This is a genomic window from Pseudodesulfovibrio hydrargyri, from assembly GCF_001874525.1.
In the GTDB taxonomy this organism is placed as follows: domain Bacteria; phylum Desulfobacterota; class Desulfovibrionia; order Desulfovibrionales; family Desulfovibrionaceae; genus Pseudodesulfovibrio; species Pseudodesulfovibrio hydrargyri.
This window is the reverse complement of the sequence record NZ_LKAQ01000004.1, coordinates 2,446,730-2,500,399: the sequence shown is the minus strand read 5'-3', so window position 1 is coordinate 2,500,399 and position 53,670 is coordinate 2,446,730. Positions and strand designations below refer to the sequence as shown.

Annotated in this window: 66 protein-coding genes and 5 tRNA genes (1 of these 71 running past the window's edge); 19 read left to right on the top strand and 52 right to left on the bottom strand. The window is 61.8% G+C overall.

All coding sequences use genetic code 11. From position 1 onward, the window contains the following. The 6 genes from BerOc1_RS15965 to BerOc1_RS15940 form a co-directional block, all read left to right on the top strand. Positions 1–72, top strand: the 3' portion of a protein-coding gene (locus tag BerOc1_RS15965; protein WP_071546671.1) for an ABC transporter ATP-binding protein. Its footprint begins 729 nt before the window's first position; the window shows 72 of its 801 coding nt (coding positions 730–801); its start codon lies beyond the left edge, outside the window; it ends in the stop codon at positions 70–72. A gap of 3 nt (positions 73–75) precedes the next feature. After that, positions 76–1,227: an MlaD family protein gene (locus BerOc1_RS15960; protein ID WP_071546669.1), complete on the top strand. Its 1,152-nt coding sequence runs from the start codon at positions 76–78 to the stop codon at positions 1,225–1,227. A gap of 12 nt (positions 1,228–1,239) precedes the next feature. Next, a complete protein-coding gene (locus BerOc1_RS15955; RefSeq protein WP_071547155.1) occupies positions 1,240–1,857 on the top strand; it encodes an ABC-type transport auxiliary lipoprotein family protein in 618 nt (205 codons plus the stop codon). After that, on the top strand, positions 1,857–2,381 hold the full coding sequence (yjgA, locus tag BerOc1_RS15950) for a ribosome biogenesis factor YjgA (RefSeq protein WP_071546667.1): 525 nt from the start codon (positions 1,857–1,859) through the stop codon (positions 2,379–2,381). Before BerOc1_RS15955 ends, yjgA begins: the two co-directional genes overlap by 1 nt. A gap of 186 nt (positions 2,382–2,567) precedes the next feature. Then, positions 2,568–2,837, top strand: coding sequence for a hypothetical protein (locus BerOc1_RS15945; RefSeq protein WP_071546665.1), 270 nt, complete (start codon positions 2,568–2,570; stop codon positions 2,835–2,837). A 172-nt stretch (positions 2,838–3,009) separates the two neighbouring features. After that, positions 3,010–3,915, top strand: a complete 906-nt coding sequence (locus BerOc1_RS15940; protein WP_071546663.1) for a DMT family transporter — start codon at positions 3,010–3,012, stop codon at positions 3,913–3,915. Here the strand turns inward: BerOc1_RS15940 and BerOc1_RS15935 are convergent. Beyond that, positions 3,912–4,739, bottom strand: coding sequence for a 1,4-dihydroxy-6-naphtoate synthase (locus BerOc1_RS15935; protein WP_071546661.1), 828 nt, complete (start codon positions 4,737–4,739; stop codon positions 3,912–3,914). The genes BerOc1_RS15940 and BerOc1_RS15935 overlap by 4 nt on opposite strands. 129 nt (positions 4,740–4,868) lie before the next feature. On the opposite strand from BerOc1_RS15935, the gene BerOc1_RS15930 reads away from it, so the two are divergent. From BerOc1_RS15930 to BerOc1_RS15915, 4 genes are all read left to right on the top strand, one after another. Next, the gene (locus BerOc1_RS15930; protein ID WP_071546660.1) at positions 4,869–5,507 is read left to right on the top strand and encodes a TetR/AcrR family transcriptional regulator; all 639 of its coding nucleotides are present in this window, start codon (positions 4,869–4,871) and stop codon (positions 5,505–5,507) included. A 3-nt stretch (positions 5,508–5,510) separates the two neighbouring features. Next, positions 5,511–6,605 carry an aminofutalosine synthase MqnE gene (gene mqnE, locus BerOc1_RS15925; protein WP_071546658.1) on the top strand — a complete coding sequence of 365 codons (1,095 nt, stop codon included), beginning with the start codon at positions 5,511–5,513 and terminating at the stop codon, positions 6,603–6,605. Between the two features lie 158 nt (positions 6,606–6,763). Continuing rightward, entirely contained in the window at positions 6,764–7,834 is a 1,071-nt protein-coding gene (mqnC, locus tag BerOc1_RS15920; RefSeq protein WP_071546656.1) for a cyclic dehypoxanthinyl futalosine synthase, read from the top strand. Continuing rightward, complete coding sequence (locus BerOc1_RS15915; RefSeq protein ID WP_071546654.1) at positions 7,834–8,658, top strand: menaquinone biosynthetic enzyme MqnA/MqnD family protein; 825 nt, start codon at positions 7,834–7,836, stop codon at positions 8,656–8,658. The genes mqnC and BerOc1_RS15915 overlap by 1 nt, the downstream gene beginning before the upstream one ends. A 3-nt stretch (positions 8,659–8,661) precedes the next feature. On the opposite strand, the gene BerOc1_RS15910 is transcribed toward BerOc1_RS15915, so the two are convergent. The 48 genes from BerOc1_RS15910 to BerOc1_RS15675 all read right to left on the bottom strand — a co-directional run bounded on the left by BerOc1_RS15910 (position 8,662) and on the right by BerOc1_RS15675 (position 41,048). Then, a complete protein-coding gene (locus BerOc1_RS15910; protein ID WP_071546652.1) occupies positions 8,662–9,546 on the bottom strand; it encodes a selenium metabolism-associated LysR family transcriptional regulator in 885 nt (294 codons plus the stop codon). A gap of 77 nt (positions 9,547–9,623) precedes the next feature. Beyond that, positions 9,624–10,136, bottom strand: a complete 513-nt coding sequence (gene rplQ, locus BerOc1_RS15905; protein ID WP_071546650.1) for a 50S ribosomal protein L17 — start codon at positions 10,134–10,136, stop codon at positions 9,624–9,626. Next, positions 10,126–11,166, bottom strand: a complete 1,041-nt coding sequence (locus tag BerOc1_RS15900; RefSeq protein ID WP_071546648.1) for a DNA-directed RNA polymerase subunit alpha — start codon at positions 11,164–11,166, stop codon at positions 10,126–10,128. Before BerOc1_RS15900 ends, rplQ begins: the two co-directional genes overlap by 11 nt. A gap of 12 nt (positions 11,167–11,178) precedes the next feature. Next, positions 11,179–11,805: a 30S ribosomal protein S4 gene (gene rpsD, locus BerOc1_RS15895; RefSeq protein ID WP_071546646.1), complete on the bottom strand. Its 627-nt coding sequence runs from the start codon at positions 11,803–11,805 to the stop codon at positions 11,179–11,181. A 15-nt stretch (positions 11,806–11,820) separates the two neighbouring features. Then, the gene (gene rpsK / locus BerOc1_RS15890) at positions 11,821–12,207 is read right to left on the bottom strand and encodes a 30S ribosomal protein S11 (protein WP_014324051.1); all 387 of its coding nucleotides are present in this window, start codon (positions 12,205–12,207) and stop codon (positions 11,821–11,823) included. 79 nt (positions 12,208–12,286) lie between these two features. Next, positions 12,287–12,658 carry a 30S ribosomal protein S13 gene (gene rpsM, locus BerOc1_RS15885; RefSeq protein ID WP_071546644.1) on the bottom strand — a complete coding sequence of 124 codons (372 nt, stop codon included), beginning with the start codon at positions 12,656–12,658 and terminating at the stop codon, positions 12,287–12,289. Between the two features lie 12 nt (positions 12,659–12,670). Next, a complete protein-coding gene (rpmJ, locus tag BerOc1_RS15880) occupies positions 12,671–12,784 on the bottom strand; it encodes a 50S ribosomal protein L36 (RefSeq protein WP_014324049.1) in 114 nt (37 codons plus the stop codon). 130 nt (positions 12,785–12,914) lie between these two features. Further along, positions 12,915–13,685 (bottom strand): type I methionyl aminopeptidase, encoded by a 771-nt coding sequence (map, locus tag BerOc1_RS15875; protein WP_071546642.1) that lies wholly within the window; start codon positions 13,683–13,685, stop codon positions 12,915–12,917. Between the two features lie 2 nt (positions 13,686–13,687). Then, on the bottom strand, positions 13,688–14,998 hold the full coding sequence (secY, locus tag BerOc1_RS15870; protein ID WP_071546640.1) for a preprotein translocase subunit SecY: 1,311 nt from the start codon (positions 14,996–14,998) through the stop codon (positions 13,688–13,690). 32 nt (positions 14,999–15,030) lie between these two features. After that, positions 15,031–15,477: a 50S ribosomal protein L15 gene (rplO, locus tag BerOc1_RS15865; RefSeq protein ID WP_071546638.1), complete on the bottom strand. Its 447-nt coding sequence runs from the start codon at positions 15,475–15,477 to the stop codon at positions 15,031–15,033. After that, entirely contained in the window at positions 15,474–15,647 is a 174-nt protein-coding gene (rpmD, locus tag BerOc1_RS15860) for a 50S ribosomal protein L30 (protein ID WP_207503315.1), read from the bottom strand. The genes rplO and rpmD overlap by 4 nt, the downstream gene beginning before the upstream one ends. A gap of 12 nt (positions 15,648–15,659) precedes the next feature. After that, positions 15,660–16,151, bottom strand: coding sequence for a 30S ribosomal protein S5 (gene rpsE / locus BerOc1_RS15855; protein WP_071546635.1), 492 nt, complete (start codon positions 16,149–16,151; stop codon positions 15,660–15,662). Between the two features lie 16 nt (positions 16,152–16,167). Next, on the bottom strand, positions 16,168–16,527 hold the full coding sequence (gene rplR / locus BerOc1_RS15850; protein ID WP_071546633.1) for a 50S ribosomal protein L18: 360 nt from the start codon (positions 16,525–16,527) through the stop codon (positions 16,168–16,170). 11 nt (positions 16,528–16,538) lie between these two features. Beyond that, positions 16,539–17,075 (bottom strand): 50S ribosomal protein L6, encoded by a 537-nt coding sequence (gene rplF, locus BerOc1_RS15845; protein ID WP_071546631.1) that lies wholly within the window; start codon positions 17,073–17,075, stop codon positions 16,539–16,541. A 12-nt stretch (positions 17,076–17,087) separates the two neighbouring features. Then, positions 17,088–17,471 carry a 30S ribosomal protein S8 gene (gene rpsH, locus BerOc1_RS15840; protein WP_071546629.1) on the bottom strand — a complete coding sequence of 128 codons (384 nt, stop codon included), beginning with the start codon at positions 17,469–17,471 and terminating at the stop codon, positions 17,088–17,090. Between the two features lie 15 nt (positions 17,472–17,486). After that, a complete protein-coding gene (locus tag BerOc1_RS15835) occupies positions 17,487–17,672 on the bottom strand; it encodes a type Z 30S ribosomal protein S14 (protein WP_014324040.1) in 186 nt (61 codons plus the stop codon). Between the two features lie 11 nt (positions 17,673–17,683). Next, a complete protein-coding gene (gene rplE, locus BerOc1_RS15830) occupies positions 17,684–18,223 on the bottom strand; it encodes a 50S ribosomal protein L5 (RefSeq protein ID WP_071546627.1) in 540 nt (179 codons plus the stop codon). An 8-nt stretch (positions 18,224–18,231) separates the two neighbouring features. Next, positions 18,232–18,552 carry a 50S ribosomal protein L24 gene (gene rplX, locus BerOc1_RS15825; RefSeq protein ID WP_071546625.1) on the bottom strand — a complete coding sequence of 107 codons (321 nt, stop codon included), beginning with the start codon at positions 18,550–18,552 and terminating at the stop codon, positions 18,232–18,234. Between the two features lie 10 nt (positions 18,553–18,562). After that, complete coding sequence (rplN, locus tag BerOc1_RS15820) at positions 18,563–18,931, bottom strand: 50S ribosomal protein L14 (RefSeq protein ID WP_014324037.1); 369 nt, start codon at positions 18,929–18,931, stop codon at positions 18,563–18,565. Positions 18,932–18,949: 18 nt separating this feature from the next. After that, a complete protein-coding gene (gene rpsQ / locus BerOc1_RS15815; RefSeq protein WP_071546624.1) occupies positions 18,950–19,216 on the bottom strand; it encodes a 30S ribosomal protein S17 in 267 nt (88 codons plus the stop codon). A 3-nt stretch (positions 19,217–19,219) separates the two neighbouring features. Beyond that, positions 19,220–19,411 (bottom strand): 50S ribosomal protein L29, encoded by a 192-nt coding sequence (gene rpmC, locus BerOc1_RS15810; RefSeq protein WP_071546623.1) that lies wholly within the window; start codon positions 19,409–19,411, stop codon positions 19,220–19,222. Position 19,412: 1 nt separating this feature from the next. After that, positions 19,413–19,826, bottom strand: coding sequence for a 50S ribosomal protein L16 (rplP, locus tag BerOc1_RS15805; RefSeq protein ID WP_071546621.1), 414 nt, complete (start codon positions 19,824–19,826; stop codon positions 19,413–19,415). Beyond that, positions 19,826–20,467, bottom strand: a complete 642-nt coding sequence (gene rpsC, locus BerOc1_RS15800) for a 30S ribosomal protein S3 (RefSeq protein WP_071546619.1) — start codon at positions 20,465–20,467, stop codon at positions 19,826–19,828. The genes rplP and rpsC overlap by 1 nt, the downstream gene beginning before the upstream one ends. A gap of 1 nt (position 20,468) precedes the next feature. Continuing rightward, complete coding sequence (gene rplV, locus BerOc1_RS15795; protein ID WP_071546617.1) at positions 20,469–20,801, bottom strand: 50S ribosomal protein L22; 333 nt, start codon at positions 20,799–20,801, stop codon at positions 20,469–20,471. A gap of 12 nt (positions 20,802–20,813) precedes the next feature. Continuing rightward, positions 20,814–21,083, bottom strand: coding sequence for a 30S ribosomal protein S19 (gene rpsS, locus BerOc1_RS15790; RefSeq protein ID WP_014324031.1), 270 nt, complete (start codon positions 21,081–21,083; stop codon positions 20,814–20,816). Between the two features lie 11 nt (positions 21,084–21,094). Further along, complete coding sequence (rplB, locus tag BerOc1_RS15785) at positions 21,095–21,925, bottom strand: 50S ribosomal protein L2 (RefSeq protein WP_071546615.1); 831 nt, start codon at positions 21,923–21,925, stop codon at positions 21,095–21,097. A 2-nt stretch (positions 21,926–21,927) separates the two neighbouring features. Further along, entirely contained in the window at positions 21,928–22,221 is a 294-nt protein-coding gene (gene rplW / locus BerOc1_RS15780; protein WP_014324029.1) for a 50S ribosomal protein L23, read from the bottom strand. Beyond that, positions 22,221–22,841, bottom strand: coding sequence for a 50S ribosomal protein L4 (rplD, locus tag BerOc1_RS15775; protein ID WP_071546613.1), 621 nt, complete (start codon positions 22,839–22,841; stop codon positions 22,221–22,223). Before rplD ends, rplW begins: the two co-directional genes overlap by 1 nt. Before the next feature lie 12 nt (positions 22,842–22,853). Continuing rightward, positions 22,854–23,486: a 50S ribosomal protein L3 gene (rplC, locus tag BerOc1_RS15770; protein ID WP_071546611.1), complete on the bottom strand. Its 633-nt coding sequence runs from the start codon at positions 23,484–23,486 to the stop codon at positions 22,854–22,856. Between the two features lie 10 nt (positions 23,487–23,496). After that, entirely contained in the window at positions 23,497–23,817 is a 321-nt protein-coding gene (gene rpsJ, locus BerOc1_RS15765) for a 30S ribosomal protein S10 (protein ID WP_014324026.1), read from the bottom strand. Positions 23,818–23,948: 131 nt separating this feature from the next. Continuing rightward, complete coding sequence (gene fusA / locus BerOc1_RS15760) at positions 23,949–26,021, bottom strand: elongation factor G (protein WP_071546609.1); 2,073 nt, start codon at positions 26,019–26,021, stop codon at positions 23,949–23,951. Positions 26,022–26,036: 15 nt separating this feature from the next. Next, complete coding sequence (gene rpsG / locus BerOc1_RS15755; RefSeq protein ID WP_071546607.1) at positions 26,037–26,507, bottom strand: 30S ribosomal protein S7; 471 nt, start codon at positions 26,505–26,507, stop codon at positions 26,037–26,039. A gap of 98 nt (positions 26,508–26,605) precedes the next feature. Next, positions 26,606–26,977, bottom strand: a complete 372-nt coding sequence (gene rpsL / locus BerOc1_RS15750) for a 30S ribosomal protein S12 (protein WP_014324023.1) — start codon at positions 26,975–26,977, stop codon at positions 26,606–26,608. 216 nt (positions 26,978–27,193) lie between these two features. After that, positions 27,194–31,348, bottom strand: coding sequence for a DNA-directed RNA polymerase subunit beta' (gene rpoC / locus BerOc1_RS15745; protein ID WP_071546604.1), 4,155 nt, complete (start codon positions 31,346–31,348; stop codon positions 27,194–27,196). A gap of 84 nt (positions 31,349–31,432) precedes the next feature. Further along, a complete protein-coding gene (rpoB, locus tag BerOc1_RS15740) occupies positions 31,433–35,566 on the bottom strand; it encodes a DNA-directed RNA polymerase subunit beta (RefSeq protein WP_071546602.1) in 4,134 nt (1,377 codons plus the stop codon). A 287-nt stretch (positions 35,567–35,853) separates the two neighbouring features. Further along, entirely contained in the window at positions 35,854–36,240 is a 387-nt protein-coding gene (rplL, locus tag BerOc1_RS15735) for a 50S ribosomal protein L7/L12 (protein ID WP_071546600.1), read from the bottom strand. A gap of 40 nt (positions 36,241–36,280) precedes the next feature. Further along, positions 36,281–36,802 (bottom strand): 50S ribosomal protein L10, encoded by a 522-nt coding sequence (gene rplJ / locus BerOc1_RS15730; RefSeq protein WP_071546598.1) that lies wholly within the window; start codon positions 36,800–36,802, stop codon positions 36,281–36,283. Positions 36,803–36,958: 156 nt separating this feature from the next. Then, on the bottom strand, positions 36,959–37,666 hold the full coding sequence (gene rplA, locus BerOc1_RS15725) for a 50S ribosomal protein L1 (protein WP_071546596.1): 708 nt from the start codon (positions 37,664–37,666) through the stop codon (positions 36,959–36,961). Positions 37,667–37,680: 14 nt separating this feature from the next. Beyond that, positions 37,681–38,106: a 50S ribosomal protein L11 gene (gene rplK, locus BerOc1_RS15720; RefSeq protein WP_071546594.1), complete on the bottom strand. Its 426-nt coding sequence runs from the start codon at positions 38,104–38,106 to the stop codon at positions 37,681–37,683. Positions 38,107–38,152: 46 nt separating this feature from the next. Next, on the bottom strand, positions 38,153–38,710 hold the full coding sequence (gene nusG, locus BerOc1_RS15715) for a transcription termination/antitermination protein NusG (protein ID WP_041915844.1): 558 nt from the start codon (positions 38,708–38,710) through the stop codon (positions 38,153–38,155). Between the two features lie 33 nt (positions 38,711–38,743). Further along, positions 38,744–39,001 carry a preprotein translocase subunit SecE gene (gene secE, locus BerOc1_RS15710; protein ID WP_071546592.1) on the bottom strand — a complete coding sequence of 86 codons (258 nt, stop codon included), beginning with the start codon at positions 38,999–39,001 and terminating at the stop codon, positions 38,744–38,746. Between the two features lie 83 nt (positions 39,002–39,084). After that, positions 39,085–39,161, bottom strand: a tRNA-Trp gene (locus BerOc1_RS15705). Between the two features lie 13 nt (positions 39,162–39,174). After that, entirely contained in the window at positions 39,175–39,324 is a 150-nt protein-coding gene (gene rpmG, locus BerOc1_RS15700; RefSeq protein ID WP_071546590.1) for a 50S ribosomal protein L33, read from the bottom strand. Between the two features lie 2 nt (positions 39,325–39,326). Then, the gene (gene tuf / locus BerOc1_RS15695; RefSeq protein WP_071546588.1) at positions 39,327–40,520 is read right to left on the bottom strand and encodes an elongation factor Tu; all 1,194 of its coding nucleotides are present in this window, start codon (positions 40,518–40,520) and stop codon (positions 39,327–39,329) included. A gap of 88 nt (positions 40,521–40,608) precedes the next feature. Then, a tRNA-Thr gene (locus BerOc1_RS15690) sits at positions 40,609–40,684 on the bottom strand. A gap of 50 nt (positions 40,685–40,734) precedes the next feature. Next, a tRNA-Gly gene (locus BerOc1_RS15685) sits at positions 40,735–40,811 on the bottom strand. Positions 40,812–40,874: 63 nt separating this feature from the next. Further along, positions 40,875–40,960 (bottom strand) — tRNA-Tyr (locus BerOc1_RS15680). Positions 40,961–40,972: 12 nt separating this feature from the next. Continuing rightward, a tRNA-Thr gene (locus BerOc1_RS15675) sits at positions 40,973–41,048 on the bottom strand. A 353-nt stretch (positions 41,049–41,401) separates the two neighbouring features. On the opposite strand from BerOc1_RS15675, the gene BerOc1_RS15670 reads away from it, so the two are divergent. The 3 genes from BerOc1_RS15670 (at position 41,402) to BerOc1_RS15660 (ending at position 44,304) form a co-directional block, all read left to right on the top strand. Beyond that, positions 41,402–42,160, top strand: a complete 759-nt coding sequence (locus BerOc1_RS15670; RefSeq protein WP_165610827.1) for a substrate-binding periplasmic protein — start codon at positions 41,402–41,404, stop codon at positions 42,158–42,160. A gap of 54 nt (positions 42,161–42,214) precedes the next feature. Further along, complete coding sequence (locus BerOc1_RS15665) at positions 42,215–43,234, top strand: tRNA dihydrouridine synthase (protein WP_071547154.1); 1,020 nt, start codon at positions 42,215–42,217, stop codon at positions 43,232–43,234. A gap of 62 nt (positions 43,235–43,296) precedes the next feature. Next, the gene (locus tag BerOc1_RS15660) at positions 43,297–44,304 is read left to right on the top strand and encodes a chemotaxis protein (protein ID WP_071546585.1); all 1,008 of its coding nucleotides are present in this window, start codon (positions 43,297–43,299) and stop codon (positions 44,302–44,304) included. 440 nt (positions 44,305–44,744) lie between these two features. Here the strand turns inward: BerOc1_RS15660 and hypE are convergent, their stop codons facing one another. The 3 genes from hypE to BerOc1_RS15645 form a co-directional block, all read right to left on the bottom strand. Then, positions 44,745–45,749: a hydrogenase expression/formation protein HypE gene (gene hypE, locus BerOc1_RS15655; RefSeq protein WP_071546584.1), complete on the bottom strand. Its 1,005-nt coding sequence runs from the start codon at positions 45,747–45,749 to the stop codon at positions 44,745–44,747. 3 nt (positions 45,750–45,752) lie between these two features. Next, positions 45,753–46,847, bottom strand: a complete 1,095-nt coding sequence (hypD, locus tag BerOc1_RS15650) for a hydrogenase formation protein HypD (RefSeq protein ID WP_071546583.1) — start codon at positions 46,845–46,847, stop codon at positions 45,753–45,755. 154 nt (positions 46,848–47,001) lie between these two features. Beyond that, complete coding sequence (locus tag BerOc1_RS15645) at positions 47,002–47,670, bottom strand: hypothetical protein (RefSeq protein WP_129586556.1); 669 nt, start codon at positions 47,668–47,670, stop codon at positions 47,002–47,004. A gap of 198 nt (positions 47,671–47,868) precedes the next feature. On the opposite strand from BerOc1_RS15645, the gene BerOc1_RS15640 reads away from it, so the two are divergent. The 6 genes from BerOc1_RS15640 to BerOc1_RS15615 are packed head-to-tail and all read left to right on the top strand — an operon-like array spanning position 47,869 to position 53,383. After that, positions 47,869–48,507: an HD domain-containing protein gene (locus tag BerOc1_RS15640; protein WP_084641638.1), complete on the top strand. Its 639-nt coding sequence runs from the start codon at positions 47,869–47,871 to the stop codon at positions 48,505–48,507. Continuing rightward, the gene (locus BerOc1_RS15635; protein WP_071546581.1) at positions 48,473–49,384 is read left to right on the top strand and encodes a D-alanine--D-alanine ligase family protein; all 912 of its coding nucleotides are present in this window, start codon (positions 48,473–48,475) and stop codon (positions 49,382–49,384) included. Before BerOc1_RS15640 ends, BerOc1_RS15635 begins: the two co-directional genes overlap by 35 nt. After that, a complete protein-coding gene (locus BerOc1_RS15630; RefSeq protein ID WP_071546580.1) occupies positions 49,385–50,671 on the top strand; it encodes a 3-deoxy-D-manno-octulosonic acid transferase in 1,287 nt (428 codons plus the stop codon). A 16-nt stretch (positions 50,672–50,687) separates the two neighbouring features. Beyond that, complete coding sequence (kdsB, locus tag BerOc1_RS15625) at positions 50,688–51,428, top strand: 3-deoxy-manno-octulosonate cytidylyltransferase (RefSeq protein ID WP_071546579.1); 741 nt, start codon at positions 50,688–50,690, stop codon at positions 51,426–51,428. Then, on the top strand, positions 51,428–52,552 hold the full coding sequence (gene carA / locus BerOc1_RS15620) for a glutamine-hydrolyzing carbamoyl-phosphate synthase small subunit (RefSeq protein WP_071546578.1): 1,125 nt from the start codon (positions 51,428–51,430) through the stop codon (positions 52,550–52,552). The genes kdsB and carA overlap by 1 nt, the downstream gene beginning before the upstream one ends. 30 nt (positions 52,553–52,582) lie before the next feature. Continuing rightward, positions 52,583–53,383, top strand: a complete 801-nt coding sequence (locus BerOc1_RS15615; RefSeq protein ID WP_071546577.1) for a tetratricopeptide repeat protein — start codon at positions 52,583–52,585, stop codon at positions 53,381–53,383. The last annotated feature ends 287 nt before the right edge of the window (positions 53,384–53,670 follow it).

Sequence of the window (53,670 nt, the reverse complement as noted above, 5' to 3'; positions counted from 1 at the left end):
TTCTTTCTCCGGCAGCCCGACACGGACGCCCCCGGCCGTGAACCGGACGGACAACCGGCAGCTCAAGGATAGGCAATGGTACGCAAAAAAGACTACTTCAAGCTGGGCGTGTACATCATCCTCGGCACCGGCATGCTCCTGGCCGTGGTCATCATCCTCGGGGCCGGGCGCTTCTTCCAGACGACCTACCCCCTGGAAACCTACTTCGACGAGTCGGTCAACGGACTGTCCGTGGGCTCCCCGGTCAAGCTGCGCGGCGTCCAGGTGGGCCGGGTGGCCGAAATCAATTTCGTGTCCAACATCTATCCCGATGCCACCTCGAACGAGGCGCGCTACGTATACGTCCGCTGCGAAATCAACCCGGACCTGTTTGAGAACCTGACCGAGGAGGACTTCGTCAAATACGTGGCCCGCGACGCCGAGCGCGGCATGCGCATCCGGCCCACCTCCCTGGGGCTGACCGGCCAGCTCTTCCTGAACACGGTCTATCAGGACCCCGAGAGCAACCCGCCCCTGCCCATCGACTGGACCCCGGAGTATGCGTACATCCCGTCCGTGCCCTCCACCCTGAGCCGGGTCGAGGAGGCCGTGACCACCATCAGCAAGACCCTGAGCAGCCTGAAGCAGGAAGACCTCGAATCGATCATCAAGGACGTCAAGTCCATCGTCGGAACCATCGACCAATTCATGAAGACCGAGGGCGGCAAGGAGGCGGGCAACCGCGTGCTCGACATCCTCCAGTCCACCCGGAGCATCCTGTCCCGGACCGACAAGCTGCTCGCCGACCCGGCCGCCGGAACCATCATCCCGAAAACGGCCTCCATCCTGACCAACGTCGACCGCATCACCGGGGAATCCGCCGACAACATCATCAATGCGGCGGCAGAGGCCCGGGCGGCCATCGCCAGCTTCAAGCAGGCCTCCCAGGTCCTGAGCAAGACCCTGACCGACCCGCGCATGGACAAGGCCATGGCCGAGATCGCCCCGACCCTGGAAAACGTCTCCAAGGCCTCGGCCGACCTGGCCAACGCCGTGACCAAGGTCCATACCCTGGTCAACCGCCTCAACGGCGTGGCCGCCTCGCAGGAGGCCAACGTCCGGTCCATCATCGAGGACACCAGGGAGGTCATGGAGAACGTCAAGGAACTCACGGACGACGCCAAGCGGTACCCGTCCGGCGTGATCTTCGGCACCCCGCCGAACAAACCCCATCCCGAAGGCAATTAAGCGGTGACCGCCATGAAACGACACCTCATCCCCATCGCCCTCCTGGTCACGGCCCTGGCCGCCTCGGCCTGCGTCAAGCTGGGCGGCAAGCCCCTGGAAAAGCACTACTACCAGATATCCCCGGCGCGCACCGCCCAAAAGGCCGACGCGCCCAGGGGCATCGTCCTCATGGCCCGACGGCTGTCCGTTTCGGACCTCTACAACACCCGCGAACTGGTCTACCGGGGCGCGGAGGGAAGCGTGGAATCCGACTTCTACAACATGTTCTTCGTCAACCCCGGCAGCATGCTGACCACTGAACTGCGCCGCTGGCTGGGCGAATCCGGCCTGTTCAGCCACATCATCGAGCCGGGCAGCATGGTCGTGCCGACCCTGACCCTGGAAGGCACGGTCAACGCCCTGTACGGCGACTATTCCGGCGACCGGCCCGCCGCCGTGGTCGAGATGCAGTTCTTCGTGGTGGACGAATCCACCGCGGACAACGCCATCGTCTTCTCCGCTTCCTACGCCGAACGCGTGCCCCTGGCCGACGCCGATCCCCGGACCCTGGTCAAGGCCATGACCCAAGGCGTGGAGCGCATCTACGCCGCCCTTGAAACCGACCTGGCCGCCGCGCCGCTCAAAGACTGATGGCAAAAAAGAAACCGACCTACCTCCCTTCCGACTTCGACGAGATCGAAGACCGCCCGAGCCGCTCCCAACTCAAGCGCGACATGACCGCCCTGCAACAGCTCGGGGCCGACCTGGCCGCGCTGGGCGACAAGGTGGTCAGGGAAGCGGGCCTGCCCCCGGACGTGGAAAAGGCCCTGCTGCTCATAAAGACCATTACCAAGCACGAGGCCAGACGCCGCCACATGCAGTACGTGGGCAAGCTCATGCGCACCTTCGACACCACCCACGTCAGCGAACTGGTCGAGGCCGCCCAACGCGGCCACACGGTCAAAACCAAGGCCTTCCAACGCATCGAAGACCTGCGCGACCGCCTGGTGGACGGCGACGACGACCTGCTCCAGGAACTGTTCGACAGCCACTCCGAACAAGGCCAGCGCCTGCGCCAGCTGACCCTCGGCGCGCGCCGCGAAAAGGCCAACGACGCGCCCCCCAAAGACACCCGCGCCCTCTTCCGCCTCCTCCGCGACATCGAGGGGGAGTAGGCGCCTCCGGCGGCCGGGGGAAGGGGGAAAGGGAACCCTTTGAAAAGGGCTTCCCTTTCCCCCTTCCCCCTGGCCGCCGGAGGCAAAAAAACACCTGACCGGACTTGACGGGCGGGGTTGGGGGATTATCTTGTCTGTATTGAATCAATGACGGCCCGATCCGCCGCACATAAGGAGATGATAGAGATGGTTACTCACGAATACGCCGGCATCGTCACGGAGTTGCCCGACAGGGACTGTCCGCATTGCGGCAAAAGGCTGGACGCATGGCTGGCGCCGCCCGAGACCGGTTGGGGAGTCATCCTCATCTGCAACAACAACAATTGTCCGCACTATCTCGGCTCCGAGACCGACATCATGCACAAGCGCGACGATTCCCATCTGGGCTGCCGCTACGCCGAGAACCCGGACAACGGCTTCAAGCCGGTTAACGTCCTCGCCGTCTGCCCCCACTAGGGGATATTTCATAGAACACCGTGGAAAGGGTCCTGCGCAAGCGGGGCCCTTTTCGCGTTTCGGGCCCTTGAGAGCTTCCTATCCTCGCCATCCGAATAAGTGATGGGGAACCCCATTCCCTTCACGGGTGAACAATGGTAGACGGTTCGATCACATCCTCGGGAGGTTGCACATGGTCATCGCTGAAGGGAAATCGAGGGCGCTGCTGGCGCTCGGGGCGGCGGTCCTGCTTTGGGCCAGTTCGTTCATCGTGCTCAAGATCGCCTTTCAGCGGTTCGATCCCATGGTGGTCATCTTCGGCCGCATGTTCGTGGCCTCGGTCTGTTTCCTGCTGGTCTTCAGGAGCCTGAGGCGGATCGACTACCACCCCGGCGACTGGAAGCTGCTCGCCTTCATGGGCATCTGCGAGCCCGGCTTCTATTTCATCTTCGAGGCCATGGCCCTGACCTACACCGACGCGTCCCAGGCCGGGATGATCTGCGCCCTGCTGCCGCTCATGGTGGCCGTGGCCGCGCGCCTGACCCTGAACGAACCCCTGACCCGGCGCACGGTGACCGGGTTCGGCCTGGCCATCGCCGGGGCCGTGGTCCTGTCCAGCGTTGCCGAAGCCACGGAAACGGCGTCCAACCCGGTGTTCGGCAACTTCCTCGAATTCATGGCCATGGTCTGCGCCTGCGGGTACATGATCGCCTTCAAGAAGCTCAGCCCCCGCTACAACCCGTGGTTCTTGACCATGATCCAGGCCTTCACGGGCTCCCTGTTCTATTTCCCGCTGCTCTTTTTGCCGTCCACGCAGCTTCCCTCGTCCTTCGACCCCGTTGGGGTGACCAGCGTCCTGTACCTGGGCGTGTTCGTGACCATCGGGGCGTACGGCATGTACAACTACGGCATGTCCAAGATCCCGGCGGGCCAAGCCTCGTCGTTCATCAACCTCATCCCGGTCATCACCCTGGTCATGGGACTGGTCCTGCTGGGCGAACGGCTCAACTGGATGCAGTACGCGGCCTCTGGCCTGGTCATCGTCGGCGTATACGTCAGCCAGGACACCAAGGCCAAAAAGCCCGTCCCCGCAACCTAAAGGGTGATGAAGATATCCTTGCGGGTGCAACCCGCCTCGGCCAGCAGGCGAGAAACCGCCCGCACCCCGGCCTCGCCCGCGTCCAGGCTGTAGTCCGTGACGAACGTCTCGATGTGGGTCTGGACCACGGCTTCGCTCAGTTCCTGGGCGTGCCCGCGGATATAGTCGCGTCCGGCCTCGGGCTCGTTGCGGGCGAACAGCAGGCTCTGGCGGATAGCCTCGTTCATGCGCCGGGCCGTGTCCTCCCCCAGTGACCGCTTGATGGCGATGGCCCCCAGCGGGATGGGCAGGCCGGTATGCGCCTCCCACCACGCCCCCAGGTCCAGCACCCGGATCAGGCCGCGCTCGCCGAAGGTGAACCGCCCTTCGTGGATGACCACGCCCGCGTCCACGATCCCCGCCTCCACGGCGGGCATGACCTCGTCAAAGACCATGGGCATGCGCCTGACCGAAATCCCGGCCTCCCGGCAGCACAATCCGAAAATCAGGTTGGCCGTGGTCCGCTCGCCCGGAATGGCCACCCTGCCGCCGTCCAGGGACTGGAGCGTCCGCCCCTCCCCGGCCACCAGCACCGGCCCGGCTCCATATCCCATGGCCCCGCCAGCGCGCAGCAGCACATACTCGTCCAAGATCCCGGCGGCCGCCGCCGTGGACACCTTGACCACGTCCAGCGCGCCCCGGGCGGCCAGCCCGTTGAGCTCCTCCACGTCGGCCAGGGTCACGTCGAGCCCGCCCGCCCACGGAACCAGCCCCATGGTCAGGGCGTGAAAGATGAAGGTATCGTTGGGGCAGGGGGAATAGCCCAAAGATAGTTTATTTTTCATTACAACTCTTTGTTTTAACAAGATTTCACCACCACGCTTGACACTGCCGTCGTGCCCTTGTACTCATGGTGACCACCTGGTCACCACTAATGGAACGATCGGGAAAGCGCAAGTGCGGGAGCGGCACAATTGACGAAAAACACCTTTGAGAACCTGCCCGAGGAGAAACGGCAGCGCGTCCTGGACGAGGCCACCGTGGAGTTCGCCGAGCACGGCTACCACCAGGCGTCGGTCAACCGCATCGTGGACCGCCTGGGCATCGCCAAGGGTTCGCTGTTCAAGTATTTCGGCAACAAGCAGGGGCTGTTCGAGCATCTCTTCAGCCGCGCGGTGAGCGATTTCAAGAAGCCGCTCAAGGCCATCCGCGACACCCCCGGCCTCGGCTTCTTCGAACGCATCGAGCAGAGTTTCCTGGCCGGAGCCCGGTTCGTGGACGGACACCCGAACCTCTACCGCATCTATCTGAAGATGCTCTTCAACGAAAATTTTCCCCTGCGCGAGCGCTTTCTCGGCGAGATCCGGGGCGCGCACGCCAAATACCTCCGGCAGCTCATCGAGGGCGGCGTCCGGGACGGACAACTGCCCGCCGATCTGGACGTGGAAATGGCCGTATTCACCCTGCACGCGGTCATGGACCGCTTCCTCCAGGGCTACGCCGTGCCCACGCTGGACAACGGGCTCGCGCCCGCCGCCACCCTGCCGGACCGGGCCCGGTCCCTGGCCACCTTCCTGCGCCACGGCCTGGCCGACATTTCCACCCAGGAGTAAGCAATGACTCTGTTCAAAAGCGACTATTTCCACAACATGGACCTGGCCGACATCCGCGACAAGGTCGAGGCGGGCGAGCGCCTCTCCTTCGAGGACGGCGTGCGCCTGTTCCACTGTCCCGAGCCGCTGGCCGTAGGCGCGCTGGCCCATCGCGTGCGCACCCGCCTGCACGGCGACAGGACGTTCTACGTGGTCAACCGCCACGTCAACTACACCAACGTCTGCGTCAACGGCTGCGAGTTCTGCGCCTACCAGCGCGAGGAAGGACAGAGCGGCGGCTTCGTGCTCACCCGCGAGGATGTCCTGGCCAAGCTCGAGGCCGCGCCGCTGCCGCCGCGCGAGGTCCACATCGTGGGCGGCTGCCATCCCAAGCTCGGCCTGGACTATTTCGAGGACATCCTGTCCACCGTACACAAACACTACCCGGACGCGGTCCTGAAATGCTTCACCGCCGTGGAGATCGCCCATTTCGCCCGTCTCGAAAACATTTCCACCCATGAGGTCCTGACCCGGCTCAAGGCGGCCGGACTCGGCATGATGCCCGGCGGCGGAGCCGAGATTTTCGCCGAAAGGGTCCGCGAGCGGCTCTGTCCGCGCAAGGCCACGGCCGACGAATGGCTGGCCATCCACGAACAGGCCCACGGCCTCGGGCTCAAGACCAACGGGACCATGCTCTTCGGTCACATCGAGACCATCGAGGAGCGCGTGGACCATCTCGTCCGGCTGCGCGAATCCCAGGACCGCAGCCACGGGTACACCTGTTTCATCCCCCTGCCCTTCCTGACCGAGAACAGCAAGCTGACCATAGACAATCCCCTGACCGGGCTGGAGGAACTCAAAACCATCGCGGTCTGCCGCCTGATGCTCGACAACATCCCGCACATCAAGGCCTACTGGGTCATGCTTGGGGTCAAGCAGGCCCAGGCCGCCCTCAAGTTCGGGGCCGACGACTTCGACGGCACGGTCGTCGAGGAAAAGATCGGCCACGAGGCCGGGGCCACCTCGGAACAGGGGCTGTCCAGGTCCGAACTCGAAGACATGATCCGGGGCTGCGGCTGCACCCCGGTGGAGCGCGACGGCTTTTTCAACGCGATTTAAAGACGCCTCCGGCGACCGGGGGAAGGGGGGAAAGGGAACCCTTTGAAAAGGGCTTCCCTTTCCCCCTTCCCCCGAGCCCCCATCCCCCTTTCCCTCCTAAACTCTTTGGAGCCGCTTCGCGGGGTGGGTAGCGGGAAGATTGAGCAAGAGAGAGAGTTATGAGTGAGCTTGAGAAGATTTTTGATAAGGTGTTGGGCGGGGAGCGTATCGGGTTCGACGAGGCCGAGCTGCTCTATACCGAGGCCGATTTTTACGACCTTGGCTGGCTGGCCCACCGGGTGCGGCTGCGCAAGCACCCAGAACCGCTTGTCACCTATGTGGTGGACCGAAACATCAACTATTCCAACGTCTGCGTCTGCTGCTGCAAGTTCTGCGCGTTCTTCCGCGAGCCCGGCGCCCAGGACGCCTACGTGCTCTCCTTCGAGGAGATCGGACGCAAGATCGACGAGACCAAGGCGCTCGGCGGCACCCAGATTCTCATGCAGGGCGGGCACCATCCGGAACTGCCCCTGACCTGGTACGAGGACATGCTCCGCTGGATCAAGCAAAACCATCCGGTGCACATCCACGCCTTTTCCCCGCCCGAGGTGGTCTTCTGGAGCGAGAAGGAAGGCATCCCCGTGGCCGAAGTGGTCCGACGGCTGCGCGAAGCCGGGCTGGACTCCATCCCCGGCGGCGGGGCCGAGATCCTGGTGGACGAGGTCCGCTCCCGGGTGGCCCCGAACAAATGTCCGTCCGACCAGTGGCTCGGCGTTATGGAGGAGGCCCACAGGCAGGGGCTGCGCACCACCGCGACCATGATGTTCGGCCACCTGGAGACCCCGGCCCAGCGGCTGGAGCACCTCTTCCGCGTGCGCGAGGTCCAGGACCGCACCGGCGGGTTCACCGCCTTCATTCCCTGGACCTTCCAGCCCGACCACACGGCCCTGCCCCACTGCCGCAAGCTGACCAGCGTGGAGTACCTTCGCACCCTGGCCGTGTCCCGCATCGTCCTGGACAACGTGGACAACATCCAGGTCTCCTGGGTGACCATGGGACCCAAGATCGCCCAGCTGGCCCTCTATTTCGGCGGCAACGACTTCGGCTCGACCATGATCGAAGAGAACGTGGTCAAGGCCGCGGGCGTGGCCTTCCGCCTGTCCCGCGAGGAAATCCGGCGCCTAGTCCAAGGGGCCGGATTCACGCCCCGCCAGCGCACCATGGACTACACGCTGATGGAGGCCAAGTAATGTCCGTCCGCCTCGGAAGAATTGGTTATCTCAACGTCCTGCCCATTTACCATCCCCTGGAGACAGGCATCCTGCCCATGGACTGCGAGGTCACCTCGGGCCCGCCCGCGGAGCTCAACAAGCTCATGGACGCGGACAAGCTCGACGTGTCCTCCTGCTCCAGCGTGGAGTATGCCCGCCACGCGGACAAGTACTACCTCATCCCGGACATCGCCATCGGCAGCCGGGGGCCGGTGCAGTCGGTGCTGCTCCTCAGCCGTCGGCCAGTGGAGGAACTGGACGGCAGGACCATCCTGGTCAGCGCCCAGACCCACACCTCCGCCGCCCTGCTCCGCGTGCTCCAGGCCAAGCTGTGGAATATCAAAACCGTGTTCACCACCGGCAGCGCCACCGATGTCCTCGGAACCGGGGAGCGCCCCCAGGCCATCCTGTGCATCGGCGACGAGGCCCTGAACCTGCGCTACCACCCGGACTACCCCCACCGCATCGATCTGGGCGAGGCCTGGCGCGAATTGACCGGCCTGCCGTTCATCTTCGGCGTCTGGATCGCCAGCCGGGAAAGCTGGCGGCAAAATCGGGAAAAGGTGGAAGAGGCGGCCCGGCTGCTGCTCGCGGGTAAGAACTGGGGCACGGATAACATCGGCGACGTCTGCGTCATGGCCTCCGAGGAGAGCTGCCTGAACTATGACGAGATGTGCTCCTACTTCGACGGCCTGGTCTACGACCTCGGGCCCGAGGAGCAGGAGGGAATGCGGGCCTTCTACAAGAGCCTGGTGGAGACCGGGATCATCGACGAGGCCCCGGAGCTGGTCTTCCTGCCCTGACCGCTAGGCGTGGAACTCGACAAAGGCCTTGAGTGCCGGGAACATGTATCGTCCGCTGTGGTGGATCAGGTAGAACTCCCTGCGCCCTTCCAGAGCCGGGACCTTGATGCGCACGACCTCGCCGCTGTCCAGCAATGACTGGGCGGCCAGCCTGGAGGTGAAGCACAACCCCACCCCATGCACCGCGTGGGCCAGGCTTTCGCACGTCCCTTCGACCTTGCAGCGGATATTCAGGCCTTGCAAGGAGTAGCCCGCCTTGTTCAGGGCGTTTTCCAGGACCATCCGCGTGGCCGAGCCCTGGATGCGCATGATCCACGGCAGTTGCACCAGCTCCTCCATGGACGGCTCCCCCCCGGCGGGCAGCCAGGGCGCGTTGGGCGAGGCCACCAGGATGGTCTCGTCCCGGGCCAGCAGCTTGGCCGTCAACTCCTCTTCTTCGGGGCGCTTACCCACGATGCCCACGGGCCAGTCGCCCGAGGACACCTTCTTTATGACCTCGGACGAATCACCGGTGTGGACCACGAACGAGACCTCGGGATATTTGGCGGAAAAGGACTTGAGCAGTTCCGGCAGGATGCTGTGGGACGGAATGGTGCTGCACCCGACCTGCAGTTCGCCGACCACCCGGTCGCGCAGGACCTCGATGGCCGCCTTGGCCCGGTCCAGGTTCCGGAAAATGGTCACCATGCTCTCATAGAGCACGTCGCCGGCCTGGGTGGGCATGATCTTGCGGCCCAGGCGGTCGAACAGCTTGACGCCCAACTCGTCCTCGAGATTGGCCACATGCGAGCTGATCGTCGGCTGGGACAGGAACATGGCCTCTCCGGCTCGGGAAAAACTTTGCAATTCATAAACCTTGCAAAACGCTTCAAGCTTTCTGATGTCCATGGAACCTATCCTGAAAATTGATGGAATCTATAGTAGAAATCAAAAAAAGGGCAGGCGCAATGCCTGCCCTTTCCGATCTATTCTTCGTCGGCCTTTTCAGCGGCTTCGGGAGCTTCCTCGGCCTTGGGCTCTTCTTCTTTCTCGACGGGCTTCTCAGCGGGCTTCTCGGCTTTCTTGGCGGGAGCCTTCTTGGGCTCTTCCTTGGCCGGGGCTTCGGCGGCCGCTTCACCGGCCTTCCTGGTCAGCTCGATGATGACCATGGGGGCGCAGTCGCCCTTGCGCGGCTGGGACATCTTGACGATGCGGGTGTATCCGCCGCCGGCGCCCTCGAAACGGGGGCCGATCTCGTCGAAGAGACGCTGGACCATCTGGTGGCTGCCGAGGACCTTGTACGCCTGACGGCGGGAATGCAGGTCGTTGCGGATGGCCAGGGTGATGAGCTTGTCGGCGATGCGACGAAGTTCCTTGGCCTTGGCTTCGGTGGTGCGGATCTGCTCGTAGGTCAGGAGGGCGCGAGCCATGTTCTTGAACATGGCCGCACGGTGCGTATTGGACCGATTCAGTTTGCGGCCGGACTTTCTATGCCTCATTTTTCTCTTTCCTCTTCAACCATTCCTGGTATTTCTTGTCAAAATCCTCGACCGTCATGCCGAACTTGAGCGTCATGCTGTCCAGAACCCGGCGGATTTCGTCCAGGGACTTGCGGCCGAAGTTCTTGGTCTTGAGCATGGTCTGTTCGGTACGCTGGACCAGTTCTCCCACCAGCTGGATGTTGGCGGCCTTCAAGCAGTTGGTGGCGCGAACCGAGAGTTCGAGCTCGTCAATGGACTTGAAGAGGTTCGGGTTCAGATCGATGGAATCGTCCTCTTCCTCGTGCGTCTCGGAGGAGGATTCGTCAAAGTTGATGAACACCGAAAGCTGGTCCTTGAGGATCTTGGCGCTGTATGCACAGGCATCCTCGGGAGTGACGGAACCGTCGGTCCACACTTCCAGGATGAGTTTGTCATAGTTCGTCATCTGGCCGACACGCGCCTGCTCGACGGAGTATGCGACCTTCTTGACGGGGGAGTAGCTGGCGTCGAGGACCATGGAGCCGATTTCATCGGTCAGCCCTTCGTGCATGTCGGCCGGGACGTACCCCTTGCCCATGCGGACTTCCAATTCCATCTTCAGGGAGCGGTTTTCGGTCAGCGTGGCGATGAGCTGATCCTTGTTCAGAATGGTGACATTCTGGTTTTCCTGGATCATGCCGGCAGTGACCTGCCCCTTCTTGTTGGCTTCGAGGACCAAGCGCTGAGGCTCGTCCGTGGTCATGGCGATGCGAACCTGCTTCAGGTTCAGCACAACCTCGGTCATGTCCTCAAGAACCCCGGGCAGCGTGGTGAATTCATGCTGCACTCCCTCGATGGTCGCGCTGACGATGGCGCAACCCTGCATGGAGGAGAGAAGAACCCGGCGCATGGCGTTGCCGATGGTGGTGGCGTAGCCGCGCTCTAAAGGTTCGCAGATGAATTTACCATACATCTTGGAGGACTTGGGGTCGCGCACGAGTGCTTCGGGCTTGACCAGTTCGCTCCAATTGCGGGTATTGATGAGTTTGTCGCCGTTCTCAATAAGCATGGAGTCCCCTATTTACTTGGAGTACAGTTCGACAATCAGCTGCTCGTTGATCGGGAACTGGATGTCTTCCCGGCTCGGCATGGCCTTAACCGTGCCCTTGAAGTTGGCGCCGTCGGATTCCAGCCACTCGGGGCAGCCGCGGCGGGCGATGACTTCCTGGGCCTCGTTGATCACGGGGATCTTGCGGGCTTCCTCACGAACCTCAATGATATCCTCGGCCTTGACCTGCATGGACGGGATGCTCACGCGGCGGCCGTTGAGCTTGAAGATGCCGTGACGGACCAACTGGCGAGCCTGGTCGCGGGAGTTGGCAAAGCCGAGGCGGTAGATCACGTTGTCGAGGCGGCGCTCCAACAGGAACAGCAGGTTGTGGCCCGCCACGCCCTTCATGCCCTCGGCACGCTTGTAGTACATACGGAACTGGCCTTCCAGAACGCCGTACATGCGGCGGACCTTCTGCTTCTCGCGAAGCTGGACGGCGTAGTCGGACATCTTGTGGCGCATGCGGCCGGCGTGTCCCGGAGGGTACGGCCGTTTCTCGTAGGCGCACTTATCGGTGTAGCAGCGATCACCCTTGAGGAAGAGCTTCTCTCCCTCGCGGCGGCACAGCTTGCATTTAGCTTGAGTATATCTTGCCACGATTCTTCTCCTTAATTAGACCCGGCGGCGTTTGGGCGGACGGCAACCATTGTGGGGGATCGGGGTGATGTCCCGAATGAAGGTCACCTTGAAGCCAACATTGTTGATGGCGCGCATGGCGGCCTCGCGGCCGGAGCCGGGGCCCTTGACGTAAATGCCCACGGTGCGCATGCCGGAATCCTGGGCGCGCTTGGCGGCAGCTTCGGCAGCCATCTGGGCCGCGAAAGGAGTGGACTTGCGGGAACCCTTGAAATGAGCACCGGCGGAAGCCCAGCTGACGACATTGCCCTTGACGTCGGTGAAGGTCACGATCGTGTTGTTGAACGTGGCCTTGACGTGGGCAATACCGACGGGAATATTCTTCTTCTCTTTTTTCTTCCCAGAGCGACGGGGTTTAGCCATTGCCTTAATCTCCGTTGAATAAAAGTCTTATAAGACGCGAGCGCACGCACGGGCGCGCCGGCGATAGTCTCTTGTCGAGCTACTTCTTCTTGCGGCCCATGACGGAACGGCGCGGGCCCTTGCGGGTACGGGCGTTGGTCTTGGACTTCTGACCGCGAACGGGCAGGCCGCGACGATGACGCAGGCCGCGGTAGCAGCCGATGTCCATCAGGCGTTTGATGTTGGTGGTGATCTCACGGCGGAGATCGCCCTCGACCTTGTAGTTGTTCTCGATTTCAACGCGAATCTGGTTGACGTCTTCGGCAGTGAGGTCGTCACTGTTGGTCTTCCAGTCGATACCGGTGGAATCGAGAATCTGCATGGCCATGGTGCGGCCGATGCCGTAAATGTACGTCAACGCGATATCGACGCGCTTGTTCCTCGGCAGATCAACGCCAGCAATACGTGCCATAGTTTTTACCCTCTATCCTTGACGCTGCTTGTGCCTGGGGTTCTCGCAGATCACCCGCAGCACGCCGTTGCGCCGAATTACTTTGCACTTGGAACACATTTTCTTCACAGAAGGTCTGACTTTCATGACCATCTCCAATGTCTAAATAACAATAATGCCCATACCCCCCTGTCGGGGGTGGCCTTTTTAACGAAGCTGCGTTTTATACAGCCTTTTTGAACAAAGAGCAAGCCCGAATTTCCGGCTCCCGGGGGAGCTAGTCGGACAGGCTCAATATTCTCGGTCCGTCGGAGGTCACGGCCACGGAGTGCTCGAAGTGAGCGGACAGTGAACCGTCCTTGGTCACCGCAGTCCAATTGTCGTCCAGAACCTCGACTTCGTGCGTCCCCAGCGTGACCATCGGCTCAATGGCAAGGACCATTCCGGCTTTGAGAGGAACGCCGGACAGCCCCCTGGGCACGAAGTTCGGGATCTCGGGCTTCTCATGAAGATGACTGCCGATCCCATGACCTACAAAACGACGGACGATGCCCAGGCCGAACCCTTCAACGTATGACTGGATTGCCGCGGAGATGTCATACAGATTGTTGCCGGGCCGGGCCTGTTCGATCCCTATATACAGAGACTCGCGTGTTACATCCATGAGTTTCTGCGCTTCTGCGGAAACTTTCCCCACCGCGAAGGTGCGGGCGGAGTCTCCGTGGAATCCCTTGTATTCGACACCCATGTCGAAACTGACGATGTCGCCCTCCTTGAGGATACGATCCTCGGAGGGAAAGCCGTGCACGATCTCCTCGTTGACGGAGCAACACAGGGCAAAGGGGAACCCCTGGTATCCCAGGAAGTTCGGCCTCACGCCGTACTCGTCGCAGCGTGCGCGGCAGATGTTCTCGAAGTACATGGTGGAAACGCCGGGTCTGACGTTTTCGCCGAGTTCATCGAGAATTCTGGAAACAATGCGATTGGCCTCACGCATGAGGCCAATCTCTTTATCGTTCTTGAGGAAGACGCCCCGAAACTTTTTCAAGACTAGCGCCTGCCTTTGAGTTTATTGCCTTTCCCCATCAACCCCTCGTATTGGCGGGAGATCATGTAGGATTCTATCTGACCCATGAAGTCCATGGCCACGCCGACCACGATCAGCAGGGAGGTGCCGCCGAAATAGAACGGGACGCCGAATTTGCTGATCAGGAACATGGGCAGCACGCAGACCGCCGAGACATAGAAGGCGCCCCACAGGGTGATGCGGGCCAGCACCTTGTCGATGTACTCGCGGGTGCGGTTGCCCGGGCGGATGCCCGGGATGAAGCCGCCCTGCTTCTGGATATTCTCCGCGATTCCCTTGGGATCAAACATGATCGCCGTGTAGAAATAGCAGAAGAAGATGATGATTCCGATGTACAGGATGTTGTACAGGATGGAATCCGGCCTGAAGTAGGCCGAGAAGTCCTGCAGGAACTTATTGCTCGAGAACTGGGCAAGCGTTGCAGGGAACATCAGGATGGAGGACGCGAAGATCGGCGGGATGACGCCCGCGGTGTTGATCTTCAGCGGCAGGTGCGTGGTCTGCCCGCCGAACATGCGGCGTCCCTGCTGACGTTTGGCATAGTGAATGGGAATACGACGCTGTCCGCGCTCCATGAAGACGATGAAGGCCAGGGTGGCCACCATCACTACGAGCAGGATGAGCAGGATAAACAGGGTGATCTCGCCCACGCTCATCAGCTGGACGGTATTGATCAGCGCGGCCGGGAGGCCGGCGACAATACCCGCGTAGATGATCAGCGAGATGCCGTTGCCGATGCCTTTTTCGGTCATCTGCTCGCCCAGCCACATCAGGAACACGGTGCCCGCGGTCAGGGTCAGGATCGTCATCAGCTTGAAGCCGATCCCGGAATAGAGAACCATGGGCGCGCCCGTGGGCGAGCTCATGGACTCCAGTCCGGTGGCGATGGCGAAACCCTGGACCACGGTGATGAGCACAGTGCCGTACCGGGTGTACTGGGTGATCTTCTTGCGGCCGGCCTCGCCCTCCTCCTTCTGGAGCCGCTTCAGCTCGGGGCTGACGACGGTCAGAAGCTGGAGGATGATCGAGGCCGAGATGTACGGCATGATACCCAGGGCGAAGATGGACATCTTTTTGAGTCCACCGCCGGAGAACATGTCGAACACGCCGAAGAGGGTGTTCTGCGCCTGAGCGAAGAACTCGGAAAGCGCGGCACTATCGACGCCGGGAATAGGGATGTGTATGCCCAACCGGTAGACAGCGAGCAGTGCGAACGTCCAGAGCAGCTTTTTACGCAGCTCCGGCAACCGGGCAATATTATCAACTCCTGACATCGTCTCAGTACCCTTCCGAATCAATAGTGAGTTTACGCCTCAATGGCCTTGGCGGTACCGCCGGCCTTGGCAATCTTGTCGGCGGCGGACGCGCTGAAGCGATGGGCTTCGATGGTCACGGCCTTGTCGACGTCACCGGTGCCCAGCACTTTGACCGGGGCGCCGCTCTTGACGACGCCGCGCTCGTACATGTCGGCAACGGTAATCTCATCCTTGCCTTCGAACAGGGCGATCAGGCGGCCCACGTTGACGGCAACGTATTCTTCACGGAAGGGATTCTTGAAACCGCGCTTGGGCAGACGGCGGGCCAGAGGCATCTGGCCGCCCTCGAAACCGGGACGGACGCCGCCGCCGGCACGGGCGTTCTGGCCCTTGTGGCCCTTGGCCGCGGTCTTGCCCCAGCCGGAGCCGGAGCCGCGGCCTATGCGCTTGCGGTTCTTATATTCTTCCGGGAAGGCGTAGAGTTCATGAAGTCTCATGATTCGGTAACCTCCACCAGGTGTCTGACCTTGTAGATCATTCCGCGGATGACGGGATTGTCATCGTGCTCTTTGACCTGATTGATCCTGCGCAGGCCCAGGGCTTCCAGGGTTTTGACCTGGTCGGGCTTGCAGGCAATCTTGCTTTTGATCTGCTTGACTTTAATCACGGCGATATCCTTCTACTTTCTGGGAGTGGAGACCGAGACGCCGCGCAGGGCCGAAACCTCTTCCGCGCTCCGCAGGGACTCCAATCCGGCCATGGTGGCACGCAACACGTTGTGCGGGTTGTTGGTGCCGATGGCCTTGGTCAGGATGTCATTGACGCCCACGGCCTCCATGATCGCACGAACGGGACCGCCGGCGATGATGCCGGTGCCTCGGCTGGCGGGCTTGAGCATGACGCGGCCCGCGCCGTAGCGTCCCAGAACCTCATACGGGAGGGTGCCGTCCAGCAGAGGAACATTGATCATGTTCTTCTTGGCGCGCTCACTCGCCTTGCGAATGGCTTCCGGCACCTCGTTGGCCTTACCCAGGCCGCAACCGACTCCCCCTTCACCGTCACCGACGACCACCAGGCAGCTGAAGCTGAAACGGCGGCCACCCTTGACAACCTTGGCGACGCGATTGAGGTAGACGATTTTTTCAATCAATCCACTTTCATTCTGTTCCATTTTACTTTCCTGGTGACTAGAATTTCAGCCCGCCTTCACGGGCGCCGTCGGCAAGGGCTTTGATCTTGCCGTGATAGATATATCCGTTCCGGTCGAAGACGCAGGTCTCGATCTGCTTGGCCTTGGCGGCTTCGGCAATGGCCTTGCCGACCTTGGCGGCCGAGTCCTTGTTGGACTTCAGCGCCTCGCCGTCCTTGTTCAGCACCTGGGTGCTGGCGGAGGCCAGGGTCACGCCGTTCACGTCGTCGACCAACTGGGCATAGAGATGCTGGTTGGAGCGATAGACGACCAGGCGGGGCCGGGCTTCGGTACCGGAGATCTTCTTTCTGATGCGGGGCTTGCGAAGAAGCCGCTGTGCATTCTTGCTTTTGCTCATGACTATTACCCCTACTTGGAACCGGACTTACCGGCCTTGCGGCGGATGATCTCGTCGAGGTACTTGATGCCCTTGCCCTTGTAGGGTTCGGGCGGACGCACACGACGAATCTGGGCCGCAATTTCACCGACAAGCTGCTTGTCGGTGCCCTCGATGGTCAGCTTGGCGCCTTCCACCTTGGCCTCCAGACCGGCGGGCAGGTCGAACTCCACCGGGTGGGAATACCCGACGGCCAGAACGACTTTCTTGCCCTGCACGGACACCTTGTATCCGACGCCGATGACTTCCAGGGTCTTGGCAAAGCCCTTGGTCACGCCGTCCACGCAGTTGGCGAGCAGGGTCCGACGAAGACCGTGCTGGCCGCGCGCCTGGCGGGAATCATCAACGCGGGAGACATACACCTTGCCATCCTCGATCTTGTACGCCACGGCCGGATCGACCGGGGTGCTCAAGGTTCCCTTGGGACCCTTGACCTGGATTTCGGAGGCTCCGACAGACACCTCGACACCCGCGGGGATGTCGATGGGATTCTTTCCTATACGAGACATAACGGAACCTCTTTACCAGATTTCGCAGAGCAGCTCGCCGCCGACATTGGCCTCTTTGGCCTTGGCGCCTTCAAGCAGCCCTTTGGAGGTGGACACGATACAAATACCGATGCCGTTCTGGACACGGGGGATATCAGAAGCACCAACGTACACGCGGCGACCGGGCTTGCTGACCTTCTTCAGGCCAGTAATGAGCGGTTTGCCGTCAGCGTACTTGAGCGTAATACTGATGTCCCTGTCCTCGACAGCGTAGTCGGCGATATAACCTTCTTCCTTCAGGATACCCGCGATGGAGGACTTCATCTTGGAAGTCGGCACTGCGACAGCGGTGTGATAGGCGCCGTACGCATTCCGGATGCGGGTCAACATGTCGGCTACAGGATCAACAACAGCCATTTCATTTCTCCTTAATTACCAGCTCGCCTTGCGGACGCCGGGCAGTTCGCCGGCGAGAGCCTTGTTGCGGAAGCAGATACGGCAGATTCCGTACCGCCTCAGAAAAGCCCGAGGACGGCCACAAATCGGGCACCGATTGTAAGCGCGGACCTTGAACTTGGGTTTGCGGCTTGCCTTAACGCGTAAGCTTGTTTTGGCCACTTTCCGTCCTCCTACTTTTTAAAGGGCATGCCAAGGAGGTCAAGAAGGGTCTTGCCTTCCTTGTCGGTCTTGGCCGTGGTGGTCACGGTCACGTTCATGCCCTTCACCAGTTCCACGCGGTCGATGTCGAGCTCGGGGAAGATGGTGTGTTCCTTGATGCCAAGGGTGAAGTTGCCGCGGCCGTCGAAACCGCGGTCGGGGATGCCGCGGAAGTCGCGGACCCGAGGCAGTGCGAAGCTCACGAGCTTGTCATAAAAGTCCCACATGGCATCGTCGCGCAGGGTGACGCGGCAACCGACCGGCTGGCCCTCGCGCAGTTTGAACTGGGCGATGGACTTCTTGGCCAGGGTGACCACGGCCTTCTGGCCGGCGATGGCGGTCAGTTCCTCGACGGCGGCTTCGATGAGCTTGCTGTTCTGGCTGGCAGCACCGAGACCGATGTTCAGGGAGATCTTCGTCATTCTCGGGATCTCCATGGACGAGGTGTAACCGTACTCCTTCTGGAGCTCGGGGACGACCTTTTCGTTATACAACTTTTCGAGACGTGTCATACTGATACCTATTTGAAGGTCTCGTTGCACTTCTTGCAGAAGCGCACCTTCTTGCCGTCTTCAGTCTTCTTGTACCCTACCCGCGTGGGCTTGGTGCAGGCGTCGCACACGATAGCCACATTGGATACATGGATAGGGGCTTCCTTCTCGATAATGCCGCCGGGCTGCTGGGCATACGGATTGGCCTTGGTATGGCGTTGGACCATATTGACCTTCTCGACCAGGACCTTGTCCTGCTTCTTGAGGATCTTCAAGACCTTGCCGACCTTTCCCTTGTCCTTCCCGGCGATGACCATGACCTTGTCGTCTTTACGGATTTTAGTCTTCATCGTCATTTCCTTACAGAACCTCGGGAGCGAGGGAAACGATCTTCATGAAACCGGCGGCGCGCAATTCACGGGCCACGGGACCGAAGATACGGGTCCCCACAGGCTCCATGTTGTTGTTGAGCAGCACGGCGGAGTTGTTGTCGAACTTGATGAAGGAACCGTCGGGACGACCGAGTTCCTTCTTGGTGCGAACGACAACCGCCTTCATGACCGAGCCCTTCTTCACTTTGGAGTGGGGCATGGCCTCCTTGACGGACACTACGATAATATCTCCGACGCTGGCGTAACGGCGCTTGGAACCGCCGAGGACCTTAATGCAGGCGACCTTCTTGGCTCCGGAGTTGTCAGCCACGTCGAGATTGGATTCAACCTGGATCATATGATTTCCTCCTAATCCCTAGACGGCCTTTTCGAGGATCTTCACCAGGTGCCAGCGCTTGCGCTTGGACATGGGCCTCGACTCGACAATCTGCACCGTATCGCCGACACCGCAGTCGTTGGCCGGATCATGGGCCATGAACTTCTTGCGGCGGCGGATGTACTTCTTCAGCAGCGGATGCTTCACCAGGGTCTCGACGCGGACGACGATGGTCTTGTCGCCTTTGTCGGAGATGACCAGGCCGGTCAGCAGGCGCTTGTTGCCTTGGTATTTGAACTCAGCCATTTCTTACGCTCCCTGTCGTTCCCGCTGAATAGTCAGGATACGGGCGATGGTCTTCTTGACGCCGGAGAGGGCCTGAGTGTTTTCCAGCTGAGCCGTCGCATGCTTGAAACGCATGGAGAACAGCTCGTGGCGGGATTCATTCAGCTTCTCAGCCAGTTTGGCGTCGTCCAGTTCACGAAGTTCCTTGGAAGTCATCTTACAGACCCTCCTTCACAACGATGGCCGTCTTGATCGGCAGCTTGTAGGAAGCGCGCTTGAGGGCTTCCTTGGCAAGCTCGATGTCGACGCCCTTCACTTCGTACATGATACGGCCCGGTTTCACCGGCGCGACCCAACCGTCGGGAGCGCCTTTACCCTTGCCCTGACGGACTTCCGCGGGCTTGGAGGTGGTGGGGTGATCAGGGAAGATGCGTATCCAGACCTTACCGCCGCGCTTGATGTGGCGCATGATGGCGACACGAGCGGACTCAATCTGCTGGTTGGTGATCTTTCCGTGCTCCAATGCCTTCAGCCCGATATCGCCGAAGGACACCATGTTACCCCGTTGGGCCTTGCCTCTGAGTCGGCCTTTCTGCCATTTTCTGAATTTAACTCTTTTTGGAGCAAGCATTACTGTTGTACCTCTTTGTCCAGAATCTCACCTTTGAAGATCCAGACCTTGACCCCGATCACGCCGTAGGTGGTGGCCGCCTCGGCAAAACCGTAGTCGATGTCGGCACGAAGGGTGTGCAGGGGCACACGCCCATCACGGTACCATTCGCCGCGAGCGATTTCAGCTCCGGCCAGACGGCCGGCACAAGCGACTTTGATACCCTCGGCGCCGAATTTCCTGGCAAGGCCCACCGTACGCTTCATGGCACGGCGGAAGGCAATTCGACGTTCGAGCTGCTGGGCAATGTTCTCAGCTACGAGCTGAGCTTCAACCTCCGGTCGACGGATCTCGTTGACCTCAATGGTGAACTCGGTTTGAAACTTGCCGCGCAATTCCTCGCGCAGCTTTTCTATCTCAACACCCTTGCGGCCGATGACGATACCGGGACGCGCGGTGTGGATGATCAGGCGAATCTTGCCGCCGGCCCGCTCGATCTCGATGCGGGAAACGCCGGCCTGATACAGCTTTTTCTTGACGAACTTGCGGACCTGGTCGTCCTGGAAGACGAACGCCGGGTAGTCCTTCTTGCTGTACCAGCGGGACAGCCAGTTCTTGTTATACCCCAGACGAAAACCGTAAGGATGTACTTTCTGTCCCATACTACTGTTCCTTGACTACGATGGTGATGTGACTGGTGCGCTTCCGGATGCGGTAGGCGCGGCCCATGGCGCGCGGCTTGATACGCTTCCAGGTGGGACCCTCGTCGACGACCACCGAGTGGACGATCAGAGAGTCGACATCGACGCCGGGCATCTGCTCCGCGTTGGACACGGCGGAGTACAGCACCTTGCTGAGAATGTCGGCGGGCTTCTTCGGGGTGAACCGGAGGATGTTCAGGGCGTCCTCGACGCCCTTGCCCTTGATGTTCTCGGCCACGATGCGGGCCTTGCGCGGAGACACGCGGATGAACTTGGCAACTGCTTTGGCTTCCATAGTGCGCTCCCCCTACTTCTTCTTGTCGGCGACGTGGCCGAAGTAGGTGCGGGTCGGGGAAAATTCACCCAGCTTGTGACCGACCATGTTTTCGGTCACGAACACGGGGATGAACTTCCGGCCATTGTGGACGGCGAAGGTCATACCGACCATCTCGGGGACGATCGTGGAACGGCGGGACCAGGTCTTGATCACGCGACGGTCCTGATTCTCGGCGGCCACTTGGATTTTCTTGATCAGGTGACCGTCCAGGAACGGGCCCTTTTTAAGAGATCTAGGCATTGGTTATACTCCTACTTCTGGCCGCGGCGTTTGACGATGAGCTTCGAGGAAGCCTTCTTCTTGTTCCGGGTCTTGTAGCCCTTGGCCGGGGTACCCCACGGGGACACCGGATGGCGACCACCGGAACTGCGGCCCTCACCACCACCCAGCGGGTGATCGATCGGGTTCATTGCCACACCACGGACCTTCGGGCGACGGCCAAGCCAACGATTCCGTCCGGCCTTACCGATCTTGATGTTCTCGTGATGAATGTTTCCAACCTGGCCGATGGTGGCGCAACAGGTGGCCAGGACCTTGCGGACCTCGCCGGAGGGCATGCGCAGGAGCGCGTACTTGCCTTCCTTGGCGATGAGCTGCGCGTAGGTGCCGGCGGCGCGGCAGAACTGGCCGCCCTTACCCGGGTACAGCTCGATGTTGTGCACGACGGTACCGGTCGGGATCTGGATCAGAGCCATGGCGTTGCCGGGCTTGATGTCGGCGCCTTCACCTGCGGTGATGACGTCGCCCTGATTCAGGCCGACAGGGGCCAGGATATAGCGCTTCTCGCCGTCCGCGTAGTGCAGCAGGGCGATGCGGGCGCTGCGGTTCGGATCGTATTCGATCTCGGCCACCTTGGCGGGCACGCCAAGCTTGTTCCGCTTGAAGTCGATCAGGCGGTACAGGGACTTGTTGCCGCCGCCGCGGCGACGCATGGTCACGCGACCGTTGTTGTTGCGGCCGGCCTTCTTGGTCAGACCTTTGGTCAGCGACTTCTCGGGAGTGGTCCGGGTGATCTCCGCGAAATCGGAGATGGTCTGGAACCGGCGGCCCGGAGAAGTAGGCTTCAGCTTACGGGTTGCCATGGTTACACTCCTTCGAAGATTTCGATTTTATCGCCGGCGGCAAGCTTGACGTAGGCCTTCTTGTACCCGGGGACGCGTCCACCGGTCAGGCGGCCCATGCGCTTGCGCGGCGCGGCTTTCTTGGCCACGATATTCACGGACTCGACTTTGACGTCGAAGGCTGCCTCAACGGCCTTCTTCACCTCGATCTTGTTGGAATCGGGGTGGACGTAAAAAGAGACGTGATTGGATTGCTCCTTGGCCTCGTTGGCCTTCTCGGAGACCACGGGCTTGAGCAGGACTTTCGAATAATCCATTACTTCAACCTCTCTTGAACGTCTTGGGCGGCAGACTCGAGCATGACCAGCTCGGGATACAGCAGCACGTCGTAAACATTCAGCTTGTCGGCTTCGATGACCTTGATGTGGGGCATGTTCCTTGCGGACATCTCCAGATTCTTGTCGGCGTTCTTGGCGACGATCAGGGTCTTGTTCAGGCCGAGGTTCTGGGCGACTTCGGCAAAGGCCTTGGTCTTGATCTCGGGGAGATCGATGGACTTGACCACCGTCATCTTCTCTTCGGAGACGCGGGAGGACAGGGCCATCTTGAGGGCCAGTTTGCGCACCTTCTTGTTGATCTTGAAGGCGTAGTCGCGGGGCTGGGGTCCGAAGAGGACGGCACCGCCGCGCCACAGGGGCGAACGGGTGGAGCCGGCCCGGGCACGACCGGTGCCCTTCTGGCGCCACGGCTTGCGGCCGCCGCCGGATTTCAGACCGCGGGTCTTGGTGGCGTGAGTGCCCTGGCGCTGGGAAGCGCGCTGGGCCCGGACGACCTGGTTGAGGATTTCGGGCATGATCTCCACCTCGAAAACCTCGGGGGCCAGCTCGAAGTCGCCAACCTTCTTGTTATTCTGATCTACAACTTGAATTTTTGCCATGTCGTATACCTCTTAGCCGTTCTTGCGGATCATCACGAGGCCGTTGTTGGGGCCGGGCACCTGGCCCTTGACCAGGAGGACGTTGTCCTCGGGCCTGACATCGACGATTTCCACGTTGCTCAAGGTCACACGCACATTACCCATCTGGCCGGGCATCTTCTTGCCCTTCCAGACACGGCCGGGGTACGTCGCGTTACCGACGGAACCGGGAACGCGGTGCACTTTTTCGGCACCATGGGAGGCGCGGGAGCCGGCGAAGTTGTGACGCTTCATGACGCCCTGGAAACCCTTACCCTTGGAGGTACCGGTAACCTTGACCTTTTCACCGGCGGCAAAGATATCGACGGTGATTTCCTGACCCAGTTCGTACCCTTCCACGACCTCGAGGGGGAATTCCTTGAGGTGGCGGTACAGGTCCTTGCCGGCCTTGGCCATGTGGCCCTTCAGGGGCTTGTTCACCTTGCGCTCGGGCACGGAGTCGTAGCCGAGCTGCAGGGCGTTGTAGCCTTCCTTGTCCGTGGTCTTGATCTGCATGACCGGGCAGGGTCCCGCCTCGATAACGGTCACGGGGCAGATGGTACCATCGTCCTTGAAAATGCGGGTCATGCCCAGCTTTCTGCCAAGCAATCCGAGAGTCTTAGCCATAACTATACTCCTAGAGCTTGATCTCGACGTCCACACCGGCGGGCAGCGAAAGCTTGCCCAGGGCGTCAACGGTCTGCTGAGTGGGTTCAAGGATATCCAGAAGACGCTTGTGAATGCGCATTTCGAACTGCTCGCGGGACTTCTTGTCCACGTGAACGGATTTCTGGACGGTGGTACGATGGATGTCGGTGGGCAGCGGCACGGGGCCGGCAATAGCCGCACCGGTATTCCGGGCGGTGTCAACGATCTCGGTGACAGCCTTGTCCAGAATACGGTAATCGTATGCTCTCAGTTTGATTCTGATGCGATCGCTCGCCATCGAAGCAGCCATAGTGCTTTCTCCTCAAAGGATTTATCTTTACCGCGCCCGAAAAGAAAAAGGCGCCGAACTGTGCAGCGGTCGGGTTGAGTACACCCGCACCGCCGCACTGTCAAGCAAAGGGAAAATCCTAGGCTCTACGTTTAGTCGTTTCCTTTCATCAATTCTTCGGCCAAGTTGTTCGGCAACTTCTCGTAGTGGTCGAACTGCATGGTGAAGGTCGCCCTGCCCTGGGTCTTCGAACGAAGATCCGTGGCGTAACCGAACATCTCGGACAGCGGCACAAAGGACCGGATGACCTGCACGCCCGTGCGGGCTTCCATTTCGCCCACCCGGCCGCGGCGGCCGTTCAAGTCTCCCATGACGTCGCCGAGGTAGTCCTCGGGGGTGACCACTTCCACCGACATGATCGGCTCGAGCAGTACCGGCTTGGCGCCTCTGCAGGCTTCCTTGATGGCCAGGGAACCGGCGATGTAGAAGGCCTGCTCGCTGGAGTCGACTTCATGGAAGGAGCCGAAGACCAGTTTGACCTTCACATCGACGACCGGGAACCCGGCCGAGATGCCGTTCTTCATGGCATCCTGGATGCCCTTGTCCACGGCGGGGATGTATTCCTTGGGAATCACGCCGCCCTTGATCTCGTCGACGAACTCGTAGCCGTTCTCGGGGTTCGGCTCGACTTCGATGACGACGTGGCCGTACTGACCACGACCACCAGACTGCTTGGCATGCTTGACATCGACCTTGTTCGGCGCGGAGATGGTCTCTCGGTAAGCCACGCGGGGGGCGCCCACGTTGGCGTTCACGTTGAACTCGCGCAGCAGGCGGTCAACGATGATCTCGAGGTGCAACTCGCCCATTCCGGCGATCAGGGTCTGTCCGGTCTCCTCGTCGCCCTTGACGCGGAAGGACGGGTCCTCCTTGGCCAGCTTGACGAGGGCGGCGGACAGGGTGTCGCGGTCTGCCTTGGTCTTGGGTTCGATGGCCACTTCGATAACCGGCTCGGGGATGTCCAGGGACTCCAGAACCACAGCGCGCTTGAGGTCGCACAGGGTATCGCCGGTGGCCACGTTCTTGAGGCCGACGGCGGCGACGATGTCGCCGGCGTATGCCTCTTTAATTTCCTCACGCTTGTTGGCGTGCATTTTCAACAGACGACCGATGCGCTCCTTCTTGCCGGTGGCCGCGTTCATGAACGTGGCGCCGGACTCGATCTTGCCCGAGTAGAGGCGCAGGAAGGTCAGGTGACCGACAAACGGGTCGGTCATGAGCTTGAATGCCAGCGCGGCCAGGGGCTCGTCATCGTCGCAGGGGCACTCGATGGGCTCCTCGGTCTTCGGGTCCATGCCCTTCATGACCACGACGTCCAGCGGGCTGGGCAGGTAGTCGACGACGGCGTCGAGCAGCGGCTGCACGCCCTTGTTGCGGAACGCGGTGCCGCACAGCACGGGGCAGATGGTCAGGTTCGTGGTCGCCTTGCGCACGCCCTCGCGCAGCTCTTCCGGAGTCAGGGGCTCGTCGGCCATGTACTTTTCGAGAAGGCTTTCGTCCTCCTCGGCGATGGCTTCGATCATCTCGGCGCGCATAAGTTCGTACTGGTCCTGGAGGTTGGCCGGGACGTCGGTGGTGGTGAAGCTCGCGCCGTGATCCAGGTGGTCATAGATATAGGCCTTGCCCTCGATCAGGTCGACGACGCCTTCGAAGTCGTCCTCGGCGCCGATGGGCAGCTGGAGAGGAACGGCCTTGGCGCCCAGACGAGTCTTCATCATCTCGACGCAACGGAAGAAGTCCGCGCCGATGCGGTCCATCTTGTTGACGAAGGCCATGCGGGGCACTTTATAGCGGTCCGCCTGGCGCCACACGGTCTCGGACTGGGGCTCCACGCCGGCGACGGAGTCGAAGACGGCGATGGCGCCGTCCAGCACGCGCAGGGCGCGCTCGACTTCCATGGTGAAGTCCACGTGGCCCGGGGTGTCGATGATATTGATGCGGTGCTCGCGCCAAAAGCAGGTGGTCGCGGCAGACGTGATGGTGATGCCGCGTTCCTGCTCCTGGACCATCCAGTCCATGGTGGCCTCGCCGTCATGGACCTCGCCGATCTTGTGGGACACGCCGGTGTAGAACAGGATTCGCTCGGTAGTGGTAGTCTTGCCCGCATCGATGTGGGCCATGATACCAATATTGCGCTGTTTGTCTCTGGGTACTTGTCTCGCCACTTTACTACTCCGTGACTACCAACGGTAGTGAGCGAAAGCCTTGTTGGCTTCGGCCATCTTGTGGGTGTCTTCGCGCTTCTTCACTGCGCCGCCACGGTTGTTGAAAGCGTCAAGCAGTTCGCCGGACAGGCGGGCGACCATGCCCTTCTCGCCGCGGCCGCGTGCGTAACCGATGGCCCAGCGGATGGCCAGGGCGGTCTGGCGGTCGGGACGGACTTCCATGGGCACCTGGTAGGTGGCACCGCCGACACGGCGGGACTTGACCTCCAGGGCCGGACGGATGTTGTCCAGGCACTTCTCGAAGGCGCGCAGCGGGTCTTCGTTGGTCTTCTCGGCCAGGATTTCGATGGCCTTGTAGAAAATTCGTTCCGCAGTGGACTTCTTGCCGTCCAGCATCAGACGGTTGATGAAGCGGGTGATGAGCTTGCTGCCGTATACAGGATCCGGCAGGATCTGCCGCTTGGCGACAGGACCTTTACGAGGCATTTTTTTCTCCTTGAATTTCGGCCGGGGGGACATTATTTCGGGCAGCCTCCGCCCTACTTTGTCATCCCACCCCGGGCATTGCGAAAAAAGCTATAACCTTATTTCGGGCGCTTGGTGCCGTACTTGGAACGGCCGCGGCGACGATCGTCGACACCGGAGGTATCGAGGGTACCGCGAACGATGTGGTAACGGACACCGGGAAGGTCCTTCACACGGCCGCCGCGGATCAGGACCACGGAGTGTTCCTGCAGGTTATGGCCCTCACCACCGATGTAGGCGGTGACTTCCATGCCGTTGGTCAGGCGCACGCGGGCGACCTTACGAAGCGCGGAGTTCGGCTTCTTCGGGGTCGTGGTGTACACCCTGGTGCAAACGCCTCGACGCTGAGGGCATTCCATCAGGGCCGGGGTTTTCTTCCGCTTGGGCTGCGCTTCGCGGCCTTTGCGGATGAGCTGGTTAATGGTGGGCATTCATCCTCCAATCATTAGTTAATACGATACCTGTGCGCAAATCATGCGCAAAGAGGACCGCAAGTACCCCATTCGCTCAAACATTGTCAAGGCATTTCGCCCTTCGAGCGCGCGTACTTTCGGGTCCGGACCGGCAAAAAAGTTGGAGAGGCGTTGCCTCTCCAACTTTTTCAATCAGTTATATCAAACGCTGCCGAGTTATTTTTTTCGGCCGCGCTACACCGTCGGCACGTCCACCAGGAGCGGGCTTTCCTCCAGCTCCTCAAGGAACTTGTCGGGGCGCTCGGGCTGGTCGGGCACGCTGATCTCGGAGTCCGTGTACTTGCGGAATCCGGTACCGGCGGGCACCAACCGGCCGACAATGACGTTTTCCTTCAGACCGTGCAGGTAGTCGGTCTTGCCCTTCAGGGAGGCCTCGGTCAAGACCTTGGTGGTCTCCTGGAACGAGGCGGCCGAGATGAAGGAGTCCGTGGACAGGGAGGCCTGGGTGATGCCCAGGACCAGGGTCTCGGCCACCGCGGGCGTGCCGCCCTCGGCCGTGACCTTGGCGTTCTCCTCCATGAACCGCAGCTTGTCCACCTGCTCGCCGATGAGGAAGGAGGTGGAGCCGGGGTTCAGGATCGAGACCTTCTTGAGCATCTGGCGCACGATGATCTCGATGTGCTTGTCGTTGATGTTGACGCCCTGGAAGCGGTACACGTCCTGGATCTCTTCGACCAGGTAGCGGGCCAGGTGCTTCTCGCCCTTGATCCGCAGGATGTCGTGCAGCTCCGGGGAGCCTTCGGTCAGCAGGTCGCCGGCCTCGACGAAGTCGGACTCCTGGACGGTGATGTGCTTGCCCTTGGGAATGAGGAATTCCTGGGCGTCACCGGTCTCGGGAGTGACCACGACCTTTCGCTTGCCCTTGGTCTCGGGGCCGAAGGTGACGATGCCGTCGATGGACGAGACCACACCCAGGTCCTTGGGCTTGCGCACCTCGAAGAGCTCGGCAACGCGCGGCAGACCGCCGACGATGTCCTTGGTCTTGGAGGATTCACGCGGCTTGCGCGCGATGACGTCGCCGGCGCGGACCTTGTCGCCGTCCTTGACCATGAGAATGGCTCCCACGGGCATGGCGAAGTTGGCGTCGATCTCGGTGCCGGGACGGTACACGGCCTTGCCGTCGTCGCCCAACAGGGTGACGGCCGGACGGAAGTTGGTCGTGCGGTATTCCATGATGGTGAAGGACGCCTTGGAGGTACGGTCCTCCTGGACGGTCTTCCCTTCGATGATGTCCTTGAACTTGATGGTACCGGACACGTCGACGATGAACGGCTCCATGTACGGATCCCATTCGGCCAGCGGAGTGCCCTTCTTGACCTCCTGGCCCTCGTCCACCAGCAGGCGGGCGCCGGACGGGAGCACGTATTTCTCGCGCTCGCGGCCCTGCTCGTCCACGATGCCGACCTGGCAGCTCTTGCCCAGGACCATCTTGTCGCCGTCGGAGTTGGCGACGGTGCGCATGCGCGAGGTGATCACGCGGCCGTTGTGCTGGGACTCAATGCTCGAGGACTCGATTTCCTTGGATGCGGTACCGCCGATGTGGAAGGTACGCATGGTCAGCTGGGTGCCGGGCTCGCCGATGGACTGCGCGGCGATGATGCCGACGGTCTCACCCACGTTGACCAGATGGCCGCGGGCCAGATCGCGTCCGTAGCACATGGCGCAGACGCCCTGCTTGGATTTGCAGGTCAGGCCGGAGCGGATGACGATGGAGTTCACGCCGGAAGCGTCGAGCTTCTTGGCGTACTGCGCATCGATCATGGTGTTGGACGGGATGACCAACTCGCCGGTCTCCTCGTCGTAGGTGTCGAACATGGTCACGCGGCCCAGCACTCGCTCGGCCAACCGCTGCTTGATCTCGCCGCCCTTGATGTAGTGGGTCAGCTCCAGACCGTCCACGGTGCCGCAGTCCAGCTCGGACACGGTCACGTCCTGGACGACGTCGACCAGGCGGCGGGTCAGGTAGCCGGAGTTCGCGGTCTTGAGCGCGGTGTCGGCCAGACCCTTCCGGGCGCCGTGGGTGGAGATGAAGTACTGCAGGACGGACAGACCTTCGCGGAAGCTCGCGGTGATCGGGGTCTCGATGATCTCGCCCGAGGGCTTGGCCATCAGGCCGCGCATGCCGGCCAGCTGCCGCATCTGGTCCTGGTTGCCTCGAGCGCCGGAGGTGGCCATCATGTAGATGGGGTTGAAGCTCGAGTTGACCTCGGTGTTGCCGGTCTTGGGATCGGTCAGCACGTCGGTGGACATCTCCTGCATCATTTCGTTGGAGATGTCGTTGGTCACCTTGGTCCAGACGTCGACGATCTTGTTGTATTTCTCGGTACGGGTGATGATGCCGTCCTGGAACTGGTTCTCGATCTCGTCCACTTCGGCATTGGCCGTTTCCAGCATCTTGGGCTTGCTGGCCGGAATCTTCAGGTCCTTGACGCCGATGGTCACACCGGCGCGAGTGGCGTACTCGTAACCAAGGTCCTTGATGCGGTCGCACAGGATGACCGTGGCCTTGGTGCCCGCCAGACGGTAGGCGCCGGAGACCAGGGCGGCGATATTCTTCTTGTTCAGCACGCAGTTGACCAACTCGAACGGGACATCCTCGGGCAGCAGCTCGGAAACGATGATGCGGCCGGTGGTGGTCTCGAGGATCTCGCCGTTCATGCGCACCTTGATGCGGGCGTGGATGCCGACCGCGCCGAAGTCGTAGGCGGAGATGACCTCCTCGGGGCTCGAGAAGATCATGCCCTCGCCCTTCTCGAAGGAGCGCGGCGTGGTCAGGTAGTACAACCCGAGGACGATGTCCTGGGACGGGTTGATGATCGGCGAGCCGTTGGACGGGCTGAGGATGTTGTTGGACGACATCATCAGCACGCGGCACTCGATCTGCGCCTCCACGGAAAGCGGCACGTGCACGGCCATCTGGTCGCCGTCGAAGTCCGCGTTGTAGGCGGAGCAGACGAGCGGATGCAGCTGGATGGCCTTGCCCTCAACAAGAGTGGGCTCGAAGGCCTGGATGCCGAGGCGGTGCAGGGTCGGGGCGCGGTTGAGCATGATCGGGTATTCGCGGACCACGTCCTCCAGGATATCCCAGACGACCAGGTCCTCGCGCTCGACCATCTTCTTGGCGGACTTGATGGTCGTGGCGATCTCGCGCTTCTCGAGCTCGGAGTAGATGAACGGCTTGAACAGCTCGAGCGCCATCTTCTTGGGCAGGCCGCACTGGTGCAGCTTCAGCTTGGGACCGACCACGATGACCGAACGGCCGGAGTAGTCGACGCGCTTGCCGAGCAGGTTCTGGCGGAACCGGCCCTGCTTGCCCTTGATCATGTCGGACAGGGACTTGAGCGGGCGGCCGTTGGTGCCGGTGATGGCCCGGCCGCGGCGGCCGTTGTCGAACAGGGCGTCAACGGCCTCCTGCAACATGCGCTTCTCGTTGCGGATGATGATCTCGGGCGCGCCGAGCTCGAGCAGCCGCTTGAGCCGATTGTTGCGGTTGATGACGCGGCGGTACAGGTCGTTGAGGTCCGAGGTGGCGAAACGGCCGCCGTCCAGGGGGACCAGCGGGCGCAGTTCGGGCGGGATGATGGGAATCACTTCCATGATCATCCACTCGGGCTTGTTGCCGGACTCGAGGAAGGCCTCGACGATCTTCAGCCGCTTGGTGATTTTCTTCTTCTTGGTCTGAGACCGGGTGGTCTGGGACTCCTCGCGCAGTTCGGCGCGCAGGGTCGGCAGGTCGAGAGCCTGGAGCATGGTCCGGACGGTCTCGGCACCCATGCCCACGGTCAGGGCGTCCTCGCCGAAGTGGTCGATGACCTGGAAGTACTGGTCCTCGGACACGACCTGGTGCTTTTTGAGCGGGGTCTCGCCCGGATCGAGCACGATGAACGAGTCGAAGTACAGGACCTTTTCCAGGTCGGCCATGGTGATGTCGAGCAGCGTGCCGATCTTGGACGGCAAGGTCTTCAGGAACCAGATGTGCGCCACGGGCGCGGCCAGTTCGATGTGGCCCATGCGCTCGCGCCGGACCTTGGAGGCGATGACCTCGACGCCGCACTTCTCGCAGACGATGCCGCGATGCTTCATGCGCTTATATTTGCCGCAGTTGCACTCGTAGTCCTTCACCGGGCCGAAGATCTTGGCGCAGAACAGGCCGTCCCGTTCCGGTTTGAAGGTCCGGTAGTTGATGGTCTCCGGTTTCTTGACTTCACCGTAGGACCACTCCCGGATGGTTTCGGGCGCAGCTATGGATATCTGGATAGCCTTCAGGTTACGGCCTTGTGCGGCTGCGTTCGGCGCTCCACGTAAGGTGAACAGATCGTCCAACGTCATGGATATCCCCTATCGTAAGATGTTATCTCATGCCCGGCCGGCTTGCGGCCGGCCGGGCCAATTACCTTGTTTCGTCCGGTCCTGCTAGTCCACCAGCGGCTTGGGTCCCGCCGGAATGGCGACGGGCTGCTGCGGCTGGCCGGGACGCTTGCGGTCCTCGTAATGCAGGGTCACGTCCAGACCCAGCGACATGAGTTCCTTGACCAGGACGTTGAAGGATTCCGGCAGACCGGCTTCCAGGAAGTTGTCGCCCTTGACGATCTTCTCGTACATCTTCACACGGCCCTGGACGTCGTCGGACTTGACGGTCAGGAACTCCTGCAGAAGATAGGCGGCGCCATAGGCCTCAAGGGCCCAGACTTCCATCTCGCCCAGACGCTGGCCGCCGAACTGGGCCTTACCGCCCAGGGGCTGCTGCGTGACCAGGGAGTACGGGCCGGTGGACCGGGCATGGATCTTCTCGTCGACCAGGTGGTGCAGCTTCAGGTAGTACATGATGCCCACGGTGACCCGGTTGTGGAAGGGTTCGCCGGTGCGGCCGTCGTAGAGCACGAACTTGCCGTCCGAGGCGAGACCGGCCTTTTCCAGCCAGCCCCAGATGCCGTCCTCCTCGGCGCCGTCGAAGACCGGGGTCTTGGCGACGATGCCGTTCTTCAGCTTCTTGACCGCGTCCACGAACTCCTCGTCGGACATGGAGTCGATGAGCTCGTTCATGTCGGCGGTGTCGAGGATGGACTTGACCTCCTCGCGGATGGCCTTGAGCGACTTGTCGCTCTCCTCGAGCATCAGCTGGACCTGCTGGCCGAGCTTGCGTCCGGCCATGCCCAGGTGCGTTTCCATGATCTGCCCGATGTTCATTCGGGAGGGAACGCCCAGGGGGTTCAGGACGATGTCCATGGAGGTGCCGTCCTCGAAGAACGGCATGTCCTCCTCGGGCAGGATGCAGGACACGACACCCTTGTTGCCGTGGCGGCCGGCCATCTTGTCGCCCACGGAGAGCTTGCGCTTCACCGCGACGTAGACCTTGACCATCTTGATCACGCCCGGGGGCAGGTCGTCGCCCTCGGTCACCTTCTCGCGCTTGACGTCATATATGTTCTTGATGAAGGCGATCTGCTGCTCGTAGTCGGCCGTGATCAGCTTGAGCTGGTCGTTGGCCTCGCGGTCGAACAGGCCGATGAGCTTCTTGACCGGGACGGCGTCCACGGCCTCGCGATCGATGACCTCGCCGGTCTTGCCGAGCGCGGTCTTCTTGGGACCGATCAGGTCCTTCTTCAGCGTGGCGCCTTCGAGCACGGTCCAGATCTTGTCGCGGATCGCGTCGGTCAGGGCGGCGACGTGCTTCTGCTCCTTGACGTCGAAGGCGGCCAGTTCGGCGTCCTCGATGGCCTTGGTGCGGTCGTCCTTCTCGCCCGAGCGGCGGTTGAAGACCTTGACGTCGACGATGGTGCCGGAGATTCCCGGCGGCACCTTCAGGGAGGTGTTTTTCACGTCGCGGGCCTTGTCGCCGAAGATGGCGCGCAGCAGCTTCTCTTCCGGAGTCAGCTGGGTCTCGCCCTTGGGCGTGATCTTGCCGACCATGATGTCGTCGGGCTTGATCCGGGCGCCGATGCGGATGATGCCGCACTCGTCCAGGTTCCGAAGCATTTCCTCGGAGACGTTGGAGATGTCCCGGGTCACTTCCTCGGGTCCGAGCTTGGTGTCGCGGGCGACCAGTTCGAACTCCTCGATGTGGATCGAGGTGTAGACGTCTTCCTTGACCATGCGCTCGGAGATGAGGACGGAGTCCTCGTAGTTGAAACCGCACCAGGGCATGAAGGCCACCAGCAGGTTCTTGCCGAGCGCCAGCTCGCCGTGGTCGATGCCCGGGCCGTCGGCCAGGACGTCGCCCTTTCTGACCCGCTGCCCGACCTGGACGCGAGGCGTCTGGCCGAAGCAGGAGTTCTGGTTGGACTTGTGCCACTTCTGCAGCTCGTAGTGCTTGGAGCCGCCGGATTCGGGGAACAGTCCGTTGTCGTAGTTGATGATGATCCGCTCGGCGTCCACGTAGTGGATCACGCCGTCCTCCTTGGCCAGCACGCAGGCCCCGGAGTCGCGGGCGACCGGGCCCTCCATGTCGGTGCCGACGAGCGGCTCCTCGGCCTGGAGAAGAGGCACGGCCTGGCGCATCATGTTGGAGCCCATGAGCGCGCGGTTGGCGTCGTCATGCTCCAGGAACGGAATCAGCGCGGCCGAGATGGAGACCGTCTGGCTCGGGCTGATGTCCATGCAGGTGACGTCCTCGGCAGCGGTCAGCTGGACGTCGCCGGCCAGGCGCGCGTTGACGCGCGGATTGGTGAAGACGCCGTTCGCGTCCAGGGGAGCGTTGGCCTGGGCCACCACTTCCTTGGCCTCTTTGGAGGCGTCCATGTAATTGATCTCGTTGGTGATCTTCTTGTCCACCACCTTGCGGTACGGGGTCTCGATGAAACCGTAGTCGTTGACCTTGGCGTAGGTGGTCAGGGAGACGATCAGACCGATGTTCGGACCTTCCGGCGTCTCGATGGGGCAGATGCGGCCGTAGTGCGAGGTGTGCACGTCGCGCACTTCGAAGCCCGCGCGTTCGCGGGTCAGGCCGCCGGGTCCCAGGGCCGACAGGCGGCGCTTGTGGGTGACCTCGGAGAGCGGGTTGGTCTGGTCCATGAACTGGCTGAGCTGGGAGGTTCCGAAGAACTCCTTGAGCACGGCCGCAACCGGCTTGGGGTTGATCAGGTCATGGGGCATCAGGGTGGCCACTTCCTGCAGGGACATGCGCTCCTTGATGGCGCGCTCCATGCGGACCAGGCCGATGCGGTACTGGTTCTCGACCAGTTCGCCCACGGGCCGCACGCGGCGGTTGCCCAGATGGTCGATATCGTCCGCCGGGCCGTGGGAGTCCTTGAGGCGCATGAGTTCCTTGACCGCGAGGAGGATGTCCTCGTTGGTCAGGGTGCGGATGGACAGGTCCACTTCCTGGTTCAGGCGGGAGTTGAGCTTGTAGCGGCCCACGCTGGACAGGTCGTAGTAGTCGGAGGAGCGGAACAGGTTCTCGAAGAAGCTGGCCGCGATCTCGGGCGTGGGCGGGGAGCTGGGACGCAGCCTGCGGTAGATCTCGATCTGGGCGGACTCCATATCCGTGGTCTTGTCGAGCAGCAGGGTGTCGCGCAGGGAGGAGGAAACCTCCATGCCGCGAGTGTGCAGCACGTCCAAATCCTTGATCTTGGCATCACGCAGCTTGTCGAGCAGATCCGGAGTGACCTCCTCGGCCGCCTCGGCGATAACCTCGCCGTTCTTGTCGACCATGTCGCGCGCCAGGAACTGACCCAGCAGGGAGTCGGGGTCGACCTCGATGGTCTTGACCTCGCTGCGGATGAGCTTCTTCCAGGCGCCCCGGGTGATATCGGTGCCCTTCTTGAGAAGGACCTTCCCGTCAACCTCGACATCGGCAAAGGCGGTTTCCTTGCGGTACTGCTCCGCCACCACCGTGCGCGTAACCTTGGTCTTGAGCAGGGTGTAGGACTCGAGGTCGTAGAAGTAGTCGAGGATGTCGGCGCGCGACAGTCCCATGGCCTTCAGCAGGATGGTCACGGGCATCTTGCGGCGGCGGTCGATGCGGACGTACAGGATGTCCTTGTGGTCGAAGTCGAAGTCCAGCCAGGACCCGCGCATGGGAATGATGCGGCTCGAATAAAGGACCTTGCGGCTGGAGTGGGACTTGCCCGAGTCATGCTCGAAGATGATGCCCGGGGAGCGCTGCAGCTGGTTCACGATGACGCGCTCGGTGCCGTTGATGACATACGTGCCCTTCTCCGTCATCAGCGGGAGCGTCCCGAAGTATATGTCCTGTTCCTTGATGTCGCGAATCGTGCGGTTGTCGGTCTCTTCATCCACGTCAAAAACTACGAGACGGACGGTGATACGGATGGGCGTCTCAAAGGTCAGGCCCTTGGAGATGCACTCATCGACGTCGTATTTTGGTTCGCCGATTTCATAGGACACGAAATCAAGGCTAGCGGTCTTGTTGAAATCTTCAATGGGAAAAACGGACCTGAACACGCCCTCGAGCCCGAAGTCGCCCCGGCTGGCCGGCGGAGTATCCGCCTGGAGGAAACGATTGTACGAATCCACCTGAAGCTCCAGCAGGTGCGGGATGGGGAGCGTGTTGACGATTTTGCCGAATTTTTTTCTCAGTTGACCCATTGTACCCTCATGCATGAGCGGTTGATGGTTGGGGCGCGGGGCACAAAGCCCTTGCCCTCTGTCTGGCGCATCGGCCGATTAGAGCGACCGGTGCGAAAAATGGGTAGATAAGCTGCAGCCGGAACCAAAAACCCGGCACACCGACGAGGAGCAGATTTGCATCATACAGCGGCTAAACCCAATAGCGAAAGGCGATTAAACCATTATATATACATACAGAGCAAAGAGCGCAACGCCCTTTTTTAGAGGGCGAGCGCTCTTTGCTTTGTTAGCTTAAGGCGGTGAAGTTACTTAACTTCAACTTCGGCGCCAGCTTCCTGCAGCTGCTTGGCAGCCTCGTCAGCCTCGTCCTTGGACACGCCTTCCTTCAGGGTCTTCGGAGCTTCGTCGACCAGAGCCTTGGCTTCCTTCAGGCCCAGGCCGGTGATGCCGCGGACGGCCTTGATGACGGCGATCTTGTTGCTGCCGGCACCGGTCAGGACGACGTCGAACTCGGTCTTCTCTTCCTCGGCGGCGGCGTCGCCGCCAGCGGCCGGAGCGGCGGCAACGGCGACGGCCGGGGCAGCGGCCTCGACACCGAAGACGTCTTCGAGCTCTTTGATGAATTCGGACAGTTCCAGGACGGTCATGTTGCCGATGAATTCGACAACCTGTTCTTTGGTGATATCAGCCATGATAAATCTCCTTGAAATTGATTCGCTTTGAACCTGTTGTTTACGCGGCTTCCTTCTGTTCCTTGATGGCGGTCAAGGCATACAGGAACTTGCGCTCGATGTTGGCGAACAGACAGACGAAATTGCGAGGTACGGCCTGCATGGTGCCGAGAAGGGAACTCAAGAGCTCAGGCTTGCTGGGCATCTTGGAGAGTTCCTTCACTGCGTCGCTGTCAAGAAACTGGCCTTCCAGAGTACCGAAACGCATGGCGAACTTCTTGTTCGTCTTGGCGTAATCGGCCAGCGCCTTGGCAAGGGCGACGGGATCGTCGTATCCGAGCGCAATGGCGCAGTTCTCTTTCAGATGTTCGCTCAATACACCGTGATCAGTGTCATTGAGAGCCAACCGGGCCAGGGTATTCTTGACGACTTGGTAATCGACGCCGATTTCGAAGCACTTGGCGCGCAACTGGGTCATTTCCTCGACGGACATGCCCTTGAAATCGGTGACGACGGCGATGCTGGCGCGCGAAGCTTTTTCGTGCAGCTGCTCGATGATCTGGGCTTTTTCTTGCCTGTTCATCTACCACTCCTCGTCGTTCGGCCCGGAAAGCAGGTCAAAGCTTTGTCTGAGCAGGATGTTTAAGGGGACACAGCCCCGCCTGCCGTCTCTGACTCAACCTTCCGTGCGATTATCTACAGGACCCCGTGAAGGGGTCCGGCATTCAATTGTTAAAAACTAGGCTTCCAGGAACTTGCGGACGGTCAGGGGATCGATCTTGACGCCCGGGCCCATGGTGGAGGAAACAGCCAGCGCCTTCATGTAGGTGCCCTTCGCGGAGGAGGGCTTGAGGCGCATGACGGAGTCCAGCAGGGCCTTGAGGTTCTCCAGGAGCTTGTCCGGACCAAACGAGACCTTGCCGATGGGGGCGTGCAGCACGCCGGCCTTGTCGACCTTGAACTCGACCTTACCGGCCTTGAGCTCGCTGACGGCCTTGGCCACATCCATGGTCACGGTGCCGGTCTTGGCGTTGGGCATCAGGCCTCGGGGGCCGAGCACGCGGCCGATCTTGCCGACCACGGCCATCATGTCAGGGGTGGCCACGGCCTTGTCGAACTCGAGCCAGCCGGACTGAATCTTCTCGACCAGATCGTCGGAACCGTAGTAGTCGGCACCGGCTTCCTTGGCCTCGTTCTCCTTTTCCCCCTTGCAGAAGACGGCCACGCGGATGTCCTTGCCCAGCCCGTTGGGCAGGGAGACGGCACCACGAATCATCTGATCGGAGTACTTGGGATCGACGCCGAGGTTGATGGCCACGTCCACGGTCTCGTCGAACTTGGCAAAGGCGGCGGCAACGGCGGCCTTCACGCCCTCTTCGACATCAACACGCACGGCGGTGTCGTGATCACCCACGGCGTTGCGGTATTTTTTTCCATGCTTAGGCATATTTCTTTACCTCACTAGGCCTTGACGTCGAGGCCCATGCTGCGGGCGGTGCCCTCAATCTGACGCATGGCGTTCTCGATGTCATTGGCGTTCAAGTCAGCCATCTTCAACTCGGCGATCTCTTTGATCTGGGCCTTGGTGACCTTGCCGACCTTGGTCTTGTTCGGTTCACCGGAGCCCTTCTCAAGCTTGGCGGCCTTGAGCAGGAGCACCGCCGCCGGAGGGGTCTTGGTGATGAAGTCGAAGGAACGGTCCGCGTACACGGTGATGACCACCGGGATGATCAGGCCTTTCTGGTCCTGCGTCTTGGCGTTGAACGCCTTGCAGAATTCCATGATGTTCACGCCGTGCTGACCCAGCGCCGGACCGACCGGCGGAGAGGGGTTGGCGGAGCCCGCGGGGATCTGCAGTTTGATCTTTCCTAATTCTTTCTTAGCCATTATTGTATTCCTCGATGAGAAATTTCGCTGTTAGCGACAATCCGGGCTATCCCTTGTCCACCTGGACAAAATCAAGCTCCACAGGAGTCTGACGCCCGAAAATAGAGACGGATACTTTGAGCTTGCCCTTGTCGTAATTGACTTCTTCCACAACACCGTTGAAGCCGGAAAACGGGCCGTCGATGACCCGGACCTCGTCGCCGCGCTCGAAGTTGAACTTCGGACGGGGCTTTTCCTGACGGCTTTCCATCATGTTGAGGATGTTCTCCGCCTCGCTGTCGCGCATGGGCGTCGGGCGGTTCTTGCCGCCGACGAATCCTGTCACGCGCGGGATGGACTGGATGAGGTGCCAGGAATCGTCGGTCAGGATCATCTTGATCATGATGTATCCCGGATAGAACTTGCGGGTGGAAGTCTTGCGCTCACCTTTGACCATCTCGACGATCTTTTCGGTGGGCATGACAACCTCCTCGATGAGGCCCTTGTCCTGTCCGGTGCGCATCATTTCACGCACGGTCTGTTCCACCCTCTGCTCGAATCCCGAGTAGGTGTGGACTATGTACCAGCGTGCACGAGGCGCTGCGTGTTCCATTGTGGCATCCATGTTGTGTTCCAGCCTTTGCGAGTAGCTTTGGTCCTAGGAGAGGATGGCCTCGACAATCTTCGAGAGCGCCAGGTCGACCACGCCCAGGTAGAGAGCGATGACCACGGAAACGACCAGCACGGCGATGCACGTGGTGACGGTCTCCTTGCGGGTCGGCCAGACCACTTTCTTGATCTCGACCTTGGACTCCTCAAAGAACTCGATGAATTCCTTGATCTTGCCCTTCAGACCGGCTGCCGGGGACTGTACGGCCTGCTTTTCAGCGGCCTTCTTGCCTTTCTTTTTGGCCATATCTCTTTATCCCAAATTATTGAGCGGTTGGCGGGGCCTTGCCGTATCTCGGCAAGGCCCCGCGCCGCTTTCAAAGACTTAGTTGGCAGGGGTAGAGGGATTCGAACCCCCAACATCCGGTTTTGGAGACCGGCGTTCTAGCCGTTGGAACTATACCCCTGCTCTATCGAAGACTACTTGGACTCTTTGTGGACCGTGTGCTTCTTGTCCCAGGGACAATACTTGCTCACTTCCAGGCGTCCGGTAGTGTTCTTCTTGTTCTTCTGCGTAGCGTAGTTCTTACGCTTGCACTCGGTGCACTGCAGCTGAATGTTGACTCGCATGATTACTCCACGATCTCGGTGACGACACCGGCGCCGACGGTGCGGCCGCCCTCGCGGATGGCGAAGCGCAGGCCGACTTCCATGGCGATCGGGTGGATCATCTCGACGTTGAAGGTTGCGTTGTCGCCGGGCATGACCATCTCGACGCCCTCAGCCAGGGTGACGACACCGGTGATGTCGGTCGTCCGGAAGTAGAACTGCGGACGGTAGCCGGTGAAGAACGGGGTGTGGCGGCCGCCCTCGTCCTTGGACAGGACGTAGACCTCGGCCTTGAACTTGGTGTGCGGGGTGATGGAACCGGGCTTGGCGGCAACCTGGCCACGCTCCACTTCCTCGCGCTTCACGCCGCGGATCAGCAGACCGACGTTGTCGCCGGCCTGGCCCTGGTCAAGCAGCTTGCGGAACATCTCGACGCCGGTGCAGGTGGTCTTGATGGTGGGCTTGATGCCGATGATTTCGACTTCGTCACCGACCTTGACGATGCCGCGCTCCACACGACCGGTGATAACGGTACCACGGCCGGAGATGGAGAAGACGTCCTCGACGGGCATCAGGAACGGCATGTCGATGTCGCGCTCGGGCTCGGGGATGTAGGAGTCGCAGGCGGCCAGCAGATCATAGATGGGCTTGGCGGCCGGATCGTCGGCGGAATCGCACTCCAGGGCCTTCAGGGCGGAACCCTGGATGACCGGAATGTCGTCGCCGGGGAATTCGTACTTGGACAGCAGCTCGCGAATCTCGAGCTCGACCAGTTCCAGCAGCTCCTCGTCGTCGACCATGTCGCACTTGTTCATGAAGACGACCATGGCGGGCACGCCGACCTGACGGGCGAGCAGGATGTGCTCACGGGTCTGGGGCATGGGACCGTCGGTGGCGGCGCAGACCAGAATAGCGCCGTCCATCTGGGCGGCACCGGTGATCATGTTCTTGATGTAATCGGCGTGACCGGGGCAGTCCACGTGGGCGTAGTGACGGGACTCGGTCTCGTACTCGACGTGGGCGGTGGCGATGGTGATGCCGCGCTCTTTCTCTTCAGGAGCCTTGTCGATCTCGTCGAAGGCAACGTACTCGCCGTGACCGGCCATGTGGGCCAGCTTGGTGATGGCGGCGGTCAGCGTGGTCTTGCCATGGTCGATGTGACCGATGGTGCCGATGTTAACGTGAGGCTTGCTACGTTCAAATTTAGCTTTACCCATTTCAATAACCCCCTGGATCAATAAATGTTGTGTAGGTTTCTATTTCTAAATACTTGTTGACAAGCAATTCGAACAACAAAAACGCTCGTGGAGCTCACGACCGGATTTGAACCGGTGACCTCATCCTTACCAAGGATGTGCTCTACCGACTGAGCTACGTGAGCACAGCCATACACTGTATATAAAGATGATGGAAGGAGAGAGATGGCTAAAATGGAGCGGGAAACGGGACTCGAACCCGCAACCCTCAGCTTGGAAGGCTGATGCTCTAGCCAATTGAGCTATTCCCGCTCACTCTCTGTAGTCCATCGACGGACTCTGGGACCGCCTCCTACAGCGTGACTCGAAAAATTATGGTGGTGGGGGGAGGATTTGAACCTCCGAAGGCGTATGCCGACAGATTTACAGTCTGTTCCCTTTGGCCACTCGGGAACCCCACCATTTGTGTCTTATGGAGCTGGCGATGGGACTTGAACCCGCAACCTGCTGATTACAAATCAGCTGCTCTACCAATTGAGCTACGCCAGCTCACGGGAACGAAGTCTATATACGCCGCGATGTCAAAAATCAAGAGTTTTCAACGGCCTTTTTTCCCGCAGCCGGGAAGCGCTGCCGTGCGCTCGAAGACGGGCCGGTTTAATGAGAAAAGCGGTCCTTTGTCAAGCCTGCGCCGGTATTTTTTTCAAATTCTTTCCCGCCCCGGAGATATTGATCGCGGCCCCGGCGGACGGATGCGGGCCCGGACGGGCATAATAATTGCCGCCTGCGGAATCATGGTCTATCATAAGAGGAATACCAACCCTGCAACCCGTTATGAAACTATGCGCCCGCCCGAACAACTCCCAACCGCCCGGCCCCCGCGCCAGCGCCCTTCGGCCGCCTTGCTTCCGGCCGTCCTGATCTGGGCCGTTCTCGTTTGGGCCGTCCCCTCCCCCGCCCAGGCCGAGGATCTGGTCATCCTGACCCACGACCTGACGGGCCAGGCCGAGACCGATCCGGACACGGGCGAGTTGCACGGCATCGAGCACGCGGGCAAGCGGGCCTTCAACCTGGAGGCGGTCCGCGAGATCATGACCGCCGTGGGCGTCGAGACCCGTATCCGCGAGGTCTCCTTTGCCCAGGGCATGGACGCCCTCGCCTCCCGGCCCGACGCGGCCTTTTTCAACGTCTACCGGACGCCGCAGCGCGAGGCGCGCTTCAAGTGGGTCGGCCCGCTCCAGCGCGAGGTGGACTACCTGTACGGCCTCAAGGGATCCGCCATCGGCGACCTGGACGCGGCCAGGTCGGTCTCGGCCATCTGCGCCGTGGAGGGCAGCCAGCACCACACGGTCCTGCTGGAGCGCGGGTTCACCAACGTGGTCGCCGCACCGACGTACGGCGAGTGCTTCGCCCGGCTCAAATCCGGCGACGCCGACCTGGCCGTGTCCTCGGACGAAACTCTGATCCAGAAGCTCCACGCCGCGGACATCCCGGCCTCGGACATCCGCCGCGTGCCCGAGCCCCTGGTCCAGTCCGCGGGCTACATCGCCTTTTCGCCCCAGGTGGACGACGAGGTCATCCACCGCTGGCAGGCCGCCCTGAACGGACTGATCGCCTCGGGCCGGTTCCAGACCCTGTACGACCGCTACTACGAACGCTGATCCGCTCCCTTTTCCTTTGACTCGCGCCATCCGAGCCCGTATGTGCATCCCGACATGACCCGTTTTTCCATCACCCCCGACTCCCCGTGGCTGGCCCCCCTGGCCGGCTATTCCGACCTGCCCTTCCGCATGCTCGTGCGCCAGTACGGCTGCGGCCCGGCCTGCTCCGAGATGGTCTCGGTCAAGGGCATGGCCTTCAAGAACTCCGGCACCCGCCGCCTCATCGCCACCTGCCCGGAGGACGACCCCATGGTCCTCCAGCTGTTCGGGTCCGAGCCTGAGTATTTCCCGCCGGTCATGGAGAAACTGGTCGGCATGGGCTACCGCAATTTCGATCTCAACGCGGGCTGCCCGGTGCGCAAGGTCCTCAAGTCCGGCTCCGGGGTCCAGCTCATGGAGGACCTCGACAAGCTGGTCGAACTGGCCGCCATCATGGTGACCAAGGCGGCCGAGCATCCCGAGGGCGGCCGCGTGGGCGTCAAATTCCGCCTGGGCTTCAACAAGGGCGAGGAGGTCTTCCTCGACCTGGCCAGACGGCTGGAAGGCGTCGGCGTCGACTGGGTGACCATGCACCCGCGCTACGGCAGGCAGATGTTCGCGGGCCGGGCCAACTGGGCCAAGCTGGCCGAGCTGAAGCGGGCCGTGTCCATCCCGGTCATCGGGTCCGGCGACCTGTTCTCGGCCGAGGACGGCGCGCGGTGCATCGAGGAGACCGGCATCGACGCGATCATGTTCGCCCGTGGCGCGCTCTACGATCCGTCCATCTTCGCCCGGTACGTCGCCCTGCGCCAAGGCGCGCCCCTGCCCGTGCGCGACGGCGCGTTCCTGGCCGGGATCGTGCGCGAGCACATCCGCCTGACGCGACTTTTCGAAGGCGACGGGCGCTCCTTCCGCAAAATCCGCTCCATCATTCCCCGCTACGCCAAGGGACTCAGGGGCATCCGCTCCCTGCGCGCCTCCCTGCTGCAGTGCGAGACCTGGGAAGACCTGGAGCGGGCGGCGGACGTCATCCGGGACCTGGAACCGGCCGATCCGGATACCCCCTGGCCGCCTGTTGACGAGATTTGCCAATAGCGTTTACACAGAGGCTTGTTGCCTTAATCATTCCATACCCTTGACAAGGAAGCGGTATCAGCATGGCCACCCAGTCCACCGACATCCTGCTTGAAGCGGGCACCAATGAATTGGAAATCGTCGAGTTCTACCTCGAGGAGGAACCCAAGGCGTCCGACGAAGCCGAACCCAACCAGGAAGAGCAGGTCCTTGAAGAGGGCCACAAACCGAGCCGCAAGGGCTTTTACGGCGTGAACGTGGCCAAGGTGCTCGAGATCATCCGCATGCCCAAGGTCACGGAGATGCCCGAGGTCTCGCACCCGGCGGTGCTCGGGGCCTTCAACCTGCGCTCCCGGATCATCCCCCTGCTCGACCTGTCCATCTGGCTCAAGAAGAAGCGCGTGGAGAACGAGCCGCCCAAGGTCATCGTCACCGAATTCAACCAGGTAACCTCGGCCTTCATGGTCTCGGGCGTGACCCGCATCCACCGCATCTCCTGGGAGGACGTGGAAGCGCCCAACAAGTACGTGTCCGCCCTGTCGTCCGAGTCCATCACCGGCGTGGTCAAGTTCGACGACCGCATCGTCTTCATCCTCGACCTGGAACGCATCGTCTCGGAACTCAACCCGGCCATGCGCCTGCAGTTCGACGACAACTTCGAGCTCGACGGCTACTCCGGGTACAAGGCGCTCATCGCCGACGACTCGCCGCTCATCCGCGAGATGATCCGCGACATGCTCGGCCAGGCCGGGTTCCAGGTGGAAAAGACCAACAACGGCCGGGAATGCTGGGACCGTCTGGTGGAGATCAAGAAGCGCGCCCAGGAAGAGGAGCGTCCGATCACCGACTACGTCCAGGTCCTGGTCTCGGACATCGAGATGCCCATGATGGACGGCCACCACCTGTGCAAACGCGTCAAGGAGGACCCGGTCCTGCGCGACCTGCCGGTCATCCTTTTCTCCTCGCTGATCACCGACAAGCTCCGCCACCGGGGCGAGACGGTGGGCGCCGACGACCAGGTCTCCAAACCGGAGATTACGTATTTGGCGCGCCGGGCCGCGGCGCTCATTGAGGCGAGGAAGGCAAGATAGCGAGATTTCGCTTTATTGATGGCTGGGTGGTCTTAAGCGGCTTCCGATAGCGAGCCATCTACACATTTTTCCGGCCGGGCCAATCCTCACGTAGACGGCTACGCTACGGTTGCCCCGGCCGGAAGAAAATGCACAGCTGACCCACTCTCGAACGCCTTGTGCCAGCGCGGTTAAAAGAGCCGCTGTCGGGTGCTGAAGCACCCGAATCGCTCCAGAAGAATTAAGAATTGAAGGCCCCTGACTCAGATATGAGTCAGGGGCCTTCTCGTGCGGTCCAGCCCGCGAAGCGGATACAAAAGGTTTCGGAGGGTGAGGGGGATGGGGGTCCGGGGGAAGGGGGAGAGGGAAGCCCTTTTCCCCTTCCCCCGGCCGCCGGAGGCAATAAAAAGTCCCCGCCAGCGCATGCCGGCGGGGACTTTTTATTGATGACTGGAGCGCGTCTAGCAGATGCGCGGGAGTTGTTCGCCCTCCAACATGCCGAGGAGGCGTTTGCCGCCAAGCTGGGTGACGAGGACGACCTTGCCGGGGTTGGCGTCGGTCATGGTGCCGATGCGGCAGGCGTCCCGGCCGAGCGGGTCGGCGCGCATGATTTCGAGCGCCTTGTCGGCGTGTTCGGCGGGCAGGACGCAGAGGAACTTGCCCTCGTTGGCCAGGTAGAGCGGGTCCAGGCCGAGGATCGAGCAGCCGCCCTTGACCTCGGGGCGTACCGGGATGCTGGTCTCGGTCAGTTCGCAGCAGACGTTCGAGCTCTTGGTGATCTCGTTCAGGGTGGTGGCCAGGCCGCCGCGCGTGGGGTCGCGCAGGACGTGGACCTCGGGCAGCTCGCGGACGAGCTTGACCAGGAGGTGGTTGAGGGCGGCGGAGTCGGACTGGACCTTGGCCTCGAAATCCAGCCCCTCGCGGGTGCCGAGCACGGTCAGGCCGTGATCGCCGATGGTTCCGGAAACCAGGACCGCGTCGCCCTTCCTGGCCGCGTCGCCGCTCGGTGTCGGGTCGGCGATGACTTCGCCGATGCCGGTGGTGTTGATGAAAATCTTGTCGCAGGCGCCCCGGGGCACGACCTTGGTGTCGCCGGTGACGACCTTGACCCCGGCGTGTTCGGCGGCCTCGCCCATGGATCGGACGATGCGTTCCAGGTCGGCCATGGGCAGCCCTTCCTCGATGATGTAGCCGCAGGTGATGTAGCGCGGCACCGCGCCCATCATGGCCACGTCGTTGACCGTGCCGTGCACGGCCAGGGAGCCGATGTCGCCGCCGGGAAAAAAGATCGGGTCCACGGTGAAGGAGTCGGTGGACATGGCGATTTTGCCGGACAGGGAAAGGACCGCCGCGTCGTTGAGGCGGTCGAGTTCGTCGTTGCCGAGATATTTCAGGAAGAGTTCGGAAATCAGGCGCTGGGAAGCGCGGCCGCCGCTGCCGTAGTCGAGAAGAACCTTGTCAGACATATTTTAATCCAATTTGTATTTGTAGTAGGCGGCACAGGAACCTTCGGTGGAGACCATGCACGGGCCGACCGGGTTGGCCGGGGTGCAGGCCTTGCCGAACAGCGGGCACTGGTCCGGCTGCTTGATGCCCTTGAGGATGTCGCCGCACTTGCAGCCGGGCAGGGACGGGCCGTCCTTGATCTCGATGCCGAATTCCTTCTTGGCGTCAAAGGATTCCCACTCGGCCCGGATCTCCAGGCCGGAGCCGGGGATCAGTCCCAGGCCGCGCCACAGGGCGTCGGTGGGCTCGAAGACCTCGTACATGATCTCGAGCGCCTTGGGGTTGCCGTTCTCGCCGACGATGCGCGTGTAGTTGTTGGCCACGTGGGCCTCGCCCTGGTTTCGCCATTCGATCATCTGGTTCAGGGACTGGAGAATGTCCAGGGGCTCGAACCCGGTGACCACGGCGGACTTGGCGTAGTTCTCAGCGATGAATTCGTAGGGCTTCACGCCGATGATGGCCGAGACGTGGCCCGGCAGGATGAAGCCGTCGATGTTGATGGCCTCGTCGGCCAGAAGCGCGTCCAGCGCGGTGGGCACGGTCTTGTGGAAACAGAGGATGCGCAGGTTGGCTATCCCCTGGTCGCGGGCCATCTTCATGGTCGCGGCGATGGTCGGGGCCGTGGTCTCGAAGCCCACGCCGATGAAGACCACCAGGTCGCCGGGATTTTCCTTAGCCAGCTTGAGGGTGTCGAAGGGCGAATAGACGACCTTTACCCGCGCGCCGTCGGCAACGGCCTTTTTCAGGTTGCGGCCCTTGTCCCCGGGCACGCGCATGAGGTCGCCGAAAGTGGCCAGGATGACGTTGCCGCGTCCGGCCAGGTCCAGGAAGGCGTTGACCTCGGACTCGTGGGTCACGCAGACCGGACAGCCCGGCCCGGAGAGGTGGACGATCTTTTCGGGCAGGAGGGAACGCAGCCCGCTCTGGAAAATGGCCACGGTATGCGTGCCGCAGACCTCCATGAAGCGCAGCTCCCGGTCCAGTTCGGATTCCATCTTGTCGAGGATTTTCCGGCACAGGTCCGGATCACGGAACTTTTCCAGCAATTCGAAGCTCAAAGCATAGTCCTTTAGGCTGATTTCGGAACCGATTTCTTCAGGTTAGCGACAGTCATATACCCTCTCCAGGATATGGGCAAATGAAAAACCCGGCGGATCGGCCGGTGGGCGCGGCGGGCGGTTTTAATAACGCCGGGGAAGGGATTTCGGGGGCCTATTTCCGCTTTCTGCCCCGGATGGTGTCGCGAATCATGACCAGCGAGGCCGCCTGTGCCGCCAGCAAAACCGGGAGCATCAGGGCGGTGGCGGCCACGGCCAGGGGCCCGGACCGATAGTGGGCGAAGGGTTCGGGGCTGATCAGGATGGAGAGGGTCCGCAGCCCGTTGAGTACGGCGAAGAGGGAGTAGCACACCCCGGCGGCGATGACCGCGCGGTCGTCCATGCTGGACAGAAACAAGCTCATGGACAGGCTCATGGACAGGATGAGCAGGACCACGCAGGTGATGGTCAGCCGCGCCTGGTAGGAGGGAGAGATGAAGTAGTACCAGAAGATGCCGACGGCTTCACAGGCCAGCAGGACGGCCGAGGCCGCCATCGTGGAATTACCCACCCTGCCCTCGAAAAAGAGCCGGGTGCCAGCCCAGACCAGGGCCACACCGCCGGTCAGCAGCAGATGGGTGACGAACCCCTTGATCCAGTCGCCGTAGTAGAAGTCCGCCCCGGCGCCGATGGCGGCCAGCCCGATGGCCGCGTACCCGGCCGCCCACCAGGATACGCCGGTGAGCCGGGGCACGCGGTTGACACGGCGCATGCGCCACGCCAGGGCCAGGACCGCCAACCCGCCCAGGAAGAAGACTGCCTGCAATACGATCAAGCCGTTCACGGATTCCTCCCACTGTGCCAACCGTTATCATAAGTGGCAGCGTACCGCCAGAATCCAGCGAAAAGAACGGCCTGGGTGACGGGATGGCCGTTTTTCCGGGATACGGCCGCTTTATTTTTTCCGGCCGTACTGGTAGATGGGAATCATCGGATGCGCTTGTGCATCCCGCCAACCCGACGCCCGCCGCGCACGCACGCCATGTCTGCCAAGGATAACGCCCCCAAAGCCGGTTCCCGCCGGTCGAATCTGCCCACGCCGCCCCCTGTCCGGCCCGCTCCCGAACTGTTCGTCCCCGACGACGCCCGGTGCGCCCGGTATTGGGAGGAATACGCCATGCTGGACAACGTGGCCGCGCACAGCCGCATGGTGGCGGATGTGGCAACCTTCCTGGCCAGGCGGGCCGTGGAGAAGGGAATTGACGTGGACGTGCCCACGGTGCGCGCCTCGGCCCTGCTCCACGACCTGGCCAAGACCTACTGTATCCGCCACGGCGGCAACCACAGCCAACTGGGCGGGGCCTGGGTGGCGGAGTTGACCGGCAACCCGGTCATCGCCTCCGGGGTGACCCACCATGTCTACTGGCCGTTCGCCATGGACCTTGAACCCTACTTCACGCCCCTGGCCGTGCTCTACGCGGACAAGCGCGTGAACCACAACCGGTTGGTGTCCGTCAAGGACCGCTTCAAGGACCTGGTCGTGCGCTACGGCATCCCCCTGAACCTCCAGGACAGCATCAACGAAACCAAACGGCAGGCCCTGGAGCTCGAACAACTGTTATGCGACACACTCGAGGTGGACCTCAATGCATGTGATTTTGATAGCGGGCGGCTGGTCTGACGAACGCGACGTCTCCCTGTCCGGGGCCCAAAAAATCCGGACCTCCCTGGATGAACTCGGCCACGACGTCACTTTTTTCGATCCTGCCGACGACTTCCGGAACCTGCTCTCCATAGCCAAGGACGCGGACTTCGCCTTCATCAACCTGCACGGCACGCCGGGCGAGGACGGCCTGATCCAGGCCGTGCTGGACAAGGCGGACTGCCCCTACCAGGGCGCGGGCCCGGCCGCCTCCTACCTGGCCCTGAACAAGGCCGCCTCCAAGGAAGTCTTCGAGGCCAACGGCATCAAGACCCCGGACTGGCAGTTGGTCACGCCCACCCAGGGGCGCGAGACCGCGCTCAAGCTTCCCCTGCCCGTGTTCGTCAAGCCGGACAAGGGCGGCTCGTCGCTGGGCATGTCCCTGGTGCGCACGGCCGAGGAGTTCCCGGCCGCGCTCGACAAAGTCTTCGCCATGTGCCAGTCCGCCCTGGTGGAGGCGTTCATCCCCGGCGTGGAGCTGACCTGCGGCATCCTGGGCAATCAGGCCCTGCCCCTGATCATGATCACCCCCCGGGACGGGTCCGACTTCTTCGACTACGAGAACAAGTACGCGGCCGACGGGGCAGAGGAGATCTGTCCGGCCCCGGTGGACGAGGCCCTGACCACGTCCATCCAGGAGCAGATGCTCACGGCCCACGCTGCCCTGGGGCTGACCGGCTGCAGCCGGGGCGACTTCATCGCCACCGCCGACGGCGAGGCCTACCTGCTCGAGGTCAACACCCTGCCCGGCATGACCCCCACCAGCCTGCTGCCCAGGGCCGCGGCCCACGTGGGCTACACCTTCACCGAACTGATCGGCGAACTCATCCGGCTCGGCCTGGAAGGCAGGGTCTAGATGGCACTGACCGCCATAGGCGTGGCTCTCAAGACCTACGGGCTGGCCTGGAAGGCCGCCCTGCCCCTGCTCAAATTCAACGGACGGCTCAAGGAAGGCTGGGAACAGCGCACCCTGGCCGACGGCGAGCCCGCGCCTGCCGACCTGTGGATGCAGGCGGCCAGCGGCGGCGAGGCATACCTGGCCTGGGAGGTGCTCAGGCACCTCAAGCCGGCCGGAACGCAGACCCTGCGCGTGCTGGTGACCACCAACACCCTGCAGGGATACCAAACCCTGCTGCGGGCCGCCGAGGAGATCAACGGACGCAGGGCCGGGCTGGCGGTCCAGCCGTGGTATTTCCCCTTTGACGCGCCCGAGCTCATGGACCGCATGGTCCGGCGCGTGCGCCCGAAGCTGGCCGTCATCCTCGAGACCGAGATATGGCCTGGCTTCCTGTCCGCATGCAAGGCCGGGAACGTGCGCGTGCTCCTGGCCAACGGGCGCATGACCACCAAGTCCCTGGCCGGGTACATGGCCTGGCCCGACCTGTTCCGCGCCCTGGGCCCGGACCGGATCATGGCCGTTTCCGAGACCGACGGCCGCCGCTTCGGCACCCTGTTCGGCCGCGAACGGGTCCGGGTCATGACCAACATCAAGTTCGACCGCATGGGCGACGCCGGGCCCATGGCCCGCAAGACCAATCCGCTCGGGGACCTGATTCCCGACAAGGACCCGTTCGTCATCTTCGGCTCGGTGCGCAAGGAGGAAGAGCACGACGTGACCAGGCTGGCCGCCGGCCTCATGTCCGCGCGCCCGGCGTTGGTGCTCGGACTGTTCCCGCGCCACATGCACCATCTGGACCTGTGGCGCAGGGCCATGGACGGGGCCGGGCTCAACTGGGTGCTGCGCTCCCGGCTGAACGGCCCGGCCAGGCCCGGCACGGTCATCCTGTGGGACACCTTCGGCGAGCTGGTCCCTGCCTACGGATTGGCCAAGGCGGCCTTCGTGGGCGGCTCCCTGGCCCCGCTCGGCGGGCAGAATTTCCTGGAGCCGCTGACCAGCGGCGTGACCCCGGTGACCGGTCCGCACTGGAAGAATTTCGCCTGGGTCGGCCGCGAGATCATCGACTCCGGCCTGGCCGTGGAGGCGTCCGGCTGGCAGGACGCCTTGGAATCACTCAAGAAAATCGTCGACAATCCGCCGCCCCGCCAGGAGGTGGCCAAGGCCGCGAAGCAGTACATCCGGGACCGCAGGGGCGGCGCGGAAGCGGTCGCCAAACAGGTTGCCGATTTTCTTAATAAGGATTAAATACGCTACCCAAGCAATGAACGAATTCCCCGAATGCCACGGCATCATCCCCGCAAGGTACGATTCCTCGCGGTTTCCGGGCAAGCCTCTGGTCGAGATCGGCGGCAGGCCCATGTTCTGGCACGTCTGGTCCCGGGCGTCCGCCTGCCCGCTGCTGACCAGCGTGACCCTGGCCACGGACGACGAACGCATCTTCGACGCGGCCAAGGCGTTGGACGTGCCCGTGGTCATGACCCGGCGCGACCACGACAGCGGCACGGACCGCGTGCTCGAGGCGGCGCGGGCCCTGTCCATTGACTCCGACGCGGTCGTGGTTAACATCCAGGGTGACGAGCCGTGCCTGGAGCCGGACATGCTCACCGAACTGGTCCGGCCCTTCGAGGACCGCCATGTCCGGGTGGCCACCCTGGCCACATCCATCGGCCCGGAAGAGGCGGCCTCGCCCGACCGGGTCAAGGTGGTCCGGGCGGGCAACGGACGGGCGCTCTACTTCTCCCGTTCCCTGGTGCCCTTTGACCGCGACGGGAAGATGCACGGCTTTTTGCTGCACATCGGGCTCTACGCCTTCCGCATGGAGGCGCTGGAACGGTTCGGCAGCCTGGACCCGAGCCCGCTGGAGCAACGGGAAAAACTGGAACAGCTCCGTCTGCTCGAAGACGGTATCGATATTTACGTGACCGAGACGCGGCACACCTGCCACGGGGTGGACAGGCCCGAAGACCTCGTCAAGGTCAAGACCATTCTGGAGAACCATTGATGAAAGCGATTCTTGCCCTCGAAGACGGCACGATTTTCAAGGGGACGAGTTTCACCGGCCAGGGCGAGGCCTCCGGTGAGGTCATCTTCAACACCGGCATGACCGGCTACCAGGAGATCCTGACCGACCCGTCCTACACCGGGCAGATGGTCACCATGACCTATCCGCTCATCGGCAACTACGGGATCAACCCCGAGGACGTGGAGTCGCACAAGGTCCAGGCGGCCGGCTTCATCGTCAAGGAATGCTGCAAGAGACCAAGCAACTGGCGCTCGACCATGTCCCTGCCCGACTACCTGACCGAGGCCGGGGTCATGGGCATCGAGGGCATCGACACCCGCGCCCTGACCCGCCACCTGCGCATCAACGGCGCCCAGCGCGGCTATATCGCCACCGGCGACGCCGACCCGGCCAAGCTGGTCGAAAAGGCCCGGTCCATCGAGAACATGGAAGGCCTCAACCTGGCCGACCGCGTGTCCTGCGAAAAACCGTACACCTGGGACGGCAAAAAGCCCGTGTACATCGACGACATCAAGAACTTCGCCTGGAAGGGCAAGGGCCCCAAGCTCGTGGTCTACGACTTCGGCATCAAATGGAACATCCTGCGCCTCATGGAGGACGAGGGCTTCGACATGATTGTCCTGCCCTCCCACTACACCGCGGCCCAGGCGCGCGAACTCGGCCCGGACGCAGTATTCCTGTCCAACGGCCCGGGCGACCCGGCCGCCGTGACCACCGCCGTGGAAGCGGCCAGGGACCTGTGCGAGGACATGCCCGTGGCGGGCATCTGCCTGGGCCACCAGATTCTCGGCCTGGCCATGGGCGGCACCACCTACAAGCTCAAGTTCGGCCATCACGGCTGCAACCACCCGGTCATGGACCTGCAGACCGAGAAGATCGAAATCTCCTCCCAGAACCACGGCTTCTGCGTGGATGTTGAAGGTATTGATTTCCTTGAGAAGACTCACGTGAACCTGAACGACAACACCCTTGAGGGCTTCCGTCACAGGGAAAAGCCCATCCTGGCCATCCAGTACCACCCGGAAGCGGGCCCCGGTCCCCACGACAGCCGCTATTTCTTTCCGAGATTTCGTGATATGGTCAAGGAAAGTACCGGGATATAGGCTCCCAGAACCACAGCCAGGAACACTCCCATGTCCGCAGATCTGATCAAGTCGCGCAAGAAGCTGAATTCCGTCGCCACCCTCCTGAAAAAAGGCAAGTACATGCCTGCCGTGCAGGCGGTTCACGACGGCCTCATTCTCTTCCTCAAGAATCAGGTCATGAAGAACGAGCGGGACGAGTTCGAGGAAATCCTCCAGAAGGTCACCTACGTGCTCAACTCCGACAAGGAGCTGCGCAAGATCTACCCCCTGGTCATCAGCTACGAGCCGGGCCAGGAACGTCCCCTGCTCGACGCCATGCGCGAGCTGCTCCAGGAGCTGCAAAAGGCCCTGAACGAAGAGGTCCAGGGTGACCTGGAGGCGCTCAACGCCCAGAAACTGGCCGAACTGGAAAAGGGCCAGGCGTTCCTGGACGCCCAGGAGTGGGACCAGGCCAGCGAGGTCTTCGACCAACTGGTGCGCACCTTCAGCGGCGACCCGGAGCTCAAGGCCGACATCGCCGACCGCTACCTCAACGCGGGCCGGTACAAGGAAGCCTACTCCATGCTGGACGAGGCGCTCAAGGACGACCCCAACGCCATCCACCTGTACAACCGTATCGGCATGGTCCTGCGCAAGATGCAGGACTTCGAGACCGCCGAAAAATACTATCTCAAGGCCCTGACCCTGACCACCGACGACGAATACCTGCACTACAATATGGGCCGCCTCTACTACGACTGGCGCAAATGGGGCAAAATGGCCAGCTCCGCCAACAAGGCCGTGGAAATCAACCCCGGCTTCGCCGAAGCCGTCAAAATGCTCAAATTCGCCCAGAAAAAAATGGGCTAGCGGGCCGCTACAATATACAACGAAAAAGGGCTCCCGTCAGGGAGCCCTTTTTCGTTGTTCGCGCCTCCGGCGGCCGGGGGAAGGGGGAAAGGGAACCCTTTGAAAAGGGCTTCCCTTTCCCCCTTCCCCCGGACCCCCATCCCCCTTTCCTTCCTAAACTTTATATCGCCGCTTCGCGGATGGATACATACATCCGTCCTCTTCTCTGACAATTTACCGCGTCCGAACGATCACAGGGAAAAAAGCACTGCTCACCTCAGCCCACCGCACGCGCGGATGCGCCTACA

Excerpts from the sequence above, each read along its gene's own strand:
- rplK (WP_071546594.1), bottom strand. The coding sequence starts at position 38,106 with ATGGCTAAGAAAGAATTAGGAAAGATCAAACTGCAGATCCCCGCGGGC.
- rpsK (WP_014324051.1), bottom strand. The coding sequence starts at position 12,207 with ATGGCTAAACCCCGTCGCTCTGGGAAGAAAAAAGAGAAGAAGAATATT.
- rplC (WP_071546611.1), bottom strand. The coding sequence starts at position 23,486 with ATGGCTAAGACTCTCGGATTGCTTGGCAGAAAGCTGGGCATGACCCGC.
- rpsE (WP_071546635.1), bottom strand. The coding sequence starts at position 16,151 with ATGGAACAGAATGAAAGTGGATTGATTGAAAAAATCGTCTACCTCAAT.
- BerOc1_RS15935 (WP_071546661.1), bottom strand. The coding sequence starts at position 4,739 with ATGAAAAATAAACTATCTTTGGGCTATTCCCCCTGCCCCAACGATACC.
- kdsB (WP_071546579.1), top strand. The coding sequence starts at position 50,688 with ATGAACGAATTCCCCGAATGCCACGGCATCATCCCCGCAAGGTACGAT.
- rplR (WP_071546633.1), bottom strand. The coding sequence starts at position 16,527 with ATGAGCAAAAGCAAGAATGCACAGCGGCTTCTTCGCAAGCCCCGCATC.
- rplA (WP_071546596.1), bottom strand. The coding sequence starts at position 37,666 with ATGCCTAAGCATGGAAAAAAATACCGCAACGCCGTGGGTGATCACGAC.
- rplX (WP_071546625.1), bottom strand. The coding sequence starts at position 18,552 with ATGAAGACTAAAATCCGTAAAGACGACAAGGTCATGGTCATCGCCGGG.
- rpsQ (WP_071546624.1), bottom strand. The coding sequence starts at position 19,216 with ATGGCTGAGTTCAAATACCAAGGCAACAAGCGCCTGCTGACCGGCCTG.
- yjgA (WP_071546667.1), top strand. The coding sequence starts at position 1,857 with ATGGCAAAAAAGAAACCGACCTACCTCCCTTCCGACTTCGACGAGATC.
- BerOc1_RS15910 (WP_071546652.1), bottom strand. The coding sequence starts at position 9,546 with ATGGACATCAGAAAGCTTGAAGCGTTTTGCAAGGTTTATGAATTGCAA.
- rplJ (WP_071546598.1), bottom strand. The coding sequence starts at position 36,802 with ATGAACAGGCAAGAAAAAGCCCAGATCATCGAGCAGCTGCACGAAAAA.
- BerOc1_RS15615 (WP_071546577.1), top strand. The coding sequence starts at position 52,583 with ATGTCCGCAGATCTGATCAAGTCGCGCAAGAAGCTGAATTCCGTCGCC.
- rpmJ (WP_014324049.1), bottom strand. The coding sequence starts at position 12,784 with ATGAAAGTCAGACCTTCTGTGAAGAAAATGTGTTCCAAGTGCAAAGTA.
- BerOc1_RS15630 (WP_071546580.1), top strand. The coding sequence starts at position 49,385 with ATGGCACTGACCGCCATAGGCGTGGCTCTCAAGACCTACGGGCTGGCC.
- rplN (WP_014324037.1), bottom strand. The coding sequence starts at position 18,931 with ATGATCCAGGTTGAATCCAATCTCGACGTGGCTGACAACTCCGGAGCC.
- rpsH (WP_071546629.1), bottom strand. The coding sequence starts at position 17,471 with ATGGCTGTTGTTGATCCTGTAGCCGACATGTTGACCCGCATCCGGAAT.
- rpmC (WP_071546623.1), bottom strand. The coding sequence starts at position 19,411 with ATGACTTCCAAGGAACTTCGTGAACTGGACGACGCCAAACTGGCTGAG.
- rpsJ (WP_014324026.1), bottom strand. The coding sequence starts at position 23,817 with ATGGCTGCTTCGATGGCGAGCGATCGCATCAGAATCAAACTGAGAGCA.
- BerOc1_RS15915 (WP_071546654.1), top strand. The coding sequence starts at position 7,834 with ATGTCCGTCCGCCTCGGAAGAATTGGTTATCTCAACGTCCTGCCCATT.
- BerOc1_RS15955 (WP_071547155.1), top strand. The coding sequence starts at position 1,240 with ATGAAACGACACCTCATCCCCATCGCCCTCCTGGTCACGGCCCTGGCC.
- BerOc1_RS15635 (WP_071546581.1), top strand. The coding sequence starts at position 48,473 with ATGCATGTGATTTTGATAGCGGGCGGCTGGTCTGACGAACGCGACGTC.
- rplB (WP_071546615.1), bottom strand. The coding sequence starts at position 21,925 with ATGGCAACCCGTAAGCTGAAGCCTACTTCTCCGGGCCGCCGGTTCCAG.
- rpoB (WP_071546602.1), bottom strand. The coding sequence starts at position 35,566 with ATGGGTCAACTGAGAAAAAAATTCGGCAAAATCGTCAACACGCTCCCC.
- secY (WP_071546640.1), bottom strand. The coding sequence starts at position 14,998 with ATGTCAGGAGTTGATAATATTGCCCGGTTGCCGGAGCTGCGTAAAAAG.
- BerOc1_RS15900 (WP_071546648.1), bottom strand. The coding sequence starts at position 11,166 with ATGCTTATTGAGAACGGCGACAAACTCATCAATACCCGCAATTGGAGC.
- rplV (WP_071546617.1), bottom strand. The coding sequence starts at position 20,801 with ATGGAAGCCAAAGCAGTTGCCAAGTTCATCCGCGTGTCTCCGCGCAAG.
- rpsM (WP_071546644.1), bottom strand. The coding sequence starts at position 12,658 with ATGGCACGTATTGCTGGCGTTGATCTGCCGAGGAACAAGCGCGTCGAT.
- rplF (WP_071546631.1), bottom strand. The coding sequence starts at position 17,075 with ATGTCTCGTATAGGAAAGAATCCCATCGACATCCCCGCGGGTGTCGAG.
- BerOc1_RS15660 (WP_071546585.1), top strand. The coding sequence starts at position 43,297 with ATGGCCACCCAGTCCACCGACATCCTGCTTGAAGCGGGCACCAATGAA.
- rpsL (WP_014324023.1), bottom strand. The coding sequence starts at position 26,977 with ATGCCCACCATTAACCAGCTCATCCGCAAAGGCCGCGAAGCGCAGCCC.
- rplQ (WP_071546650.1), bottom strand. The coding sequence starts at position 10,136 with ATGAGGCATAGAAAGTCCGGCCGCAAACTGAATCGGTCCAATACGCAC.
- secE (WP_071546592.1), bottom strand. The coding sequence starts at position 39,001 with ATGGCCAAAAAGAAAGGCAAGAAGGCCGCTGAAAAGCAGGCCGTACAG.
- mqnC (WP_071546656.1), top strand. The coding sequence starts at position 6,764 with ATGAGTGAGCTTGAGAAGATTTTTGATAAGGTGTTGGGCGGGGAGCGT.
- rpsS (WP_014324031.1), bottom strand. The coding sequence starts at position 21,083 with ATGCCTAGATCTCTTAAAAAGGGCCCGTTCCTGGACGGTCACCTGATC.
- rpmG (WP_071546590.1), bottom strand. The coding sequence starts at position 39,324 with ATGCGAGTCAACATTCAGCTGCAGTGCACCGAGTGCAAGCGTAAGAAC.
- nusG (WP_041915844.1), bottom strand. The coding sequence starts at position 38,710 with ATGGATGCCACAATGGAACACGCAGCGCCTCGTGCACGCTGGTACATA.
- BerOc1_RS15960 (WP_071546669.1), top strand. The coding sequence starts at position 76 with ATGGTACGCAAAAAAGACTACTTCAAGCTGGGCGTGTACATCATCCTC.
- mqnE (WP_071546658.1), top strand. The coding sequence starts at position 5,511 with ATGACTCTGTTCAAAAGCGACTATTTCCACAACATGGACCTGGCCGAC.
- rplO (WP_071546638.1), bottom strand. The coding sequence starts at position 15,477 with ATGAGACTTCATGAACTCTACGCCTTCCCGGAAGAATATAAGAACCGC.
- BerOc1_RS15945 (WP_071546665.1), top strand. The coding sequence starts at position 2,568 with ATGGTTACTCACGAATACGCCGGCATCGTCACGGAGTTGCCCGACAGG.
- hypE (WP_071546584.1), bottom strand. The coding sequence starts at position 45,749 with ATGTCTGACAAGGTTCTTCTCGACTACGGCAGCGGCGGCCGCGCTTCC.
- BerOc1_RS15940 (WP_071546663.1), top strand. The coding sequence starts at position 3,010 with ATGGTCATCGCTGAAGGGAAATCGAGGGCGCTGCTGGCGCTCGGGGCG.
- carA (WP_071546578.1), top strand. The coding sequence starts at position 51,428 with ATGAAAGCGATTCTTGCCCTCGAAGACGGCACGATTTTCAAGGGGACG.
- BerOc1_RS15665 (WP_071547154.1), top strand. The coding sequence starts at position 42,215 with ATGACCCGTTTTTCCATCACCCCCGACTCCCCGTGGCTGGCCCCCCTG.
- rplD (WP_071546613.1), bottom strand. The coding sequence starts at position 22,841 with ATGGCAAAAATTCAAGTTGTAGATCAGAATAACAAGAAGGTTGGCGAC.
- tuf (WP_071546588.1), bottom strand. The coding sequence starts at position 40,520 with ATGGGTAAAGCTAAATTTGAACGTAGCAAGCCTCACGTTAACATCGGC.
- rplL (WP_071546600.1), bottom strand. The coding sequence starts at position 36,240 with ATGGCTGATATCACCAAAGAACAGGTTGTCGAATTCATCGGCAACATG.
- rpsG (WP_071546607.1), bottom strand. The coding sequence starts at position 26,507 with ATGCCTCGTAAAGGTCCTGTCGCCAAGCGGCAGATCCTGCCGGATCCT.
- rpoC (WP_071546604.1), bottom strand. The coding sequence starts at position 31,348 with ATGACGTTGGACGATCTGTTCACCTTACGTGGAGCGCCGAACGCAGCC.
- rpsC (WP_071546619.1), bottom strand. The coding sequence starts at position 20,467 with ATGGGACAGAAAGTACATCCTTACGGTTTTCGTCTGGGGTATAACAAG.
- rplW (WP_014324029.1), bottom strand. The coding sequence starts at position 22,221 with ATGGATTATTCGAAAGTCCTGCTCAAGCCCGTGGTCTCCGAGAAGGCC.
- rplP (WP_071546621.1), bottom strand. The coding sequence starts at position 19,826 with ATGCTTGCTCCAAAAAGAGTTAAATTCAGAAAATGGCAGAAAGGCCGA.
- rplE (WP_071546627.1), bottom strand. The coding sequence starts at position 18,223 with ATGACACGTCTCGAAAAGTTGTATAACGAAAAGGTCGTCCCCGAGCTC.
- BerOc1_RS15640 (WP_084641638.1), top strand. The coding sequence starts at position 47,869 with ATGTCTGCCAAGGATAACGCCCCCAAAGCCGGTTCCCGCCGGTCGAAT.